The following is a 56,362-nucleotide window of genomic DNA, read 5'->3' as shown; positions in this document are numbered from 1 at the left end:
TTCAAAATTTGCAAGTTCGGCGATGAAATTTAGTGGCACAAGCTGGTGCAAGAAAATCTCTTTGCCCTTTGCTGAGCTTTTATAGAGCCTAACCGAGCCAGAGAGTAAGAAAAGAAGCCACTTTGGCTCATCGCCCTCCATAAATAAAAACTCGCCTTTTTTGTATTTTTTTACGATACTTATCTCGTTTAACCGCTCCAACTCTTTTTTATCTAAATTTTTAAACATTGCTAAATTTTCTACCATTTTTTATCCTTTTTGGCTTATGATAGCAAAAAATTTTTAAACAAAGCTAACTAGCTCTAACCTATCCGAGCGGACGTTTTTTCGCCCAAATTTCGCCTCATCTTTGCCATTTAGCTCAACCAAATCGCCAGTAAATCCGCACGTGTCGTTTTTAACCAAAAAGCTACCGACGCCATAAGTATCAACAGGGCAGTTTTTTGCTTCAAAAAGTGCGATTTTTTGGGGCGTAAAGCCAGAGCTAACGACTATTTTAACCCAGCTAAAACCGCTATCATCAAGTGCTTTTCTTAGGGCAAAAATAAGCTCCGGGCAGACACCTTTTGGGTCAAATCCGCTCGTGTCCTTGTCGTTAAAAAATTTATCAATTAAATTAGCCGATGTATCAACCCTAACCGCTGCTAAATCGCTGCCAAACGCCCTTGCCACACGCAAAGCGTCCGTGATTACGTCGTTGTTATAATCAACTAATGCTGTGATTTTTTCATCTTTGAAGGTTTTTTTATAAATTTCACACGCCTTAACGACGTCGCCACCACACATTTGAATTAGGGCGTGAGGCATTGTCCCAGAGCCACGTCCGCCCCACCACGCTCCAAGTGCGTCCGTTGCGACTTTTTTTATGCCAGCGACATAGCAAGCGTAGCCATCGGCAATTTGTGTTAAAATTTCATCTTGTCTGTCAGCCATACAAAAAAGCTCCTTGCCATTTGCGGCTAAAACGGCGTTATGAGCGTTTGTTGCCACGCTTGAACGCCTTGCTAAAACGGCATCAATCACATTTTCTAAAAAGCCAAAATTTTCATACGCCCCACGCACTTTTAAAACCGGCTCGTAAGCACTCACGATATCGCCGTCATTTAGGGCGAAAATTTCTAGCGATTGCGGATTAATAGCAAATGTGTGAAGCAGTGCCACCGTCTCATCAACCCCGCACACCATTACGCCGTCTTTTCGGCAAAACCACTGCATTGTTACGCTTTGATTTGCTAAATTTTGCTTGATGATTTTTTGCACTTTTAAAAAATATGTAGCGGTAAAAAAGCCGTTTTTTAGGCGTTCATCAAAGCAAAATGTTTTGTTTGTTAGCCGTTTTATGATGCCTTTTTCTTTTAAATTTATCTCCATTTTGTGCCTTTAAAATTTTGCTAAATTTAGCAAAAAAAATATAAAATCTCAAAATGAAACGTGAAATTTTTGGACTTATTTTAACGCTTTTGGGCGGAATTTTATGGGGATTTAGCGGTGCTTGTGGCCAGTATCTTTTTACACAAAAAAATGTAAATGCCGACTTTTTAGTGCCGTATAGATTGCTTGTTTCTGGGGCTTTATTAGTCGCTTTTTATCTGATTAAAAGCCCTAAAAGAGCGGTTTTACCCATAAAAGATATTAGGCTTTTGCCAGAGCTTTTAATTTACTCAATAATCGGTCTAATGATGACACAATATACATATTTTTATGCGATTTACCTATCAAATGCAGGGATTGCGACCGTGATTCAATACACCGCACCAGCGATTATTTTGATAATCGTTTGCTTTAATGAGCGTAGATTTGCTAGGCTAAATGAGCTAATTTCGCTTATTTTAGCCACTCTTGGCGTTGTGATTTTAGCCACGCACGGCGATTTTGGTAAATTTGTAGTTAGCAAAGAGGCACTCATTTTTGCGTTTTTAAGTGCGATTGGGGCTTGTTTTTACAATTTAGTGCCAAAAAGGCTTAATAAAAAATATCCGGTCGCATTGGTTTTAGGTTGGGCAATGCTCTTTGGTGGCGTTGTTTTGGGGCTTTATTTGCGTGTGTGGCAGTTTGGATTTTTAAGCGATTTTAGTGGATTTTTAGCGTTTTTTTCTGTGATATTTTTTGGGACGATTTTGTCGTTTAGTTTTTATATGGTTGGGGTTAAAATTTTAGGTGCGGCTAGGGCTAGTTTGGTGGCTTGTATTGAGCCAGTTAGTGCCACGATTTTTGCGCATTTTTGGCTAAAAACGCAGTTTTTGTTTTTAGATTTTGTTGGATTTGTGCTGATAATTTGTTGTGTGTTTTTAAGCTCAAAGGGGCAAAAAATAGCCAAAAAGGGCTAAATTTTTCGCTCCCAGTCAAGTGCTGTTTTAACAATCAGTCTTAAATCATCAAATTTTGGCTGCCAGTCGGTTTTCTCTCTTAGTTTATTTGAATTTGCTATTAAAATCGCTGGGTCGCCATCGCGTCTTGGGGCGTCTAAAACCTTGAAATTTACGCCACTTACAGCCTTTGTGATCTCAATTACTTCAAGCACCGAAAAACCCCGCCCATAACCTACATTAAAGGTTTCGCTCTCGTTTTTGTTTATGTAGTTTAGTGCCGAAATATGGGCATTTGCAAGGTCGCAAACGTGTATGTAGTCACGCACACAAGTGCCGTCTTTTGTGGCATAATCCCTGCCAAAAACGCTCATTTGCTCCCTTTTTTTAAGTACGGTCTGGACTGCTACTTTTATTAAATGCGTGGCGTTTGGGTAGTTTTGACCGATTGTGTTATCAATGCTAGCCCCAGCAACGTTAAAATAACGCAAAATGGCGTATCTAAAATTAGAATTAGAAGCGGCAAAATCCTTGATGATTTGCTCACTCATCAGCTTTGAATGTCCGTAAGGATTTATCGGATTTGTAGGGCTTTTTTCGCTTACTTCATCAGTATCTGGCTCTCCATAAACGGCAGCCGTGGAGCTAAAAATGAAGCGATTTACGCCATATTTTTGGCAGTAGGTTAGAATTTTTGCCACATTTGCGGTGTTGTTTAGATAGTATTTTAGTGGATTTTGAGTGCTTTCAAAGACCTCAATAAAGGCTGCAAAGTGGATAATCGCATCAAATTTGCCGTTTTTAAAAATTTCATTCAAATCATCCTCTAAACTAAGATTAAAAAACGAAAAATCTGCAATTTTTTTAAGCTCATTTATGGCGTTTAAACTGCCTTTGCTTAGGTTATCAATAACGCTAATTTTATGCTCTTTAAGCTCTAAAAGTGCCTTTAAAACGTGCGAACCGATATACCCAGCCCCACCAGTGATTAAAATATTCATTGATTAATCCTTGTAATTTTTTTGCAATTTTAACAAAAAAATAATGAAATAAGCAAAATTTGCTATAATCAAGCAAAAATTTAAAGGCAAAAAATGTTTATCCAGCTGTTTGGTAAAGAGAATTTGCCATAACATTTTCTGTTTTTATGCTTATTAGCGATAATATTTTAAACTAGCATGGAGACTAAAATATGCGAATAGACAAAAGCGAAATACAAAAAAATATTGTAGAAAATTTAGTAGATAAAAACTTATTAAAAAACATCAATCAGCTTATGGATGACGGCATAAAAGAGTTAAAAATAAATGCCGATAATAATAAAATAAGTTCAACCGATGCCGAAAGATTGGTAAAATTTATACAAGAGAGCGATAAATTTAGATCATCTATAGATGAAGCGATTAATAAAGAGCAGGCTGGCGATTCAAAAGGTGGCGGTGGATTTTGGTTTGGCGTGATTTTAGTTAGCGGATTGGCTTATGGCGGCTATGAGATGTTTTTGGAGCGTTATAGTATAGAAGAAGAATATTCCTTTATCTCAAAATGCGTAGGCGAACAAGGGCGTTATTATAAAAAAGAATATTGCATACAGCAACTGAAAAACTGTCTAAAAGAGAATAAGGAAATTAATCAATGCTCGTATTAAAGGCTCGTTCGGAGCTTTTTTCTATATTATCACATAGCCCATCGCCTAAAATTTGTCGCTCGAAGCTATCATCTAGGAGAGGTTTGTAAAAATTTAGTTTTTTATAATCATCATTATCTAGTAAGAATTGATATATTTCCCTTAATTTATTCAGACTTTTTTCGGAGCCTAAATTACCATTTATTGCTCTTTGCATTTGTCTTTCGTAGGATTTTGCCCGTTTTTCTAACTCCTTTTCGTCGTCGTTATTTTCTTTATGTCCTACGAATAAGATAAGAAATTGAATTAAACTACACCCTGTTTTATACACTCCACTATATATATCTGTGGCTAATTTCTTGCACTCACGTTCATATTTTTTTGTCGCCATTTGTCGCCTGACTCTTTTATATAATTTCGTTACAAAAACCAATTATACCAAATCTACTGAAAGGAGGTGATAATAATGGCAAAGTCAAGCGTTAGACCACCAAATGGTCCAAGCACTACTGGTAATCCAAGTGGCGGTGGCAGAGGCAATAATCCGCCTAAAAAATAATACATCCTCTCCTTTTTGTAAAAAGAAAAGGAGAGGGTAAATTTAAGGGCATAGATATGAAAATAGCTTTATATTTTGACTGTCAAAACGTAAGTCATACTTTTTTCTCAGATGTTGTTAGGTATTGCCAAAATGAACGCTATGAGATTGTTATTAAAAAAGCGTATAAAGATTTTACTAAGCGTTGCGGTTGGGATGAAATTTTACAAGCAAGTGATATAGAAGCTATCCAAATTTTTAATCACAAGCCAAATTCTAGCGATGTTTCGCTTTGTTTGGATGTGCTTGAGGATACTATGAGATTTAACCAAATAGATATTGTTGGTATTATTTCAAGTGATTGCGATTTCGCTTCGCTTATTATAAAGCTTAAAAAAATGAATAAAGTAGTTTTAGGGTTTGGCGAACAAAAGACTAAGCAATCAATAAAAGATGCATATTCAAATTTTATTTTATTATCTCGTCAGGATAGTCAAATATCTGATTTTTCAGATATTATTCAAGCGGTAAAAGAGAATATGGGTAGCGATGGTTATGCTTGTAACGCCAAAATCATAAAAAGCTTAAAAAGCAAAGGAGGCAAGATAAGTCCCATAGAATACGGCTACTCATCTTGGAGAAATCTTTATCAAAGCAATACTGAAATTTTCAAATTAAACCCACTAATAAAGAGTGATATTGCGGTAGCTTTGGCATAGTTTTAGCAAGTTTGGGTATAATCGCTACTAAAAATTTAAAGGCAAAAAATGTTTATAGATAGCGCGAGTTTTAGGGTTAGTTCAGGGCACGGCGGCGCTGGGGCAGTTAGCTTTCGCCGTGAAAAACACGTGATTTTAGGCGGTCCAGACGGTGGAGATGGTGGGGATGGCGGAGATGTCTATTTTATCGTAGATAACAACTCTCACACGCTAGCCGCCTACAAAGGCAAACGCTCTTTGAGCGCAAAAAACGGCGAAGCAGGACAAGGCTCACGGATGAATGGCAAAAAGGGCGAGAGCTTGGAGCTTATCGTCCCGCCCGGCACTGCTGTGTATGACGCCGATACTAACGAGCTTTTGTGCGACCTAACAGAGCAGGGGCAAAGGGTGCTGTTTTTAAAAGGTGGCAAGGGCGGACTTGGCAATATCCACTTTAAAAACTCGGTAAATCAAGCGCCAGAATACGCTCAAAAGGGCTTGCCAGAAGAGGTTAAAAACGTCCGTTTGGAGCTAAAACTAATCGCTGACGTGGGGCTTGTGGGCTTTCCAAATGTCGGCAAGTCAACGCTAATCTCGGTCGTTTCAAACGCAAAGCCACAGATTGCAAACTACGAATTTACCACGCTCACGCCAAAGTTAGGGCAAGTTGCGGTTGATGAGTATAATGGCTTTGTTATGGCTGATATTCCGGGTATTATTGAGGGCGCAAGCGACGGCAGAGGGCTTGGGATTAAGTTTTTAAAGCACATTGAGCGGACAAAAATTTTGCTTTATATGATTGATTTGGCAAATTATCGCGACTTAAAAGAGCAGTTTGACACGCTTAGAAGCGAGGTTTTGAAATTTTCGCCAGAGCTTTTTGGGCGAGATTATGCTGTGGCGCTCACTAGGATTGACGCTTGTGATGATGTGGCAAAGATTGCCGATTTTATCGCTCATCTTGGCTTAAACGGCGATATTGGATACAAACAAGATATTTATGAGTTTGACGCTTCAAAGCCATATTTTGTCCTGCCTATCTCATCGTTAAGCGGCGAGAATATAAACGAGCTGAAATTTAGTCTGCTTGAACTTTTAAAGAGAAAGTGAAAATGAGAAAAATTTTAGTTGTCGGTGCTAGTGGCGTTGTGGGTCGTGAGATAGTTAGCGAGTTTTTAGATGATAAAGAGTGCGATGAGGTTGTAACTTGGGTGCGAAAAGCAAGTGGGGCAAAGCATCAAAAATTAAGAGAGAAAGTTATAAATTTTGATGAAATTTTATCGCTTGAAAATGAGCGTTTTGACGCCGTTTTTTGCGCGTTAGGCACGACGATAAAACAGGCAAAAAGCGCGGAGAATTTCAAAAAAGTTGATGTGATTTATCCAGTAAATTTAGCTATTTGGGCAAAATGCTCGGGCTGTGAAAATTTCACGCTTATTTCAGCACCAGGAGCAAATATAAACTCAAAATTTTTATACCTAAAATCAAAGGGCGAAGCCGAAAAAGGCGTAAAAGAGCAGGGCTTTAAAAGCCTAAGCATAATCCATCCACCGCTAATAAATGGAGAGCGAAAGGATAAAAGATACGGCGAAAAATTTATGATTTTGCTCTTTGAAATTTTACCAAAAGGCTGGTTTAAAAATATCGCCCCAATGAGCGGTAAAGATATCGCAAAAGCGACTATAAAAGTAGCAAAAATAGCAGAAAATGGCGTAAAAATTTACCGCCCGCAAGAGATTTAATACCCTCTTAATAAAAGAGGGTATTAGCTTAGAATTTATATTTAAGCCCTAAACTTGCATTGTAATATTTTTCATCACTTCTTGCTTTTATGCCTAAATTTGCATTTAGTGATAGATTTTTTGTGATAGTAAAATCAGCACCAAGCTCACCACCTACAAAGGTCTTTTTCTTATCATCTGCAAGCACGGTAAAATCGTAAGCCGAGCCTACATAAGCACCTTTTAAATCATCTACTTTTTTACTTATTTCTTGTTTTAAATTTGGTGTTAGATAAAAATAACTGCCTTCTGATATGTAGTTTCTAAGCTCAACGCCAAGCTTTGCACTAAGCGCACTAGCACTTGTTTTTTCATAATTTATGGCGTAAGTGCCACTTTCATTAAAGGCTTTATTTGTGATTTTATCATATTCAAATCCAATAAATGGCTTTAAAAAAGTCCCGCTAGATACGTTAAATACGTAACCATAGCTAATTGAGGCGTTAAAGAAATTTGAGTTGTATTTTGCATTATGGTTCGCTTCTTTTTGCACCCTTTCAAATTTATTTTTAGCAAATCCGTATGAAATTTTAGTATCAATTTCGTTGCTGTCTAAAAAGCTTCTTAAATAAAATCCAAATTGATAATTTTTTGCCTTATTTTTTACAAAATCAGCTTCTAATTGGCTATTTGCAATCGTTGCAAAACCGCCAATTATCGTGTTATCAAACGCCTTATCATAGCCTGTGCTAAAACCATAGAGTTTTGAGTCTGTGCCGTTTTTATTATCGCCCTTGCCACCCATTACATTTGCCCAAAGATTGTTGTCGTATTTAAATCTATTTGTGTATTCACGCACCAAGTTATTTAGTGTATCTGCGCTATCAGCGAAAAACTCGCCTTTTATGTTATTTAAGGCGTAAGCTAAGGCTAGATCGTTGTTAAAAGGGTTGCTTAATTTAGCAAGTCTTGTTGATGTCGCCATATCGGTGTTTAGTTTTATTAGTTCGGTTGTTATGCCTTGATTTAGCGTTTGTTGCGTGTTTTTAATAGAAGTTGTGGCGTTTTTGATTGTTGTTTTTATTGTGTTATCATCAGCGGTTAGTTCGTTTGCTATCTCGTCTTTGTTTGTGCCAAATAGCGAAGTTAAAATTTGCGCTTCTAAACCGCTTGAAATAACTCCGTTTTTAATTAGTTGTTCTGTTCTGTTTTTGGTCGCTTTTTCTTGATTTTCTTGTGCTTTTTTAAGCTCGTTTTCTGCCTTATTCATCTCATCTTGTGCTTTTTGTTTCTCATTTTCATCGGTGGCTTTTGTTAGGTTTTCTTTTGCTTTTTCTAGTGCATTTTTGGCGTTTTGTTTATCTTTGATATTTTTATTTAGATTATCAGCACTTCTTAACTTTTCTATCTCGCTTTTTAGCTTGTCTAGCTCAGCTTGTGCCTCTTGTTTTTTAGCTTTGCTCTTATCTAGTGCTTGTTTTGCGTCCGTTTCGGTTGTAGCACTAAAAAATGAGATATCATCTAAGGCTTTTTCTAGTTTTTCGCGGGTTTCATCTACTTGATCTTGTTTATTTTGTGCTCTTGGTATTAATGAGATTGCTTTGTTTTCTATATCTTTAATATCCGCTTCTAAGTTTGGAATTTCTTGTTCTAAATCATTCTTTTCTTTTTGAATTCTATCTAGCTCTTTTTTGTCGTTTGAAACTTTGTCTGTTTTGCTATTTAATTTTTCTTTTTCTGTTTCTATATCATTTTTTAGTGAATTTTTCTTACTCTCATCTGTTGTTTTTTCTAATTCTTCGTGCTTTTTATTTAATTTATCTTCTATTGATTGTATCTCTGTTTCTGCTTGTTTTATTAAATCTTTTAATGAGCTTATTTTTGTTGGTAGTTCATCTAGGATATTTTTTTTATTTTGTAAAATTACTTTTTCTTTCTCGGCTTGATTTGTCAGTTCAAAATTAGTTTTTATTGTGGTATCTAGTTCTTGTTTTAAAATATTTAACTCATTTTTTAATTTATTTGCTTTATCTTGTAGGTTATCTTTTTCTTTAAGAGCGTTGTTATAAATTGTTAAATTTTTATTAAAATCATCTGTTACGGATTTTAAATAATTAGCGGCTGATTGCTCTTTTTGTGTGAGTTCTTGTAGTTTTTGTTCTAAATCACTTGCAAATACGCCCTGAATGCTAAGTGTCGCACCAAAAATAGCAACACAAACTAACTTTGAAATTTTCATAATATCTCCTTGTTTTTGTTTTTTCAAAGATAGTATTATACCCCCCCCCATTGAAAATAAGCTTAAAAATTAATAAAAAATTAAAATTTAATTGTTATTATATTGTTATTTTGTATTTAAATTTACAAAAAATAAACAAAATATTTACAATAAAAAATAGATTGATTAAGCTTATTTTGGATAGAATGCAAGATTTTAATTTTAAGTAAAAAGAGTAAAATTGCCTGTTGTAGTTTTAAATTTCAAGAGCTTTTTAAAGGATATCGCTAGGGTTTGTAAGGATTATAAGACCATAACCCTAAAAGATGTGCTGACACTTATTGGCATTTTGACATCTATTGCGATTTTGCAGTATCCGTATTACTACATCAAGGCTGGTGAGATGTGGGCTGTTTGGTATGATGCCTTTGCGATTGGTATTATTTATTTTCTTATTTTAGGCTTTTATCACACCAAGCATTACACGCAAATTATGATTATTTGGTTTTATTTGCATTTACTAATTACGATGATTGTTTTTGTGAGCGTTTATCGCTGGGAGACTGGCAATGGGCTTTATGTCGTGCTTATCTTGCTAATTAACTATTTTATTAGTATGAAACACAAAAGATTATCGCAAATTTTATCTGTCGTTCAGTTTGTTTTTGTCGGCGTATTTTTTTACTTTATGCTAGTGGTTTATAAGGGCGAAAAAAATGTCGCACTTGATGAATTTTACGATACTCACTTCTTAAATAGCTCTATTGCCGTTTTGCTCTCAGCCCTTGTTTTTTTGATATTTTATCACGACACGATAAGAAGGTCGTTTGAGCAAAAAGAGCAAGACAAAGAGCTAACTAGGCAAATTTCAAGGATGGATTTTTTAACTGGACTTTTAAACCGAAGGGCGATGAGCGATGAAATTTCGCTTAAAATTTCATCAAATAGGATTTGTGTTATCCTTTGTGATATTGATTATTTTAAAAGCGTAAATGACACTTATGGACACGCTGTGGGCGATGAAACGATTAAATTTGTCGCAAAAATTTTAACCAAAAATTTTAGAAAAGATGATTTGATTGCTCGTTGGGGTGGAGAGGAATTTTTGATTTTTTGCGAGAATTTAAACAAAGACGAGCTACGAGATAGGGTTGAGAAAACTAGGCAGATGATTAGAGATGAGAGCCTAAATTTCAGTGGTCTTGGCATTAAAATTTCGCTTACCTTTGGCGTGGTTTATTGTGATAAATTTAGCCCAAATATAATAAATCCACTCATCAAACAAGCCGATATTTTACTTTATGAAGGCAAGAGTGGCGGCAGAAATCAAGTCGTGTTTAAGGCGATAGAGAATGTTTAATCAAATCTCAACCGAGGGCAAACTAGCCATATCATTTGTCATCATCTGTATGGCAGTGTCTGGCTACGGCGGATTTTTGGCTTACAAGCAAGATATGTTTGCACTCTTAGTCTTTAAAATCACGGCAGTTGTGTCGTTTTTAGCAACCCTAATTTTTGTCATAAAAGATCTTGCAAGTCTTGCAAATATCCTGCTTAGGATACAAATCATCGCTGGGTCAATTTTTACGACAATTAGCTACGGATTTGGCTATGGATACGAGCTTTACCTGCTTGGCGTGGTTTGCGTTATGTTCTTAGATATTAAAAAATCCACATTCAGGTCGTATCTATTTTTTATCATCTCGGCTGTTTCATTTTTGGCTCTTTTTTATTTTACGAAGATGCTTGGATTTAGCCTTTATGATTTGCCTGAGCATATCGTTAGCCTAAAAGATGAGATGTTGTTTGCAAATTTATTAATCACCGTTGGTGGGATTGCGATTTATCAGCAGTTTTTTAGCGTCCAGTATTTTAATGACATTTTAAAAATTGACACACAAAAGGACTTTTATCAAAAAATCGCCGACTATGACGCCCTAACTGGTGTGCTTAACAGGCAGTCATTTTATAGGATTGTAGGCGAGAAATTTTTGGAGAAAAACCACGAAAATATCGGCGTTTTAATCATTGACATTGATGATTTTAAGGCTATAAATGATAATTTTGGGCACGACACTGGCGATATGGTTTTAACGCAGGTTGTTGGCTGTTTTTCTAATATCTCATCATCGCTGGTGGCTCGCTGGGGTGGCGAGGAGTTTGTGCTACTTTTTGTTGATGAGAGTTTTGACGATTTAAGTTTGATTGCAGATGAGCTAAAAAATTCTGTAAGGCAAATCAGGCACGATGTTAGCGGATTAAGCGTGAGCGTGAGCGTTGGTGGTGTTTTTGGTAGCAGGATTTTAGACAGCATTGAGCAGTTTGACATCGCCCTAAATTTAGCCGATAAAAATCTCTATTTTTGCAAAAATCACGGCAAAAATATGGCAAAAATCAGTCAAATTTAAGGGGGAGAGATGAATATAATTTTTATGGGCACACCAGATTATGCCACTGAAATTTTAAGCGAAATTTTGCGTAATAATATTAATGTTTTAGCCGTTTTTACTCAACCTGATAAACCAGTCGGCAGAAAGCAGGTTTTAACACCACCAAGCGTTAAGGAATTTTTGCTTAAAAACCACCCAAATGTGCCGATTTTTCAGCCAAAAAATCTAAAAGATAGCACCACGCACGAGCAAATTCGCTCTTACAAGCCCGATTTTATCGTGGTTGCAGCCTATGGGCAAATCCTGCCAAAAGAGGTTTTAGACATAGCACCTTGCATAAATCTTCACGCCTCAATCTTGCCAAAATTTCGCGGTGCAAGTCCCATTCAAAGTGCGATTTTAGAGGGAGAGAGCGAGAGTGGTGTAACTACAATGCTAATGGATGTTGGGCTTGATACTGGCGATATTTTAGAGATTTCACGCACAAATTTAGCGGATAAAACGGCTGGTGAGCTTTTTGATGAGCTAGCCAAAATGGCAGGCGTTTTAGCCGTTAGCACGCTTAAAAATTTCAATAAAATCACGCCAGTAAAGCAAGATAGCACAAAAGCCACGATTTGTAAAAAGATAAAAAAGGAGATGGGGTTGTTTGATTTTAGTCAAAGTTCGGCTGAAATTTACAATAAATTTAGGGCATTTACGCCTTGGCCGGGCATTTTTTTAGCCAGTGGGCTTAAAATTTTAAGCTTAAAAATGGGCGATTTGAGTGGCGAAATTGGCGAAATTTTAAAGATAGAAAAGGATAATTTTCAGGTTGCAACGCTTAATGGCTCTCTTAAAATTTTCATCCTTCAAGAACCGGGTAAAAAGCCAGTAAATGCAAGCGAATTTATAAACGGCAAACGGCTAAAAATAGGCGACAAACTATGCTAGTTGAGTTTGTTGATGAGTGTGCTTCAACGCACCTTTATTTGATAGAGGCAATCAAAAATGGCGTGATAAATCCACCCTTTGCAATCTGTGCAAAAAGTCAAAGTGCTGGTGTTGGCAGTCGCCAAAACACTTGGCTAAATGGCGAAGGTAACCTTTTTTTATCATTTTGTTTGCATAAAAATTTTTTGCCAGATGATTTAAACGACGCCTCAATTTCAATCTATTTTTCAATGATTATGAAAAATTATTTAGAAAATTTAGGCTCAAAAGTCTGGGTAAAATGGCCAAATGATTTTTACATAAACGACCTAAAAATCGGTGGGACGATAAGCACAAAGATTGGCGAAATTTATATCGGTAGCATTGGTTTAAACTTGCACTCATCGCCCCAAAATGCAGGGATTTTGGATATAAAAACCGAGCCAAACAGCGTAGTTTGGGGCTTTTTAGCCGAGCTTGATAAAAAATTTTTATGGAAGCAGATTTTTAGCAAGTTTAGTGTAGAATTTGCCAAATCAAAAAAATTCATTACGCACATTGGCGATTTGAGCGTGGATTTATCACAGGCTATGCTCTGCGATGACGGAGCGATTTTTATAAATAATAAAAAGGTGTATTCTTTAAGATGAGTGAAGTTATAACTATTGCAAACCAAAAAGGCGGCGTTGGTAAAACGACAACGGCTGTAAATTTAGCTGCATCGCTTGCGGTAGCTGAAAAGCGTGTTTTGCTAATTGACATTGACCCACAAGCAAACGCAACGACTGGTATGGGTTTTAGCAGAAGCGACAGCGAATTTAATATCTACCACGTCCTAACTGGTGCAAAACGCCTATCGGAGATCGTGCTAAAAACTCACATACCAACGCTATTTTTAGCTCCATCAAACATCGGACTTGTCAGCATTGAGCGTGAGTTTGATGATAAAAACCGCGACTTTAAACTCACGCTAAAAACAAAGCTTGAAGAGATAAAAGATGAGTATGATTTTATCATCATTGACAGCCCGCCAGCACTTGGTGCTCTTACACTAAATGCCCTAAATGCAAGCGATAGCGTGATAATCCCAGTTCAGTGCGAGTATTACGCACTTGAAGGCTTAGCGATGATGCTTCAAACCATAAAATTAGTCAAGCGTGAAACAAACCCTAGATTAAACATTCGCGGCTTTTTGCCGACAATGTTTAGCTCGCAAAATAACCTTTCAAAAAGCACGCTTGAAGACCTAAAAAATCACGTTAAAAAGAAGCTTTTTATGGATAAAGAGGGCGATGATGAGATAGTCATAATCCCTAGAAATATCAAACTAGCCGAAAGTCCAAGCTTTGGCAAACCTATCATTTTATACGATATAAAATCGCCCGGCTCGGTCGCTTATCAAAAATTAGCTTATGCGATATTGGAGTAAAAATGGCTAAAAAAAACAGCTTAGGCAGGGGACTTGGCGAAATTTTTGATGATGTTGAGGACGCCTATAATAGGGAGTTTGAGATTGACACCAGCATTGTTAGCGAGATTGAAATTTCACAAATCTTGCCAAACCCATACCAGCCACGTAAAAATTTTAACCAAGAGAGCCTAAGGGAGCTTAGTCAAAGCATTCAAAGGCACGGACTAATTCAGCCTGTTATCGTTGTTGCAAGGGGCGATGGCTATATGCTAATTGCTGGCGAGAGACGGCTTCGTGCTACAAAAATGCTAGGATATACGAAAATTTCGGCTATCGTGGCTGATTTAGGCTCAAAAAATTTAAGAGAACTAGCGCTTATTGAGAATATTCAGCGTGAGAATTTAAACCCAATTGAGCTTGCAAATTCATACAAAGAGTTAATTGATGAGTATAAAATCACGCAAGAAGAGTTAGCAAATATCCTTCATAAATCACGAACGCAAATCACGAACACAATGCGACTTTTAAGCCTTAGCGATGAAACAAAGGCGCTTTTAGCCGATGAGAAGCTCACTCAAAGTCACGCAAAGGTCATCGTAGGACTTGATAGAAACGATGAAAAACTGGTCGTTGATACGATAATCGGACAAAAATTAAATGTCAGAGATACTGAAAATTTAATCCAAAAGATAAAAAATCAGAGCAAAAAGAGCGAGAAAATTTTAAAAGATGTTTGGCAGTATCAAAATGAGCTTGAAAAATTAAGCAAAAAATTTGAAAATTTCAGCGTAAAAACGACGCTTAAAGATAGAAAAATAGTCTTAGAATTTGATAGCTTAGAGCAAATCAGGGCATTTTTGGATAAATTTTGATAAATTTTTAAAAATTTAAACTTATTTTTTTGTCTTTTATTGTAAAATCGCAAACAAATATAATATTAATAAAAATTTAAGGAGGTTTAATGTTAGAGATAAATCCGCCACTGGTTGTCCTAACAGCTATCGTTTTTCTAGGCTTAATCGCCATTTTAAACTCGCTACTTTACAAACCAATGCTTAAATTTATAGATGAGAGAAATGCGTCTATAAAGGCAGATGAGGAGAGCGTGAGCCAAAATGCAAACGATCTTGGTGCTTACGAGGCTCAAATCCAAAGTATAATCGCAGACGCCAGAAGCGAAGCAAATAAAATCAAGCAAGAAGCGATAGACGCTGCAAAAAATGCCGCAGCTGATGAAATTTCTAGCAAAAAAACGGCATTAGAAGCTGAATATACGCAGTTTTTAAACGCACTAAATGCCCAAAAAGATGAGCTAAAAGCTAGTTTGTTGGTTAAATTACCAGAGCTAAAAACCGCACTTAATGGCAAATTATCAAGGATTTAAGATGAGAGTTTTACTATTTTTATTGCCAGTTTTTGCACTAGCACAAGACGGAGCAAACTACGATATCATTGAGAGAACGCTTAACTTCTTGCTGTTTTTTGGAATTTTGCTCTATTTTATCGCCAAGCCATTAAAGCAAATGTATCTAAATAGAATTACTGGCATTGCAAACAGACTTGAAAGTATCGCCGTAAAACTTAGAGAATCAAACAACAAAAAAGATGACGCAATAAAGCGTGTAGATGAGGCTAAAATCAACGCCGCTTCGTTTGTTGAGACGGCAAAAAAAGAGGCTGTTTTATTGGCTGAAAAGATCAAAAAAGACACGAAAAATGAGATTTTAAATTTAGAAAAAAGCTTTAAAGACCAAAAAGAATTTGAGGAGCGAAAGATGACAAAAGCTGTCGTTTCTGAGCTTTTAAATGAAATTTTTGATGATAAAAATTTAAAAGTGGATCAAAAAGAGCTGATAAATATTATTCTTAAAAAGGTTGGCTGATGAAAGAAGTGGTAGCAAAAAAATATGTCAAAGCGGTTTTAAGCGATAAAAATTTAACCCAGCTTGATGAATTTCTAGCAAATTTAGAGCAAATTTCATCTGCATTTGGCTCGGATAAATTTAAAAATATCATCTCTTTGCCTACGTTAAGCACTCAAAAAAAGGCGGATTTTTTACTATCTTTGATACAAAATCCAAGCCAGAAATTTGTAAATTTCATAAATTTACTTGCTACAAACAAGCGTTTTGAGCTTTTGCCAACGATATTTAACGAGCTAAAAAGCCAAAGAGCGGCTATGCAAAACATCTATCTTGGCAAAATTTATGGTAGTTACGATTTAAGCAGTGATGAGGTCGTGGCATTAGAGGATAAATTTTCAAAGCGATTTAATGCAAAAATCAAACTTGAAGTCGTTAAACAAGAATACAACGGCATTAAGGTTGAGCTAAATGATTTAGGCGTTGAGGTGAGTTTTTCTGTTGATAGACTAAAAGCTCAAATGAGCGAATACATATTAAAAGCAATTTAAAAGGAGTAAAAGCGTGAGCGTAAAAAATAAAGCTGATGAGATTAGCACGATAATCAAAGACAGGATTGAGAATTTTAATCTTAGTGTTGATGTTGAAGAGACTGGCAAGGTCATCTCTGTTGCTGACGGCGTTGCAAATGTTTATGGACTTAAAAACGTTATGGCTGGCGAGATGGTTGAGTTTGAGGGTGGCGAGAAAGGTATGGCTTTAAACCTTGAAGAAAGTAGTGTTGGTATCGTTGTTCTTGATAAGATTAGTAGCATTAGAGAAGGCACTTCTGTAAAACGCCTTAAAAAGCTACTTCGTGTGCCAGTAGGCGACGCACTTATTGGACGTGTGGTAAATGCACTTGGAGAGCCAATAGACGCAAAAGGTCCGATTGAAGCCAAAGAGACAAGATTCGTTGAAGAAAAAGCAAAGGGTATTATGGCTAGAAAGTCAGTTCACGAGCCACTTCAAACTGGTATTAAAGCTATTGATGCACTCGTGCCAATCGGTCGTGGTCAGCGCGAATTAATCATCGGCGACCGCCAAACTGGCAAAACAACCGTTGCGATTGATACCATAATCAACCAAAGAGGACAAGACGTTATTTGTATCTATGTCGCTATCGGTCAAAAGCAATCAACAGTCGCACAGGTCGTTAAAAAGCTTGAAGAATACGGCGCTATGGACTATACAATCGTAGTAAATGCAGGTGCTTCTGACGCCGCTGCACTTCAATACCTAGCACCTTATGCTGGCGTAACAATGGGCGAGTATTTTCGTGATAACTCACGCCACGCACTAATCATCTATGATGATCTATCAAAACACGCTGTTGCATACAGAGAGATGTCGCTAATCTTACGCCGCCCACCGGGTCGTGAGGCGTATCCGGGCGATGTTTTTTACCTACACTCTCGCCTCTTAGAGCGTGCTAGTAAGCTAAATGACGCACTTGGTGCTGGTTCTTTAACGGCTCTGCCTATCATTGAAACACAAGCAGGCGACGTTTCAGCCTATATCCCAACGAACGTTATTTCAATCACGGATGGACAAATTTTTCTTGAAAGCGACCTGTTTAACTCAGGCATTCGCCCAGCTATTAACGTCGGTCTTTCTGTATCTCGTGTTGGTGGTGCCGCGCAAATTAAGGCTACTAAGCAGGTTTCAGGCAATCTAAGACTTGACTTAGCACAATACAGAGAGCTTCAAGCATTTGCTCAGTTTGCAAGCGACCTTGATGAGAGCTCACGAAAGCAATTAGAGCGTGGTCAGAAGATGGTTGAGGTGTTAAAACAGCCACCATACAGCCCACTTGCTGTTGAAAATCAGGTTTTAATAATCTTTGCTGGTTCAAAAGGCTATCTTGATGATGTTGCTACGACTAGCGTTACAAAATTTGAAGCTGAGCTTTATCCTTATATTGAGGCTAAATATCCTGAAATTTTTGAGCAAATCAGGACAAAAAAGGCACTTGATAAAGAGATAGAAGAGAATTTACATAAGGCACTTAAAGATTTTAAAGCGACTTTTAGTGGCAATTAAGGCTAGAAAATGTCAAATTTAAAAGATATAAAACGAAAGATTAAGAGCGTTCAAAACACGCAAAAGACCACTCGTGCGATGAAGCTTGTATCTACTGCAAAGCTTAGAAAGGCAGAAGAGGCAGCGCGTAGGTCTAGGGTTTATGCTCTTAAAGTCAATGAAGTTTTATCAGAAATAGCGTATAAGATCAACCAATACGCCTCTGTTGCAAGTGAGAGCAAATTTTTTCATAAAAATGAGAATTTAAGCAAGGTTGATATTATATTTGTTGCAGCTGATAAGGGACTTTGTGGCGGTTTTAACGTCCAAACGATAAAGTGCGTTAGAAATTTAATAGATGAGTTTAAAGAGAAAAAGATCAAAGTAAGACTCCGTGCTATCGGCAAAAAGGGCATTGAGTTTTTTAATTTTCAAGGCGTTGATCTGCTTGAAAGCTATGTTGGCGTAAGCTCATCGCCGACATACGAAAAGGCACAAAATATCATAAAAGACGCTGTTAGCGATTTTGTTAGCGGTGCGACAGATCAGGTTATTTTGGTGCATAACGGCTATAAAAATATGATCTCGCAAGAGATTAGAGTAAATGATTTACTCCCAGTTGAGCCACCAAAAGTCATTGAAGAGCCTACAAATTCTTTAATGGAATTTGAGCCAGATGATGATAATGCCGTGATTTTAGATGAGCTACTTAAAAAGTATTTTGAGTATAGTATGTATTACTCGCTTGTTGATAGCTTGGCAGCTGAGCATAGTGCTAGAATGCAGGCTATGGATAATGCGACAAACAACGCAAAAGAGCGTGTTAGAGAGCTAAATCTTGCCTATAACAAAGCAAGACAAGAGTCTATTACCACCGAGCTGATTGAGATTATCAGCGGTGTTGAGTCTATGAAATAAGAAAGGGGTATAAATGAAAGGTATTATTAGCCAAGTTATGGGACCTGTCGTTGATGTTGATTTTAACGACTACCTGCCAAGTATTAACGAAGCTATTGAAGTTTATTTTGAAGTTGAGGGCAAGAAAAATAGATTGGTTCTTGAAGTTGCCGCTCACTTAGGCGATAATAGAGTTAGAACAATTGCTATGGATATGAGCGAGGGTCTTACACGTGGATTAGAGGCCACAGCACTTGGTTCGCCTATTAGCGTGCCAGTTGGCGAGAAGGTTTTGGGTAGAATTTTTAACGTTGTTGGTGAGCTTATTGATGAGGGCGAAGAGATTGGTTTTGACAAGCACTGGTCAATTCACAGGGATCCACCAGCGTTTGAAGAGCAAAGCACAAAGAGCGAAATTTTTGAAACCGGCATTAAGGTCGTTGATCTACTTGCACCTTATGCAAAGGGCGGTAAAGTCGGATTATTTGGCGGTGCTGGCGTTGGTAAAACCGTTATTATTATGGAGCTTATTCACAACGTTGCGTTTAAACACAGCGGTTACTCTGTATTTGCAGGTGTTGGCGAGAGGACACGCGAAGGTAATGACCTTTATCACGAAATGAAAGAGTCAAACGTTTTGGATAAAGTCGCCCTATGCTACGGACAGATGAATGAGCCACCTGGGGCTAGAAACCGCATTGCGCTAACTGGTCTAACGATGGCTGAGTATTTTAGGGATGAAATGGGTCTTGACGTGCTTATGTTTATTGATAACATTTTTAGATTTTCACAATCAGGTGCCGAAATGTCAGCACTTTTAGGTCGTATCCCGTCAGCCGTTGGTTATCAGCCGACTTTGGCAAGTGAAATGGGTAAATTCCAAGAGAGAATTACATCAACTAAAAAAGGCTCAATCACATCAGTTCAAGCCGTTTATGTCCCGGCTGATGACCTTACCGACCCAGCACCAGCGACCGTTTTTGCTCACCTTGATGCGACAACCGTTCTAAACAGAGCTATTGCTGAAAAGGGAATTTATCCAGCCGTTGATCCACTTGATTCTACTTCTCGTATGCTTGATCCGCAAATTTTAGGCGAAGATCATTACAAGGTAGCACGTGGCGTTCAAGCAGTTTTACAAAAGTATAAAGACTTGCAAGATATCATCGCAATTCTTGGTATGGACGAGCTTAGCGAAGAGGATAAATTAACCGTTGATAGAGCTAGAAAGATTGAGAGATTCTTATCTCAGCCATTCTTCGTTGCAGAGGTATTTACGGGAAGTCCGGGCAAATACGTAACTCTTGAAGAGAGCATAGCTGGATTTAAGGGAATTTTAGAGGGCAAATACGACCACCTGCCAGAAGCAGCATTTTATATGGTAGGTAGCATTGATGAGGCGATAGCTAAGGCTGAAAAACTCAAAGCCTAAAAGGAAGCGTAATGGATAAGTTGCATTTAGAGATAGTAACACCGCACGGACAGATATTTTCTGGCGATGTTAGTAGTGTGGTGCTACCCGGGAGCGATGGCGAGTTTGGCGTAATGCCTCACCACGCCTCTTTGGTTTCGCTTTTAAAGGCTGGGATTGTTGATATTGAAACACTAGATAAAAAGCACGATGTAGTCGCCATAAACTGGGGATATGCTAAGATTGATGAAAATAAGGTTACAATCTTAGCCGATGGTGCTGTTTATGTCGCTGGAAATAGTGAAAGCGACCTTGCAAATTCGCTAAATCAGGCAAAAGAGCTAATAGAAAGTATGGGTAGCGATACAAACGCCCTAGCGGCAACTATGGCAAAAATGGAAAGTATAGCGAGAGCAAAATAGGTGGGTGGCATTGATATTTTTTTAAACTACTTTTCACGAAGTAGTTTTATTACGATTTTCGTTTTAGGTTGGCTCTCTATCTATTTTGTTATCACATTTACGATACTTTTTTCTCGTATGGCTGGTCTTAGTGCTTGGCAAAAGAGAGAGCAAAATGCGTTGGAGTCCTTGCTAATGGGTGCTAAGACCATACCAAGCGACTCTTTTTTAAAAAAGATCATTTCAGGCGGTATTAGTAAAGAGAGACTAAATATCGGCATTAGCCTAGTTGAGCGAAAATCCACAAGTGGGCTTGTTTGGCTAAATATCATCGCCTCCACTTCGCCTTTTATTGGGCTTTTTGGCACCGTTATCTCAATTCTTGAAACCTTTTCTGGACTTGGTAGCGGTCAGGCTTCATTAAACGTCATTGCCCCAGCCATTTCAGAGGCACTAGTCGCCACTGGCACTGGAATTTTTGTAGCCATACCAGCCTACACATTTAGCCTTTTAATCAAGCGAAAATCCTACGAATTAGTCGGAATTTTAGAGCGTCAAGCCGATGTGTTAATTAGCACGAAAGATGAGTTTTAAGTGGCAAGTAGATTTGAAGATGACGCACCAGAGCTTAATATCACGCCATTAGTTGATATTATGCTAGTTTTACTTGCCATACTTATGGTTACGATGCCAACGATTGTCTATCAAGAAGACATCGCCCTACCAAACGGCTCAAAAACAAAGACGTCAGCCACACAGCAAAAGGATTTAATCGTATTAATAAATCAAAACCGAGAGGTCAGGATTGAACAAAGCACGATGAGCTTAGATGAGTTAGCCGATAATATCGTGCTTATTGGTGCAAAATACGACAAATCTATGCCAGTTTATATCAAGGCTGATAAGAATTTAAAATACGATGATGTAATGTTTGTGCTAAAAACCCTAAAAAATATCGGTTTTAGCAAAGTCGCCCTACAAACAAACGGATAAAATGCCAAAATTTAACTACCCCACAATCAGCTCGTTTTTGGTAGCCTTTTGCATTTATGCCGTGATTTTAGCGGGGCTTTTTATAAATTTATCCATTTTTACCGACCCGCCAAAAAAATACACAGATGATAAAGATGCCTTTATGGATATTATAGTCGTTGAGCGTGAAATTTCAGAAACAAAAAAGGCACCAAAACAAGCCGATGAGATAAAAAAAGATGAGCCAAAGCCGGAGCCGATAAAGGAGCCTGAGCCAGTAAAAGAGCCAGAGATAACCACTCCAAAAGAGAGCCTGCCACCACCACCTGAAATTTTGCCAGAGCCGATAAAGGAGCCTGAGCCAGTTAAAGAGCCAGAGCCAAAACCAGAACCAAAGCCAAGCTTAAAGAGCCTTTTTAGCGACATTGACACATCAAAGCTAAAAGACACGCCAAAAAAACAGGCAAATAAAAAGAGCGAAAAAAGCGAGGCTAAGCAAAGCACACAGGCGACTGATATTGTTAAAAGTCTAAAAATTGACACCACGACTACCACGCCAAAATCGCAAAAAACAGGCACTTACGACCCAGTTATCGGTGCGATTGAGAAGCAGATACAAAGGCGTTGGCAGGGCTATAAGGCAAATTCAGACAACTTTGCAAAAATTACCTTTATGGTGGATATGAGTGGGAATTTTAGCTATGAAATTACCGAGCTTTCATATGATGATGAGTTTAATGAAAAGGTAAAAGATTGCCTTGAAAAGCTATCAAAAGAGAATTTCCCATTCTCTAAAACTAAATCACTTACTATAAATTTAACTTTAAGAGATAAACTAGACACACAATAAATTTTCAGGAGAAAATATGAAAAAATTTCTACTATTTTTCACTTGTGCTTACGCATTTGCCGCTTCATCTGAAAGCATAGTAAATGAGATAGCAGGGCGTGTAAATAGCCACTACAAAGGCTGTAAAATCGCACAAAATGGCGAAGCAGTGGTAAAAATTCACATTGATACTAGCGGGAATTTTAGCTACCAAATCGCACAAATGTCAGAAAACGACAGCTTTAATGCCGAGCTAAAATCGTGCCTTGATGTTTTAAAGGGCGAGAAATTCCCAAAAAAAGCAAACAAGCGTGAGACGATTTTAAAACTAAAACTAGAAAACAAAACAACGGAGATATAATGAAAAAGTTACTTCTTATTTTTGCCCTTATTTTGGGGGCTTTTGGTGCTGATGCGACCATTTCTGTGGTAAATCAAGGCGTTGCTCTGCCTAAAATAGTCCTTCAAGACGCTACCAATTCAATCTCAGACCAGCTTTTTAAAGAGAAATTTTTTAAAATTATGCTTGGCGACTTAAAGGTCAGCTCTGATTTTGAGATTGTTGATGGACACAGCGTGGCTAGTTTTGACGGCGACGCTACGACAAATATCGGCAGTGGCGGCGTTGAGCTGATTTTTAGATATATGCTTGAAGGTACTCAAAGCTCAAATTTAAACCTAAAAGTAAAGCTAATTGACGCAAGAAACGGCTCGGTAAAATACAGCAAAATTTACAATATGGTCGGCGAAAAATACCCATTTTTAGCACACAAGGCAGTTGTTGAGCTGACAAATGAGCTTGGTTTGCCACCAGTTGGCTGGATGGAGAAATTTATACTTTTTTCAAAATACACATCGGCAAAAGAGAGCGAAATTTCAGTCGCTGACTACACTTTGACCTATCAAAAAACAATCATCAAAGGCGGACTAAACATCTTCCCAAAATGGAGCGGTGAAGACCAGAGAATTTTTTACTACACAGCCTACGTAAATAACAAACCAACGCTATTTAGATATGATTTACTAAACGCAACTAAGGCTAAAATCATAGACAGCCAAGGTATGCTAATCGCCTCAGATGTCAGCAAAGACGGACGCAAAATCCTGCTAACTATGGCGCCAAAAGACCAGCCAGATATTTACATTTACGATTTAAACACCAAAAATTTAACCCAGCTAACAAACTATGTCGGCATTGATGTAAATGGGAATTTTGTAGATAACGACACGAGAGTGGTTTTTGTTTCAGATAGACTTGGCTATCCAAACGTTTTTGCAACCGATATCGCTACAAAAAGCGTAGAACAAATGGTCTTTCACGGCAAAAACAACAACTCAGTTACGACTTTTGGCAATTATGTTGCGTATTCAAGTCGTGAAAATTCAGCCGACCCAAGCAACACGTTTAACATATATTTAATCTCAACAAAGACAGATTTTATCCGCCAGCTCACAGCAAGTGGCAAAAACAACTACCCTAGATTTTCAAGCGATGGCGAAAGTATCGTGTTTATAAAACAGCTAGGCAATCAAAGCTCACTAGGCGTAATTAGACTAAGCGAGAATAAAAGTTTTCAATTTCCGCTAAAAATAGGTAAAATTCAGTCAATAGATTGGTAACATTTTTTAAATTTTGTGCTATAATCACGCAAATTTTTTCAAGTAGAAAGGAAGAAAAATGAAAAAAGTAGTTTTAGCAGGTGCTGCAATAGCAGCTTTAATTTTCAGCGGTTGTTCAAGCAAAAACCCAGAAGTTGATATGAGTGCAAACGCTTCAAATTCTGATATGGGCTCTCAAAGCACTGGTATGAGCGACGCTGATAGACTTAACGCTTTAATTTCAAGCATTCAAGGTCAAGTTAAAAATGTATATTTTGACTTTGATAAATTTAACATTAAAGCCGACCAACAAGGCGTTGTAAGCCAAAATGCGTCTTTGTTTAACCAAAGCGAGGCTTCATCTTTATCTGTAAAAGTTGAAGGTAACTGCGATGAGTGGGGCACAGATGAGTATAACTACGCACTTGGTCTTAAACGTGCTAAAAGCGTAAAAGACGCACTTGTAAAAAATGGCGTTTCGGCTGATAGAATCGCAGTTGTAAGCTATGGCGAGAGCAACCCAGTTTGCACAAGCAAAACAAAAGCTTGCGACGCTGACAATAGACGTGTTGAATTTAAAGTTCTTCCATAATCTATGAAGAAAAAAATCCTAAGTGTAGCCATTTTATCGGCTATACTCCCGCTTTTAGCGGAGGTTTCGGCGTTTGATGCGGGTAATTTAAACTCACAAAATCCTTATGGACTTACCGATAGCGAAAAAGAAGTCTTAAAAAATAGACAAAATGTCGCTAGTTTGGAGTCTAGTCTTGGCTCAATTGAGGAGCAAATTCAAGGTATGCAAAGTCTGCTTGAAGGCGTGAGTGCTAGAATGAGTAGGCTAGAACAGCGAGTAAATGAGCTTGAAATCAGAATAAATGGCGACACAAACAGCTCTGGCGAGTCTATCGCTTCGCTTAAAGCTTATGTTGATGACACAAGGGCTTTGCAGGAGAAAAATTACAAAAACATAACCGACACGCTAAATAAACTAGGCAGTTTAATAGATAAAAAATCATCACAAACCATCACAAAAACAGAGAGTGCTTCGCCAAAAACTGAGCTTTCAAAAAAGAGCAACAAAGAAATTTTTGATGAGGCAGTAAAGCTTTTTAACTCAAATAAAAACGATGAAGCAAAGGCGTATTTTGAGCATTTAATCAGCAAAAATAACAGACCAGCGACTTCAAATTTCTATCTTGGCGAGATAGCCTATAAAGAAAAATCCTACGCAACAGCGATAAAACACTATCAAAAGAGCATTGAGCTTGATGACAAGGCTTCGTATCTGCCAAAGCTTTTATATCACACTGGCATTAGCTTTGATAAGGTCGGCGACACAAATAGTGCAAATAGATTTTACAGGGCTTTAAAAGTCGGCTATCCAGATACAAAAGAGGCACAAGCAACCCCTGAGCGAAAGTAGAAATTTAGTAGCTAGGCTACTAAATTACACTTTTTGTCGCTTCTATCTTTTTTTCGCTCCAAAGCACGACATCTTTTATGACTAGCTTTTGCACGGCTCTTATAAAGTCGCTCATAAATTCATAATCTGGGGCGTTGTTTTTGGTTAAAAGAGATATTTTTGTGTTGTTAAATAAATTTTCAAAATCTCTAACCAAACCGCTTTGATAAATTTCTTGATTTTTATTTAGCCAAGTTATGAAGTATTGAGCGATTACGGAGTTAAAATTTTCAAATTTTGGGTAGATTGTTTTTGTAAATTGCCCAGCATAAAAGTCCTTTTGCATATAAAAAAATTGCATACCAAGCATACCAACAGCCAAAGAGTTGCCAGTGATTTTATGCTCATCATCTAAATAATCCACATATCCAGCTATGCCGTTATTTAAAACTGTGCGCGTAAAATACGGATACTCTGCATTATCTGAAAATTTAAAACTATCTTTATTTAATTGTGGGTTTGATTTTACATAAAACAAATCGCCGATTTTAAATTCACTCGCTACCCCTCCCCATTTGCTAAAATCATCAAATTTCGCCAAGGCGTCCTTTTCGTTTTGGGTTAGTTCATAGTCTTTTAAGTCAGCGGCTTTTAGATATGCTTCTAGCTCACGTATATGTTCTGTTTCTAATTCGCACACACGCTCTTTTTCAAGCTCACTTATAAAATTCTCCATAAAATCAAAATCAATTTCGCCGTTTTGGAAAGGTAAATTTATTTTATGTTCTAAAAATGATTTTTGACGATATTGTTTTCCATAACCAAATTGTGATTTTGACAAATTTATAATAGACGCTATATAAAGCAACATTTTGCCGTTTAAATTTTCATTTAGCGGAAATAAAACCAAAATATTATCATCGCACATAAATTTATACGGACGATAAAAACAATTACAAAACATATCAATCGTTAAATGATTTTCATAAAGTTTTAATTCATCATTATAGGCGATAAATTCAGCCACGCCTTGATTTAATTCACCAGCGGTCGCAAGTGCAAATTCGCCTTTTTGCCGTTTAGATTTTATAAATCTTGTTCCGCGTTCAATAGTAAAAATCTCACTTAAATTTACCTCCCTAAACTCTCCGCCGTTTTTTATAAATTCGCTCTCAACATTTCGCAAATTTTCGTTTAGTTTAAATTTAAAGTCCGTCCTTTTGCAAAATTTGCAATACTTCCCACGCTAGATAATCGCTCACGCTCTTTTTAAAATCGCTCAGAGTTGGCATAGCGTCTATCTTTTTGTGTTGGTCAAAATTCCAGTCATTTCCGCTATCTGTTATAAAATCCTCAATGTAAATTTCATCTAAATTCCAAAGTTCATCACTTACTTTTGCACTTTTGCCAGCTTTATAAATTTTAACAATATCGGCGTATCTTTGTGTTGGGTTGTCTATTTCTTGTAAAGAGCGCTGGGTGCGTTTGTAGCCATCATTTCTAAAATCAATAAATTTAACAGGCTTTTCAAAGTCGTGTGCGACACCAGCTTTGAAAATATAAATGCTAGTTTGCACTCCTGCCATAGGCAAAAATAGGTCGGTTGGCATTTTTATACTTGCGATTAGGGTGTGGCGTTTTAGTATTTCTTTGTTTGATTTTGTGGCTTTTCCGCTTCCAGCACTATCTTGAATAATAATAGCGCCAAGTCCGTGATTTTGCATTTTAGAAAGTCCGAATTTTATAAAAGGCATACCATTTTCTTCAAATGAAAAGGGCGGATTTAATAAAATGCGATTTGCGTTAAAGCTTTCGTAAAGCTCTGGTGGTGTTTCAAAAGTATTGGCTTTTTGGATATTTGCCGAGCCGTCTCCTCTTAAAATCATATTTGTAGCAGCCAAGGTATACATTTCTGCATTTAGCTCAACGCCTAGTAGGTTTTTCTTTTTAATAATCTCAATGGCTTGGTTAGCTTGTGTGGAATTTTTAGCGTAAATTTGGTTTGCATTTTCGCACATAAGCTCCATTGCACTAATTAAAAATCCAGCCGAACCAGTGGCTAAATCCATAACTTTGCTGTCTTTGTCAATATCTAAAATTTGCGCCATCATTTTTGTTACATAAGGTGGAGTAAGCACGATGCCTAGCTCTTTGCCGTCGCCTAAGGCATATTTTAAAAATTCACTATACATTTCGCCCATAATGTCAATGTGTCCGCCAAAACCATCTATTTGTTTATAGATATTTTCAAAAATAAATGTAAAAATTTGCTTGTTTATAGAGGCATCTTTTTGTAAAAATTTCGCGACTTCCGTATTATTTTTAGTAGGTTTATCTCTTTGTGGGTCTTTTGAAATTTCAGAAAAACTAGCGACCATTAGATTTAATTTATCTTGTGGGATAGAACGATTTTTTAAAAATTCTTTTATGCGACCGACTATTTTTACGCCGTCTCTCTCGTTTTCAAGCATTAAGCCTTTTAAATCATCGCTTGTAAGTCCGTAGCCTACAATCTCGTTTTTATCCTTTATATCTTGCATAGCAAGTAACATACCAGAGACATAAAGAACCCTTTGTGGAGCGGTTATGTTGTGATTGTGCATAAGCTTATTTAGCTTTTTGGCGTAAATTTGTAGCTTTTCTTGTGAAGTAATTAAAATTTGGTGTTTGTCATCGTCGGTAAGTTTGGCGTCGTTTAAAAACTCGCTAAAAGTGGAGTTGTTTTCTAAGAAATTTAAATTATCATATTTTGACATAAATTTAAAGGCGTTTTCACCAGTGCCATATACAAAATAGACGCTTATTTCCGTTGTTTTTATATCATCGCCTGCTATGCCAATGGCTATAACTTCGCTATATTTAGCACTAGCTATCATATTTCTAGCGTAATATAACGAGCCATTTACGGCGAAATTTGAGATAGAAGTGTCATCAAATTTTATGTTGTCTTTATTTTGATTGATAAGTTTTTTCGTGTGAAGTTTGTTTTCTATGATAACTGGAATTTGGTATTTTTCAATGCTAAAATCAGGTTTGCCAAAATTTGATTTACTCGCTGTTTTTGCCGAGCCTTTTAGGCTATCTTTTAAATACTCTGACATACTTGATTCAACGTTATAATCAATTTGTTTTTTAAGACCTAGTTTATTAAAAATTTGCTTTACATAGTCATTTACATCATCTTCTAGCGTCCATTTTTGCATTTTTCGCCTTTATGTTTAATTTTGGTTTTGGATTTTAGCTAAAATTTACTTAAAAATTTAAAATCCATTTATCAGTTTTTAAATGAATTTTAGGCATTATAAGCCTTTAAAATTTAACTAGGAATTTTATGAAAAACATACGAAATTTTAGCATTATCGCTCACATTGACCACGGCAAAAGCACCTTGGCTGACCGCTTGATTAGCGAGTGCGGGGCAGTTAGTGATCGCAAGATGAGTAGTCAGATAATGGACACGATGGACATTGAAAAAGAGCGTGGTATCACGATAAAAGCGCAAAGCGTTAGGCTAAATTACAAAAACAAAGACGGCGAGTTCGTGCTAAATCTCATTGACACACCCGGACACGTTGATTTTAGCTACGAAGTAAGCAGAAGCTTAGCTAGTTGCGAGGGGGCTTTGCTAGTCGTTGATGCAAGCCAGGGCGTTGAGGCACAAACTATCGCAAACGTCTATATCGCGCTTGAAAATAACCTTGAAATAATCCCAGTGATAAATAAAATTGACCTGCCAGCAGCCGACCCACAGCGCGTAAAGGACGAGATAGAGCATATAATCGGGCTTGACTGCTCGGGTGCGATTGAAGTTAGCGCAAAAAGCGGGATTGGTATAAATGAACTGCTTGAAGCCATAGTTAGCCGTGTGCCACCGCCAAATGGCGACGAGGCTAAGCCCACAAAGGCATTGATTTATGACAGCTGGTTTGATAACTACCTTGGCGCGCTTACGCTCGTGCGAGTTTATGACGGCAAGATTGCTAAAAACGATGAAATTTTGGTTATGGGGACAAATAAAAAGCACGTGGTTTTAGATCTAATGTATCCAAATCCGATAGCGCCCATTAAGACAAAATCCATAAACACCGGTGAGGTCGGCGTGGTCGTTTTGGGGCTAAAAAACGTAAGCGATGTGCAGGTTGGCGATACTATTACAATAGCTAAAAACCCTACAAAAGAGCCAGTTGGTGGATTTGAGCGCGCAAAGCCGTTTGTGTTTGCTGGAATTTATCCGATTGATACGGATAAATTTGAGGATTTAAGGGACGCGCTTGATAAACTAAAACTAAACGATAGCTCAATAAGCTACGAGCCTGAAACCTCAATCGCGCTTGGCTTTGGCTTTCGCGTGGGATTTTTGGGGTTGCTTCATATGGAGGTTGTTAAAGAGCGATTAGAGCGTGAGTTTAATCTTGATTTGATAGCCACAGCGCCGACCGTTACATACGAAGTCGTGCAAACTGATGGCAAAATTTTACGCATACAAAACCCAAGCGAACTACCGCCGGTAAATAAAATAGAGAATATCAAAGAGCCTTATGTAAAATCAACAATCATCACACCCACAGAATTTCTAGGTAACATCATCACGCTTTTAAACAACCGCCGAGCGGTGCAAACGAAGATGGATTACATAACGCCAGAACGTGTTTTGCTTGAATATGACATACCGATGAATGAGATCGTTATGGACTTTTACGATAAGCTAAAATCAGCCACCAAGGGCTATGCGAGTTTTGATTATGAGCCTAGCGATTATAGGGTTGGCAACCTTGTCAAGCTTGATATAAAGGTCGCCGGAGAGATAGTAGATGCGCTCTCGATCATCGTGCCAGAGAGCAAATCGCAAAGCAAGGGGCGTGATTTTGTAAAGGCGATGAAAGAGATCGTGCCAAGGCAACTTTTTGAAGTGGCTATCCAAGCAAGTATCGGCAATAAAGTCATCGCTCGTGAAAACGTAAAATCAATGGGTAAAAACGTAACCGCAAAGTGCTACGGCGGCGATATCACGCGCAAAAGAAAGCTTCTTGAAAAGCAAAAAGAGGGCAAAAAGCGTATGAAGGCTATCGGCAAGGTGCATTTACCGCAAGAGGCGTTTTTATCGGTGCTTAAAATAGATTAATGGAGAATTTATGCCATACATAAACATAAAAATCACAAAAGAAAACGGCACTCCAACAAAGGAGCAAAAAGAGCGTTTAGCACTTGGTGTAACCGAGCTTTTTGAGCAAATTTTAGGCAGAAGTGGCAAAAATGCCGTTGTTGTGATTGATGAGATAGAGCCTGAAAATTACGCCATTGGTGGTGAGACAATCAGCCAAAAAATACAAAAGGGAGTAAGATGAGAAATTTTATCATTGCTATTTTTGTTTTTATTTTTATCGGTTGTTCAAGTAAAAGTGAAATGGTGATCATTCAAAAACCACAAATTGACGAAAAAAGCACTATGCTTTTTACCGAAGTGATGAGAATTCCGCTTGATTGCAGTGAGTGTAACGGCAAGGGCAGGGGGGTTTTTATAAATGGTGCGTTTTATAAAAGCGATGTCGCAGTTAAATGCTGTTTAAATAAAAATTTAATAGACACGGATGTGGCGTTTAAAAAGGTCTATTTGCATAGAATTGTTGATTTTAGGGACAGCCCAAAAGCGATTTACTACACCAAAAAGAACGGACAGCAGGTTGTTTTTAACTCCACTTCACGCCCTGAGGTGCTATTTTATATGTTTTTAGAACAAGAGCTAAAATCTCGTGGCATTGTCGTAGTGGATACGCAAACATCGCCATACACGTATAAACTTGACTTTTTTATCAAAAATATTAGGGGCGATTATGATAGAAGTAGTGAAATTTTAAGCGGTAAATTAAGTGGCGAACTAAAAATTTCAAATATAAACAAAAATAAAACCTTGCAGATAAACACAAGCCAAGAAGTAACAAAACTTTTTGCAAATAAACAGCAAGATTTTGACTTTTTCATCTCGCTTTTGGCAAAACAAGCCGCAAATAAGGTCGCAGAAATCATAACAAAATTTTAATGCTTTTTAAATGCGTTGTTTTAAATGTGGCAGTTTTACACCCTTTGTTTTTTGTTCGCTCTGTCTTGAAATTTTATCTGACACGACGCCAAAAACTAGGATTGAAGATGGGCTAAAAATTTTTAGTTTTTATGATTTTTCAGAGATTAAAGAGCTTTTGTATTCAAAGCATAAAATGCACGGAGCGTTCGTTTTTAAGGCACTTTCAAAGGTTAGTTTTAAAAAATTTGCGATTAATTTTAACTCTGAAATTTTGCTAAACGCTCTGCCAATTGATGATAAAAACACCAGTGGCTACTCGCACACGGCAATCCTAGCAAACGCCCTAAAATCGTCGTTTATTAAGCCAATTTTTCACGCTTTACACGCTCAAAATAGCGTTAGTTATAGTGGTAAGGATTTGGCGTTTAGGCTAAAAAATCCACGAAATTTTAAGATTTTAAAGCCCATAAAGCACCCAGTGATTTTGGTTGATGATATCGTAACGACAGGTCAGACCCTGCTTCAAGCACGTAAAATTCTAGAACAAAACGGCGTGTCGGTGCTATGTGCCATTGTCCTAGCGGACGCTAGGTTTTAGCGTTTTGCAAAAATCCTTGTAAAAATTTTATTTTTTAAACGCTGTAAAATCCGCCTAAAACGATATGAAACGCCACCGATTTTTTTCACTAATTGTTTTCTTGCGATTGTTTTTTGCTTGGCAAGATTTAGCCTTTCTTGTGTGCCAATTGATGAGTTTGTCCCGTCCCTATCGGTCGTAAAAATCACATCTTTGTTTAAGGTGTAAATTCTTAAACCACTTAGCTCATAAAATTGTAGCCACGAATCGGCTTCTAGGATTATTGGTGTGTTTAGCTTTAAAATCTTAGCCGCAGCCGTTTTTGTGATGATATAGCCGTATGCAGTAACGCCTGATGAGAATTTATAAAGGCTTAAATTTTCATCAATTTTGATTGTTAGATTTTTAAAACAAGCATTATTAAGTTGCATTAAGCAAACTAGCTCAAAGTCATCTTGTTTTGATAAAAACTCATCAATTTTGGCTAAAATTTCACAAAATTCATCGCTAAAACCAGCGTCATCTTCAAGGATTAGAGCGTAGGGGATATTTTCATCTATCATCTTTTGATAGATTTTTAAATGGCTTAACGCACAGCCTATTTCGCCCTTTGTTAAAAAGCAGTTTTTATAATCATACACGAGCTTAAAAAGCTCACTTTCGCTAACCCCCCCCCCATAGACGCCATTTATAAACTCATAGTCAAGGCTAAAACGGCTAAAATTTTTAACAAAATCATCTCTTTTTTGAGTGTCTTTTTCTAAATTTATGACAAAAATTCTCACTTTTTTATCTCCTCTTCTAAAAATTTACCGGTGTAACTGCCGGTTTTTTTGTGATTTTTAGCAAGTTCTTTTACATTGCCAACGGCGATCACTTTGCCACCCTTTGCACCGCCTTCTGGCCCCATATCTACGATATAATCACAATTTTTAATAATATCCATATTATGCTCAATCACAAAAACAGAGTTACCCAAATCAACCAAATGCTGTAAAACCAAACAAAGGCGATTTACATCTGCAAAGTGAAGTCCGGTTGTCGGCTCATCAAGGATATAAAGGGTCTTGCCAGTATCGCTTCTGCTTAGCTCTTTTGCCAGTTTTACACGCTGTGCCTCGCCGCCGCTTAAAGTCGTGGCATTTTGCCCAAGCGTGATATAGCCAAGTCCCACGTCAGCAAGGGTTTTTAGCTTAGCGTAAATTTTTGGCACCGCTTTAAAAAACTCTAACGCATCATCAATGCTCATATCTAGCACATCGGCGATTGACTTGCCTTTATACGTTATTTCAAGCGTTTGAGCGTTGTAGCGTGTGCCTTTACAAGCGTCACAAACGACCATTACATCTGGCAAAAAGTGCATCTCTATCTTTATCTCGCCCTCGCCACCGCACTTCTCGCAACGCCCACCCTTGACGTTAAAGCTAAATCTGCCGATTTTATACCCACGAAGCTTTGCCTCTTTTGTCTGTGCAAAAAGTGTGCGAATCTCGTCCATTACGCCAGTATAAGTGGCTGGATTTGAGCGTGGTGTGCGACCTATCGGGCTTTGATCAAGATAAATTACTTTATCTAAATTATGAAGTCCAGCAATACTTGCTCCTGCGACCTTTTTTACCTTTCTAGCGTGATTTAACTGCTCTTGTGCGACTGGTAAAAGTGTTTGAAGTATGAGTGAGCTTTTGCCAGAGCCTGAAACGCCAGTTATGCCGACTAGGTTTTTAAGTGGGAATTTCGCAGATAAATTTTTAATATTATTGATATTTACATTTGAAATTTCTATCCAGCTCTCTTGTTTTCGGTTTTTTTGGTAGTTTATATCAGCTTCGCCGTTTAGGTATTTTGCTGTTTGTGTGTGAGTTTTAAGCAGTTCATCATAACTGCCAGAAAAGATAACTGAGCCTCCAAACCTACCAGCTCCCTCGCCGATATCAACGATAAAATCGGCTTCTTTGATAGTTTTTTTATCGTGCTCTACGACTATTACGGAGTTGCCTTTAAGCTGTAAATTTCGCAAGGTTTTAATAAGTTTTAGCGTGTCCCTTTCGTGAAGTCCAATACTTGGCTCATCAAGCACATACATTACGCCACTTAGACCGCTACCTATCTGACTTGCGATGCGAATTCTCTGAGCCTCGCCACCGCTAATCGTCCTTGCATCGCGCCCAAGTGACAAATAGCCAAGCCCAACATCATAAAGAAAATAGAGCCTTTCATTTATCTCCTTTAAAATCGGCGTTGCTATCATCATCTCTTGCGAATTTAGATAGCTAAAATTTTTCTCATTTGAAAAAAACGCCACGCAGTCCTCAATACTCATATCTAAAATTTCACCAAGCCCAAGCCCTGCGACCTTAACAGCCAAACTTTGCGGTTTTAAGCGGTGCCCGTTGCAATTTGAGCAAATTTTCTCACTCATATACTCATCTAAATATTTTTCGCTATTTAAAAGCTCGTAAGAAATTTTAACCGCGCCCTCAAAAGTGCGAGTTAATCGGTGTCTTTTCCATAAAAACTCAACTGGCTTTGCGTTACCATAAAGCACAAGGCGTCTTTCATCATCGCTTAAACCATAAAACGCCGTCTTTGTATTTATGCCGTTTTGCTCACAAAATGCTAGTAAAAATTTGTTGTAATAGCTCATATTATAGCCGTGCATAGTTTTAATGGCACCCGCTTCAATGCTCTTATCTTCATCTAAAATTTTACTCATATCAAGGCTGTAACGAATCCCTAAACCATCGCAATGCTCGCACGCACCCTTTGGGCTATTAAAGCTAAAACTAAGCGGTTCAAGCGGAGTAAATGAAATTTTGCAATCAAAACAGGCTAAATGCTCGCTGTAATGGATAAATTTTTGCGTAAGCCCAAGCTCGTCAGCATTTGAAATTTCAACTTCAACCTCGCCGTAACTCTCATTTAACGCCTTTTCAACGTCCTGTGCCAATCTAACGCTGTTTTCATCGCTAATTACAATGCGGTCAATGACAACCTTTATAGTGTGCTTTTTGGTCTTTGCAAGCTCTATCTCCTCATCTAAACGCACCATAACGCCGTCAATTAACGCCCTAACAAAGCCCTTTGCCCTTAAATTTTCAATCAAATCAGCAAATGTGCCTTTTTTTTCGCGAATTAAAGGCGCATAAATCACGACTTTTGCGTCACTGGGCAACTTTGAAATTTCATTTATAATGTCTTGTGAGCTCATTTTTGAGATAGGCTTACCGCATTGGTGGCAGTGCTGAGTGCCGATTCTTGCGTATAAAAGTCGCAAATAATCATAAATTTCAGTTATCGTGCCAACCGTTGAGCGTGGATTTTTTGAAGTCGTCTTTTGATCAATGGCAATGGCTGGTGTAAGGCCTTCAATCTTATCAACATCTGGCTTACCAACCCTATCTAAAAACTGCCTAGCATAGCTACTTAGGCTTTCAATGTAGCGCCTTTGCCCCTCTGCATAAAGCGTATCAAACGCCAAAGTACTTTTACCAGAGCCACTAAGCCCTGTAAAAACCACCAGTTTGTTTTTTGGAATTTCTAAATTTATGTTTTTTAAATTATGCTCTTTTGCACCAAAAATTTTAATTGTATCGTTCATTATTTTGCCTGTTTTTTTAAATAAATTCGTGATTTTAGCACATTTTTATTAATTAAAGTTAATTTTTAAAATAACTTTTTAAGAGAAATTAAATGAAAATTTTATATCAAATTTAACTCTTTTTTGATATTCTAGCAGTCTATTTTGAAATAAGGAGAAAAAATGTCAGTAAAAATTACAGATATTTGCATTAGCTGTGGCTCTTGCATAGATGAGTGCCCAGTTTCAGCTATCGTTGATGATAGTGATAACCCAACAGGTGCAGACGCATATTATGTTTATGCAGACAAATGCGTTGAGTGTGTAGGACACAATGATGAACCAGCCTGTGCCTCAGCCTGTCCAACAGATGGCTGTATCGTGTGGGACGCTCCATTTGAGGGTCAGCCGTCACGCCCTGAGATCGGTGCTGATTTACGCACAGGCACTACGCCAGTTATAGCGTAATTTAAATAGGCTCTTTTTGAGCCTATTTTGTTTTTTAAGGTTTTTCTGATATAATTTGCGACTTTTGAAATTTAAATAATTGCAATTTTAAGGACATTTAATGCAACAAACACTTTCTATAATCAAGCCAGATGCCGTAAAAAAGGGCGTTATTGGCAAAATCATTGACAGATTTGAATCAAATGGTTTAAGAGTGGCAGCTGCGAAAAAAATCAAGCTCTCTAAGTGCGATGCAAAGGCATTTTATGCCATTCACAGCCAAAGACCATTTTTTAACGATTTAGTTGATTTTATGACAAGCGGACCTGTTGTGGTTATGGTTTTAGAAGGCGAAAATGCCGTAGCTAAAAACCGCGAACTAATGGGTGCTACAAACCCAAAAGAAGCAACGCCGGGCACAATAAGAGCGGACTTCGCTGATAGTATTGACGCAAATGCAGTTCACGGTAGCGACAGCCTAGAAAATGCAAAAAATGAGATAGCATTTTTCTTTTCATCAAGAGAAATTTGCTAAGGTAAAATTTTGAAAATACAATTTCAAAAAATTTCTAATCAGCCTGTTTCGTTTGAGTTAGAAAATGGTAGTTTGAAATTTTTTGTAAATTTAAGAAAAAAGAGTGATAAACTTCTATCTTGCAGTGCTAGAATTTTTGGCGATTTAGCTCATAATTGCGATAGATGTGGCGATGATATCGTGCTTAAATTAGATGAAAATTTAAGCCTTTTAATAAGCGACGGCATTTACACACAAGGCGAAAATGAGCTTGATGATGTCGTGGAATTTTTAAACGACGAGATAGATTTAGATGAGCTTTTTATAAGCGAAATTGAGGCTTTTAAAAGCGATTATTTTTATTGCGAAAAATGTAAAAATTTATAAAGGAGATAAAAATGGCAGTACCTAAGCGAAGAGTGAGCCACACACGTGCAGCAAAACGTAGAACACACTACAAAGTAACACTCCCAGTGCCAGTAAAAGACAAAGACGGCTCTTGGAAAATGCCTCACCGCATTAACAAAACAACAGGTGAATATTAAAAAATGATACGCATTGCTATTGACGCTATGGGCGGAGATTTCGGTGCTGAGCCGATTGTGACTGGTGTGATTGATGCACTTAAAGAGTATCAGTTTCACGCAGTCCTTGTAGGCGATAGCAATGTCATCAAACAATACATACCACAAAATTTCTCACAAAATATCAGCTTTGTTGAAGCTAGCGAAGTCATCTCAATGGCAGACGGAGCGACTGACGCACTAAAACGCAAAGACAGCACGATTTTTAAGGCGATTGAGCTTTTAAAAGAAAAAGAGGTTGATGCGGTCGTTTCAGCTGGTCATAGCGGTGCTACGATGAGCCTAGCCACGCTTCGTGTCGGCAGGATAAAGGGCGTTTTAAGACCAGCCATTGCCACGCTTATGCCAACCACGCAAGATGGCACCACGCTCGTGCTTGATGTTGGTGCAAATGTGGATTGTAAGGCTGAGCATTTGTTTCAGTTTGCCGTTATGGGCGAGGCTTATGCAAAAGAAATTTTAAACAGAAATCACCCAAAAGTTTCGCTTTTATCAAACGGCGAAGAGGAGTGTAAGGGCAACGAAGTTAGCAAAGAGGCGTTTTTAATGCTTAGCAAACTTAATAGTTTTGTGGGTAACGCCGAGGGCAATCAGGTCTTTGACGGGAGCGTTGATGTCGTGGTTTGTGATGGTTTTATAGGCAATATCTTGCTAAAAACTAGCGAGGGCGTGGCTGATGCTATCGGTAAAATCATCAAAAAACACGTGAAAAAATCGCCACTTGCTATGGCTGGCTCGGTCTTGATGAAAAGTGTATTTAAAATTTTAAAAAAGCAAGTTAGCTACGATGAATACGGCGGAGCACCGCTACTTGGCGTAAATGGCTGTGTCATCATCAGCCACGGCAAAAGCAATGCAAAAGCCGTAAAAAACGCTATTTTTCAGGCGATAAATTTTGCAGATTCAAACATAAATCTAGCCATTCAAAAACGACTTGCCGAGTTTAAAGAAAATGCGTAAAGCATCGTTAATTTCAATTGCTTCGTATCTGCCAGAGAGAATTTTAACAAACGCTGATTTAGAAAATTTAGTAGAAACTAGCGACGAGTGGATAGTAAAACGAACTGGCATAAAAGAGCGACGAATCGCACAAGATGAAGCCACGAGCGACATAGCCACAAAGGCAGCGCGACTTGCCATAGAGCGTTCGGGGCTTAGGAGCGATGAGATTGACGCCCTAATTTGTGCCACGATAACGCCTGATCACTTTTGTATGCCTTCAACCGCTTGTAAAATCGCTGCAAATTTAGGGCTAAACACTGGGATTACGGCGTTTGATATTAGCGCAGCTTGCACTGGGTTTATATATCTTTTAGAGCTTGCAAACTCGCTTGTTACAAGCGGTGCAAAAAAAAATGTCCTAATTGTCGGTGCTGAAAAGCTAAGCTCAATCGTTGATTACACCGACAGAAGCACCTGCATACTTTTTGGCGATGGTGCTGGGGCTGGGGTGGTTAGCCTTAGTGATGAGAATGAGATAATTGATGTGCATACCGCAAGCGATGGCAGATTTGGCGATTTGCTAATTACGCCGGGTCAGGGCAGTGCCTGTGTGGCTGATGAAAATATGCTAAAAAATCGGCAAAATTTTATCAAAATGAATGGCAACGAGGTCTTTAAAATCGCCGTTAGCACACTTACAAAAGATGTCGTTGAAATTTTAGAAAAAAATAAAATTTCTAGCGATGAGATAGACTTTTTTATCCCTCATCAGGCAAATTTTCGCATAATTGACGCTGTTAAGCAAAGGCTAAAACTACCAGATGAAAAGTGCGTCCTAACCGTGCAAAAATACGGCAACACAAGCTCAGCTTCAATCCCAATGGCTCTAAATGATGCCTATGAAAACGGCAGAATCAAAAATGGCTCACTCTTACTTCTTGACGCCTTTGGTGGCGGTTTTACGTGGGGCTCTGCCCTGCTACGCTTTGGCGGAGTGGATTTTGATAAAATTTCAAATGCCATAAAAAGCTAAAACTTCACAATATTATAATTGTTTAACTTTTTTGCTATTAAATCTAAATTCTTACAAATCTAGATTTGAAATCACACTGAATTTGCGATTTTATCTATCTTTAAAGCCTTGCAAAATTTTTGCTTTATCTTAAAAAATCTTATTTAGTTAGTAGTGTTTTGGTTGCTAAGGTTGAGGGTATTTTATGACAAAATAATCTAAAAGGCTACGTCGCCTATGAAAGTAGCGATATAGCTAGAAATGGACTTGCAAGCAAAGAGCACCACAAAGTATTTTATTGATGTTGTAAAGAATAAAAATTACGGCACGCACTAACTTTGAAGCACTCTTAAATAAAAATGCTAGATATGATAAGTTTACGTGGTTTTAGTGTAGATAATTTACAGAGACAGCCTAAGAATATGAAAATACGGCAAAGACCGAGCGGATTTAATTTTTAAAATATACTTTATGGTAGAAGTCAGGGCGGTGGCGTGGTAAATTTAGTAAGTAAAAAGGCGAATTTCACGCTAGTTTATCATCTTTTACTTGACTTGGATTAATTACGCCTTTATCAATCAAATTGCACCGATTTTTAAATGTGCTAAATCGTGGCAAGATGATAAGAGTGTAAAATTTTTTATGATTAGCCATAGCGTAAATTTTTTGCATAAGGACGATTTTATAAGAAATGCACTTGATTTTTTAGGATAGAGTTAAATGTAAAACTGATTTTTTGGTGGCAATATTGCAAATAGCAACCAATTAAGGCAAATTTACGCAAAAATAGACTAATCTTAAACAGCTTTTGACACATCAAGTTGTCCCACGCTGACTGCTTATAACAGGCACAAAGCCCCAAGCAACGGCGTGTTTTTAGCTTTTTAAATTTAAAAATAGTAGAGCATAAAATAAGCAGTGGCGTTTGGCTAAATATTTTTGGTAGGTTTATGAAAATTTAAGAAGCGATATTTACTTGCAAAAACACAAGGCAAGTTTGGCAAGAGAGTGCAAACCGCTAAATGGCACGAGTAAGGTAAATCTAATAAAAGTGGCGTTACGGCGTATTCAAAACGCTACAATTACGGCTCAAACGGCACTAGCGAAAATCATCTGCCCGGTTTTGCTAGGCTAGATATGAGTGGTGGATATAATTTTAATAAAAATACTCAAATCACATTAGCTGTTAATAATGTATTAAATAAGAGATATTGGCGTTCATCAGCAAGAGCTGGCGATGAGCGTTCGTTTATGCTAAATTTGCACTATAATTTTTAAGCTAAAATGAGCCAAACTTTGGCTCATTTGCTAAATTTCTTTAAACGGAGTTTGGCTATATTTATAAAGGTTATTGTAAAAGTTGTCAAATCACATTAGCTGTTAATAATGTATTAAATAAGAGATATTGGCGTTCATCAGCAAGAGCTGGCGATGAGCGTTCGTTTATGCTAAATTTGCACTATAATTTTTAAGCTAAAATGAGCCAAACTTTGGCTCATTTGCTAAATTTCTTTAAACGGCGCTTGACCGACTTCATAGAAGTTATTACCCTCGCTGTCAATTGCCACAATCGCTGGGAAATCAACAACGCTAAGCCTTGCCACAGCCTCAGGACCAAGCTCTGGATAGGCTAAAACCTCGTATTTTTTGATACTTTGGCTAATCAACGCCCCAGCGCCACCAATAGCGACCATATAGACACAGCCAGATTTTTTCATCGCCTCCACGACCGCTTCTGAGCGATATCCCTTGCCTATCATACCATTTATGCCGACTTCATTTATCATTGTTTGCGTGTATTTATCCATTCTACCGCTTGTTGTTGGACCAGCAGCACCGATGACTTCGCCCGGTTTTGCAGGGCTTGGTCCAAGATAGTAAATCGTTTCGCCAGCTAAATTTACTGGCAACTTCTCGCCACGTGCTAGGGTTTCGGTTAGCGCCTTGTGAGCGGCGTCACGAGCGGCGATGATTGTGCCAGTTATTAGCACGTTATCTCCTGCTTTTAGGCTTTTTACGACATCTTTATCAAATGGTGCGGTTATTCTTTTTATCTCTGACATCTTTAATCCTTAAATTTCAGCTTCTGCGTGGCGTGCAGCGTGGCAGTTGATATTTATAGCAACTGGCAGACCAGCGATATGAGTTGGATACCACTCTATATTTACCTTTACTGCGGTGCTTTTACCGCCAAGCCCTTGCGGTCCTACGCCAGTTTTACACGCAAGTTCTAAAAGCTCATCTTCAAGCTTTGCATATCTTTCATCTGGGTTTTTGCTATCAGCGTCCCTTGCGGCTGCGTATTTTGCCATAAGTGCTGCTTTATCCATTGTCCCGCCGATACCTACGCCAATTACCATTGGAGGACAAGCATTTGGACCAGCTAGTTTTACAGCCTCTAAAAATACCTTTTTAACGCCTTCAAGTCCATCAGCTGGCACTAGCATTTTTAAGATTGATTTATTTTCACTGCCAAAGCCCTTTGGAGCGACTTTTATGTGAATTTTATCGCCTTTAATGATACGCACATTTATCACGGCTGGGGTGTTATTTTGCGTGTTTTTTCGCTCAAAAATCGGGTCATTTACGACTGATTTTCTTAAATATCCGCCAACATAGCCATCAGCCACGCCGGCATTTATGGCATCTTCTAAAAATTCGCCCTCAATTCTCACATCCTGACCGATATCAACAAAAACCACTGCCATACCAGTATCTTGACATATCGGTGCTATTTTTTGTGCGGCTAGGTCGGCATTTTGTAAAATTTTGCCTAAAATATCCTTGCCAAGTGGCGAAGTTTCGTTTTTTTGTGCTTTAATAAACGCCTCTTTCATATCTGGCGTCACGACATAACAGGCCTGCTTGCAAAGCTCACTTACGACTCTTTTTATCTCATCTGTGTGGATAACTCTCATCTTGCCTCCATTTAAAATTTAGATTTTGAGATTATATACTTTAAAATTAAAATTTACATTAAAAATTTAAAAAATTTTCAAGCATTAATGGTCGTAACCATTTTTGACATCTCTAAAATTTCATCATCAATCTCAAAAAATCCATCAATTAAAAGTGTCCTAAACATTGACATAGCACAGCCCATCTCCTTTGTCTTTCTAAACGCTCTCTCGCCACAAATCGCCATTGTCGCCACGCCTTCGCTTACGGCTGTAAATTTATCATAATCACTGGCTAAAAACGCCCCAAGCAGTGCTGAGAGCATACATCCAGTCCCGCTAATCCTACTCATCGCCTCGTGTCCGTTTTCACAAAGCGAAATTTTCACGCCATCAGTCACCACATCGGTTTTGCCAGAAACTGCCACAATCGCACCAGTTCGCTTATTTATCGCCTTTGCGTAGCTTATCGCACTTGGTGTGCCAGAGCCGATATCTTCGCTACTTGCATCAACACCACGCGATCTGCCAAAGCCACCAGCTAAGACCCCAGCTTCTGAGATATTTGCACGAATTAGCGAAAATTCTATGTTGTCAATTAGCTTAAACGCCGTGTCTGTTCTTAGCTCTGTTGCGCCAACGCCAACTGGGTCAAGCACGACTGGAATTTTTAGCTCATTTGCCTTTTTGCCAGCCTTTATCATTGCGTTTATTGTGCGTTCGTTTAGTGTGCCAATGTTAATTACTAGGGCGTTTGCTATGCTTACCATTTGCTCTACTTCACGCTCATCATCAGCCATAACTGGTGCCGCACCAAACGACAAAAGCGCGTTTGCGACATCATTTACCGTTACGTAGTTTGTTATGCAGTGAATTAGTGGTCGTTTTGAGCGAATGTTTGTTAAAATATCCATTTTGTATCCTTTTTATGAAATTTAAAGCTTAAATTTAGCAATTTTGGCTTTAAAATAGCGTAAATTTTTAATATTGTTTGTAACTTATACTTATTTTTAATCTTTTATTGCTAAAATCCCTAATTATTTTAAACCAAGGAGAAAATGTGAGTAATCAAGTAATTACAATGTTTTATGAGCTAAAAGACGCAAACACTGGCGAAATTTTAGAATCAAATATGCAAAATGGCGGAATTTCGTTTGTAACCGGTCAAGGTCATATCATCCAAAAGCTTGAAGATGAGCTTTTAGGCTTAAAATCTGGCGATAAGACCACTATCACGATAAAAGCCGCTGATGCGTGCGGAGAATACGACTCAAACGCACTTCAAGCTATACCAAAAGAGCAGTTTGCTGGTATTGAGCTTAGAGAGGGTATGGAGCTTTTTGGTCAGGGCGAGGATGGCGGTAGCGTGAGAGTTATTGTTAAGGCTATCGGCGAAGATGAGGTTATGGTGGATTTTAACCACCCTTACGCTGGTAAAGACCTGCTTTTTAACGTTGAAATTTTAGAGATTAGAGAGGCAAGTGAAGACGAGAAAGCCACTGGTATGGTAGCTGGGGCTCACACTTGCGGATGTGGTGGACACGACCACGGACATCATCACCACCACGGCGGTGGCGGATGTTGTGGCGGACACGGACACGATGATGATAACGATGAGGGTTGTTGTGGTGGAGAGCATCACAAGCACGGCGGCGGTTGCTGCGGAAAGCACCATTAAGATATGAAATACGCATTTATCTTTGCAGGACAGGGTTCTCAAAGTGTCGGTATGGGGCTGGAATTTTACGAAAATTTCGCCCCTTGTCGTGAGTTGCTTGGCGAGGCTAGTGAGTATTTAAAGATTGATTTTAAGCACCTGCTTTTTAGCCAAAACGAGCTTTTAAATAAGAGCGAATTTACCCAACCAGCTATCGTTTTAAACGCACTTATGAGCTATCTTGCTTTAAACGAAAATATCGCGCCTTGCCAAAAATTTAGCCTAGGGCACTCTCTTGGCGAGTTTAGTGCCTTAGCCGTAAATGGCGCTTTTGATTTTAAAGACGCCATAAAGCTTGTAAATTTGCGTGGCAAGTTTATGCAAGAGGCGTGTGATGGCAAGGGCGCTGGTATGATGGTCTTGCTTGGACTTGATGATAGCGTGGTTGAGAAAATTTGCAGTGAAGCTAGAAATGAAGGCAGAAGCGTCTATGCTGCAAACTACAACTGCGACGGACAAATCGTAGTAGCAGGGCTAAAAGATGATTTAGCTAGTTTAGAAGCCACGTTTAAGGGTGCTGGTGCAAAACGTGCTATGCTTCTTGATATGTCAGTGGCTTCTCATTGTCCGATTTTAAAACCAGCTAGCGACGCCCTTTTTAGCGAACTTGGCAAGTATTTAAATGATAGCTTTTTACCGGTCATCTCAAACGTAAATGCCAAAATTTACACCACAAAAGACGAGGCAAAAGAGCTTTTAAAAGATCAGCTAATAAGCCCAGTGCTTTATAAACAAAGCATTAAAAATCACGAAAACGAGGTTGATTGTTTCATTGAGCTTGGCTCAAAAATTTTAAGCGGTATGAATAAAAAAATCACACAAAAACCAACTTTAAGCATTACAGATTTAGCTTCACTTGATGAGGCTGTGAAATTTTTGGAGGGCAAATGATAGCGATTTTAGGCGCAATGAATGAAGAGATTACGCCGATTTTAGAGCGCGTGGGTGAGTATGAAACTATCAACTGCGCAAACAACTCATTTTACAAAGCAAACTACAAAGGCAAGGATTTAATCATCGCCTACTCAAAGATAGGCAAGGTAAATTCAAGCCTTACTGCAACTTTAATGATAGAAAAATTTGGCGCAAAAACGCTACTTTTTAGCGGTGTGGCAGGTGCGTTAAATGAAAATTTAAAGATTGGCGAGTTGATTTATGCTACAAGTCTAGCTCAGCACGACCTTGATATAACGGCGTTTGGGCACCCACACGGATATGTGCCGGGTATTGAAATTTTTGCTAAAACCGATGAGAGCTTAAATGCCTTAGCTGTTAAAATCGCACAAAAAAGAGGGCTAAAACTAACGGGCGGTATCATCGCTACTGGCGATCAGTTTGTGTGTAGTAGCGAGAAAAAATCGTGGATAAAAGCGATGTTTAAAGCAGACGCCGTTGAGATGGAGGGTGCGAGCGTGGCTCAGGTTTGCGCTCAGCTAAACGTGCCATTTTTCGTGCTTCGCGCGATTAGCGACTCTGCAAATGGCTCGGCCGAGTTTGATTTTGATGAGTTTTTACACAGCTCGGCAAAAATTTCAGCCGATTTTGTGCTAGAAATGGTAGAAAATTTATGATAGATTTAAGCAAAAAGCTTTTAAGTATCGTTGGGCGAACGAACGCAAAATACAAAATGGTTTGTGGTGGCGATAAAATTTTGCTGGGTCTTAGTGGTGGTAAAGACAGCCTTGCCCTTGCTTTTGTGCTAAAACATATGCAAAATGTAACGCCAGAGAAATTTGAGTTTAAAGCCGTAACTTTAAGCTATGGTATGGGCGAGGATTACGGATATTTGACAAAATTTTGCAATGAACACGGCATAGAACACGAGGTTATTGACAGCTCAATCTTTGAAATTTCAAAGGATAAAATCCGTAAAAATTCCAGCTTTTGTAGCTTTTTTAGCCGAATGAGGCGTGGCTATCTTTACACCTACGCCCAAAAACACGGCTTTAACAAACTTGCAATAGCTCATCATCTTGACGATGCGGCTGAGAGCTTTTTTATGAACTTCACTTACAACGGCGCGTTAAGAACCCTTGCACCAAAATATACAGCTAAAAACGGCATTGAAGTTATCCGTCCATTTATCTACGTGCGTGAGCGGGCTTTGCGTGAAAATGCCGTTCGTAACGAGCTTTTTGTCATCGGCGATGAGGCTTGTCCGGCAATGAGATTTGATGTGAAAATGCCACACGCAAGGAGTGAAACCAAAGAGCTTTTAGCACAGCTTGAAAAGCAAAATCCAAAGCTATTTACAAGTCTAAAAGCAGCCTTTGAAAATATCCATTTAAACACATTTTTTGATCCAAAAAATAGCCGTGATGATGAGTGATTACTCATCATCTAAATTTATGCTTGGCAAGTCATCATCATTTTGCGGTTTTTTAGGCTTTAAAGCGATATTTGCACCCTTTTTTATCGTGTCTGCAAGCCCTAAATTTTTTAGCTCGTTTTCAAGCTCGTTTATTGACATTTTTTGAGATATTTCGCCACTAGAAATTTCTACATTTTGAGTGAAATTTTCTTCGTAATTACCGCTTTTTAGCCTATTTAGCTCATCTTTTGCTAGCTCACAAAAGACGCTTGTATAGCCACGATTAACGCAGTTTTTCTCTAAATACGCACTCATTAAATTTAAGCAGTTTGCGTAGTCATCAAGCGTTAAATTCGCCCTTAAAAGCTCATATTTTAAAAACAGCCAGTAGGTGTTTAGCACGTCAGATTCGCAGTATTCATTGATTTTTTCAATCTCGCCCTCATAAAACAGCTCTAAGACCTGATCTCCGCTTACATCGTATTTGCCGGGCAAATTTAAAGCCGCACAAAGCGTATCAAGCTTTAAGCCCCTAACTGCACCAAAATCGCTAATGTGATCAAGCAAATCAATGTGAAAACGCCCATCATATCGGCTTTTGTAATTCTCCCATTTGTTTTTGTTTAAAATTTTATTATCCACTTCAAAATATGCAGCCGCTGAGAGATTATAACGCATAGCCCTAGCCATAATCATCGGCAAATCAAAGCCACGACCATTAAAGCTAACAAGACGCGGGTTGTGCTCGTTTATGAAATTTATAAATTTTGTTAAAATTTCGCGCTCATTTTCGCCTTTTAACGTGCTAACGCGAATAAACCTGCCAAACTCATCAGCCATTACAGCTGAAATCGCAACGACTTTGTGAAAAATAATTGGCAAAAACTCGCTCCCACTCACGCTTTTTTGATACTCAAAAGCTTGCAAACTCACTTCTAAATCATCGCCACTAAAATCGTAAATTTTACGAAGCAAATTAGCGTCTGGTATGGTTTCGCAGTCAAAAACGCAGATATAACTTTTAGCCATTTTAAGCCTTTTTTAGTCAAATTTTTATAAAATCATAGCCAAAATTTGTTTTAAAGCCGATTATGAAAGAGAAAAATCCAAAAATAGCCATAGTTAAGCTCTCAGCGCTTGGCGATATTGTTCATTGTATCATCGTTTTGCAGTTTATTAAAAAACACCTACCAGATAGCGAAATTTCGTGGTTTGTGGATAAAAGATTTGCTGGAATTTTACAAAATCATCATCTAATTGATAGGCTTTTTATCCTGCCTTTAAAGGATAAAAAATTAAATGAGTGCGTGAAAATTTTAAAAAGTGCTGGGGAGTTTGATTTTGTCATTGATTTTCAGGGGCTTTTAAAATCAGCAATCATCACAAAAATGCTTGGCAAAAATAGCTACGGATTTAGCGTAAATAGCGTAAAAGAGGGCGTTGCTGGGCTTTTTTATCGCCACAAGCTAAAAATTGACTACAACGAAAATATAATTATTAGAAACCTTAGCCTTGCAGCATTTGCACTAAATTTTAGCTTTACTCGTGATGAAATTTTAGATAAACAGCCCTGCTTTAACGTGCAAGTTTTAGATGAAAAACGCCCTAAAAAACGCATAATCATCGCTCCATTTGCAAGTGAAGATAGCAAGTGCTATGATAAATTTAAAGCCGTGATAAATCTGCTTAAAGAGTATGAAATTCTCATCACACAGGCAAATGACAGGGAGCTAAAAACCGCAAATGAGCTTACGCTTGGCACTCACGCTAAGGTTTTAGAGCGAGTGGATTTGCTTACTTTGACGCAAAAAATTGCAAACGCCGACCTTTTAATTGGCAATGATAGCGGTATTACTCACATTGCTTGGGCGATGAATGTCGCTTCAATCACGCTTTTTGGCAACCGCCCAAGTCGCAGAAACGCCTTTGTTACGCCTAAAAATTTAGTCGTTGATACCGGCAAACAGCCAGATGCTAGGAGCATTGATAAAAACGACTTTTGCATTAAAGAAATTCTGCCCCAAACTATCGCAAATTTCGCAAAAAGGCTATTAAATGGATAGGGTCTATCTCTGCCTTTTTTATGTTTTTAAATTTATAATTTTTATCACGCCAAACGCCCTTCACAACGCCATTGCAAAGGGGTTGGCTTTTATTTATATGAGAGTAAATAAAAGGCGTTTTAGGGTGGTGATGAGTAATTTAAATATGGCGTTTGGTGATGAAATTTCAATGCAAAAAAAGCTAGAAATCGCCAAAAAATGCTACTTTAATTTTGCAAAATTTTTAGGCATAAATTTCATAAAAAATCAAAACACAACAAAGCAAAAGGTGCTAAATCGGGTGCGTTTTAAAGATGAGAAGTTTTTGCTTGAAGCGATAAATTCAGGGCGAAGTGTCATCGTTGCTACTGCTCATTTTGGCGAGTGGGAGCTGTTTAGCCTTGCTATGGCTGCACGTTTTGGCGCAGTTTCAATTTTGGGGCGAAGGCTAGATAGCAAGAGCATAAATGAAATTTTAAACGCAAATCGCACGCAGTTTGACATTGAGCTAATTGAGAAAAGTGGCGCTGCAAAGGGCATTTTAAGGGCGTTAAAACAAAAAAGGCTGGTTGGAATTTTAGTTGATCAAAACACGGCAAAAAGCGAGGGCATTGAGGTTAGCTTTTTTGGCAAAAGGGTGCTTCACACGCCCTCAGTTAGCATTTTTGCACAAAAGACAAACGCACTAATTGTGAGTGCTTTTATTAGCAGTGTTGATGAGCAAATGAGTGAGATTTGCTTTTTTAAGGCGGTTGATATTAACGATTTTGATAAAGCAAACGCCATAAAACTAGCCACACAAGCCCAAGCGGACGCCTGTGAAGCGATGATTAGGCAAAAGCCAGATGAATATTTTTGGTTTCACAAGCGATTTAAACACTTTTATGAGAGAATTTATGAGTAAATTTAGCGTCGTAATCTTAACTTTTAACAGCCAAAAATATCTGCGTGAAGTGCTAAATAGCGTGGAGTTTGCAGATGAGGTCGTAGTCGTTGATAGCGGTTCAAGCGATGAGACGCTAGGAATTTGTAGTGAGTTTAAAAATGTGAGAGTTTTAAGCCAAAAGTGGCTTGGATTTGGCGCGCAAAAGCAATATGGCGTTGATAGTGCTAAATTTGATTGGGTTTTCGTTCTTGATAGCGATGAAATTTTTACAAATGAGCTAAGAGATGAGCTAAAAAATGTGCTAAATGAGTCAAAATTTAGGGCTTACAAGGTAGCAAGGCTTAACTATTTTTTTGGCAAAAGCATAAAATCAATGGGGCTTTATCCGGACTTTTCGGTGCGATTTTTTAACAAAAAATATGCCAGTTTTGACGGCAGAGAAATTCACGAAAAGGTCGTTTTAAACGATAAAAACGAGAAATTTGGCGAGTTTAAAAATCACTTTATCCATTACGCTTACGATAGCGTTTATCAGTTTATTGACAAGCAAAATCGCTACTCAACGCTCGGTGCAAAACGCAACATCTTTAAGGCGATTTTTAATCCATTTTGGACATTTTTTAGGCTTTTTATCCTTAAAGGTGGCTTTAAAGATGGCTTTGATGGCTACGTGATAGCAAAACTTTACGCTCAATACACGTTTTGGAAGTATATTAAGTAAAATTTTTTCAAATTTTAAATACAATACAAACCCAAAATAAAATTAAGGTAAAAAAATGAGTAAAAAACGAATATCTACACTTACTTCAAAACTAAACGCACTAGGTCCGGGAATTTTAATGGCGTCAGCTGCCGTTGGCGGGTCTCACATAGTCGCCTCAACCCAAGCCGGAGCGATTTATGGCTGGCAACTAGCCGTGATAATAATCCTAGCAAATCTCTTTAAATACCCATTTTTTCGCTTTGGAGCGCAATACACGCTTGATAACGGACGCAGCCTTGTTAGCGGTTATTATCAAAAGGGTAAATTTTACATTTGGCTCTTTTTGATATTAAATATCTTTTCTACGATTATAAATATCGCTGCCGTTTCGCTTGTTAGTGCGGCGATTTTAAGCTTTGTTTTGCCATTTAAGCTTAGCGTTTCTATTCTTAGCTTGGTCGTGATTTTTGTAAGCTGTCTTATTATTTTAATGGGGCGATACAAACTGCTTGATAGCGTCTCAAAGATGATTATGATAGCACTTACAATCGCCACGCTTTGGGCTGTGGCAGTCGCACTTCATCGCACCGGCATTAATGGCGTGGCACCGCTTGATTATATCGCACCCTCGCCTTGGCAGCTAAGCTCGCTAGCATTTATCATCGCACTTATGGGCTGGATGCCAGCTCCAATTGAAATTTCAGCCCTAAACTCAATGTGGGTCATCGCAAAAAAGAAGCTTGAAAAGGTGAGCTATGATGACGGGCTTTTTGACTTTAACGTAGGCTACATTGGCACGGCTATCTTAGCACTCGTGTTTTTAGCACTTGGGGCGTTGGTGCAGTTTGGCTCTGGCGAGGAGGTGCAAAGTGCTGGGGTTAAGTATATTCAGCAGTTTATAAATATGTATGCACAAACTATTGGCGAGTGGGCTAGGGGACTTATTGCTTTTATTGCGTTTATGTGTATGTTTGGCACGACTATCACGGTGATTGATGGATATTCTCGTGTCAATTGTGAGAGCATTAGACTTATGTTAAATAAAAAAGAAACAAAGAGAATTTACTCAAACCTAGCAGTGATTTTAGGCTCTATTTTTGGGCTTTGCGTGATATTTTTGTTTAACCACGCCGTTGGTGCTATGCTAAATTTTGCGATGATTGCTTCGTTTGTTACCACGCCGATTTTTGCGTGGCTAAATTTAAGCTTGGTGATGAAAACCGAGCATAAGGTTAAGGGCTATTTGCTTTGGCTTTCATTTGCTGGACTTGCGTATTTAAGCCTGTTTGCGATATTTTTTGTAGTTTATAAGCTTGGGGTTTTAGGCTAAAATAAAAGCCAACAAAGTTAGCTAAAAACAGATAATAGCATTGCCAAAAGCAGTGCTATTATTAAAAATATGTTAAAATTTCTAGTATTCAGCCTCAATATCAACGATGATTTTAATATCATTATTTACAAGAGTTTCTGGATACTCTTTGCCGATGTTAAAGTCTTTGCGTTTGATGATACCGCTTATCGTAAAGCTATTTTTGATTGAGCCGTTTTTATCGGGTGCTTCGCCGTTAAATTTGTAGTCAAATACGACATTTTTTTTGATTTTTTTAATCTCAATCACGCCAAAAATTTTATCGTTTTTAAAATCCTTCATATTAAAAGTTATTTCAGGATAGTTTTTGACATCAAAAAAGAGCGGACTTGTCAAATTCGCATCTCGCCTCTGATTTTTGGTAAAAATTGAGGCGGTTTTGATATTTGCTTCAATCAGGCGTGGGGTTTTATTTTTCTCGTCAAAATCCACCTTTGCTTCGTAGCTATTGAAGTTGCCATTTACGTTTGAAATGCCAAGGTGTTTTGAGATAAAGCCTACGTTTGAGTGCGGTTTATCAATATTGAGCCATTTTGAGTATAAGGTTGCGACTAAAATTGCTAAAATAAAAAGTGATTTTTTCATCGTTTCTCCTGTTTTTAAAATCGTTATTTTATAATAATTTTAAAAATTTTCACTTAATGCTTTTTCGTAATCGTTTGGATTGTTTATGTTAAAAAACTCGCTTTCATCATCAAAAAACAGCTCTTTAACCCTTGCGTCATTTAATAAAAGTCCGATTTTATGCTCATCTTTTTTATAAAGCACGTCCGCCTTTAACGCTAGTTTTGGCGAGAAAAATCCACAAAGGCTGTGGCGATAACGGCTATCTTTTGGGATCACAGCGTCAAAAGTATCGGCGTATTTGCCTAGCTCTTCTATCGTGCTAAGTTTTACAAAGGGCATATCAGCAGGTATGATAAAAACGCTCGTGTTAAAATTTTTAAGGATTGAGCTAAGTGCTAGCATTGGCGAGAAAATATCTAAATTTTCATCTTTTATGAGATTTAGCGGGGGGTTAAATTTATCAAATTTTGAGCTAACATAGACATTTTTAAAAATTTTTGATAGCTTGTGGGCTTGAAAATGCGTAAGCGTAGCAAAATTGCCAAATGGCAAAAGCGTTTTATCGCGCCCCATACGAGAGCTTTTGCCACCGGCTAAAATCACGCAAACTTCAAAAATCATAATGAGTGATTTATCATAATAAATTTAACAACTCACCATTTGTGCTAGTCCGCCTAGCGAGGTCTCTTTGTATTTTGGGTTCATATCTTTGCCAGTTTTATACATTGTGATGATGACCTCATCTAGTGTTACATGCGGTGTGTAGCCACCTTCTAGGGCGAGTTTTGCGGCACTTACAGCCTTTATCGCTCCAAGCACGTTTCTCTCAATGCAAGGAATTTGCACCAGTCCGCCAACAGGGTCGCAAGTAAGCCCCAAATGGTGCTCCATAGCGATCTCAGCGGCTGAAAGCACCTGCTGTGTGGTCGCTCCGCTAACTAGTGCCATACCAGCAGCTGCCATTGATGATGCAGCTCCGATTTCTGCTTGACAGCCAGCCTCAGCACCGCTGATTGAGGCGTTTTTCTTATACAAATAGCCAATGGCACAGCAGGTTAATAAAAAGTCAATAACCTTTGCATCATCCATATAAAATCTATGATTTTTAGTATAAAGCATTACCGCTGGGACTACGCCACACGCCCCGTTTGTCGGTGCTGTTACGACCTTGCCACCACTTGCATTCTCCTCTGCTATCGCCCTTGCATACATTGCCATATAGTCAATCACGGCAAGTGGGTCAAGGTCCTCTTTTGGGTTGGCTTCTAGGCGTTTTTTGATCGCTGGGGCTAGGCGGTTTATGCCGATACCACCGGGCAGGGTTCGCTCGGTTGAGTTTATGCCGTTTTCATAGCACTCAATCATCGCTTTGTAAATTTCTAAGCAGTAGTTTTTGACATACTCTTCGCCGTGAATTTCAGCCTCTCGCATAAGTGCGATTTGAGCGATATTTTTATTATGCACCTTGCAAAGCTCAGCTAGGCGTGCTGCGCTGTCAAAGTCAAACTGCAACTCCTTTTCAATTTGATTGCTAAATTTACCATTTTTTATCTCGTCCTCGCTTGAAACAAATCCACCGCCAGTTGAGTAATAAGTGTGTGAATTTATAATCTCGCCATTACTGCTAAACGCCTCAAAAATTAGCCCATTTTCGTGAAAAGTAAGCATTTTTGGGTTAAAAATCATATCTTTTTTGTAGTTAAAATTTATAAATTTCTTGCCACAAAGATTGATTTTTTTATCATCAAAGACATCTTTTAAAATTTTGGTCTTTATATTTGGCGTTACATCTTTTGCAGTGACGTTATTTAGTCCGATTAGGCAGGCTACATCGGTTAAATGCCCCTTGCCAGTCAGGCAAAGTGATCCGTGAAGAGTGACTACGATACGCTCTACCTGCTCTAAATTTGGGGCGATTAGCTCACAAAAGCGGTTTGCTGCAAGGATTGGCCCTATCGTGTGAGATGAGCTTGGGCCAACGCCGATTTTAAAAATAGATAAAATAGAATCCATATCTAGCCTTAAATCATCTTAACAATTACGCTTAAAATCGTGAGCGAACCCATTACAAAGACGAAAATATCGGTCGCTTTGTTTCTAAATTTTGCCAAGGCTGGGACTTTGTAAAATGCAATAATTGGCATTAAAAACAAAATTGCAGCGATGATTGGGCCGCCTAAATCCTCAATAAAGCCTAAAATGCTCGGATTTAAATAGCCGACAATTACGATTGTTGAGTATAAAAATATCGTTGTAATTGTGTTGATTGTGTTATTGCTTAGCGTTTGGACGCCATCTTTTTTGGTCGTTTTTCTAATGATACCATTTAGCCCCTCTCTGGCACCATAATAATGTCCAAAAAATGAGGTCAAAATCGCTAAAAATGCGACAGCTGGACCAGCATAAGAGATGATTGGGTTTTCAAATTTATTTGCAAAATACGAAAGCACAGGTATATTTGCAGCACGTGCCGCCTCAAAATCATCAGCGTCAAGGCACATAATGCAAGAGAAGACAAACAACATCACAAAGCTTAAAAGTGCCGCTGATGTGTGAAACTCAATTTGATTTGTCTTAAAATTTTTCTCATCGCCATACTCTTTTTCTACGCTTAAAGCAAATGTAGAAACGGCTGGGCTGTGGTTAAAAGCAAAGACTAAAACCGGCAAAGTAAGCCAAATGACAACGACAAAATCCTTAAAAGTAGGGACGTTTGAAATGGCTGTAAATTTCCATTCTGGGATTAAATAAAGCGAAAATCCAAACAAAATAAAGCAGAGCGGATAGACTAGCGATGCACAAATTTTTGTTACAATCTCCTCGCTTAAAATCATAACTGCCATCATCATACTAACAAGCACAAACGCCAAAATAAAGCGGTCAATTTGTGCAAAACCGAGCTGATTTACGATAAATGAATCAACCGTGTTTGTAATGCCAACGCCATAAGCTAGGCAGATAGGATAAATGGCAAAAAAGTAAAGAATAGTAACGACATAGCCCCACTTAAAGCCAAAATGCTCCTCAACGACCTTTGTGATATCCTGACCCGGCTTTGAGCTTGAATTTACAAACCTAGCAAGCGCTCTGTGGCTTAGCCAAGTCATCGGAAAAATCAGGCAACACATAATAATAATAGGCCAAAATCCGCCAGTGCCTGCACGAATAGGCAAAAACAAAATTCCAGCACCAACTGCCGTGCCAAACAGCGACCACATCCAACGGCGATCAAAGCCGTTCATCTTTTTTCTGTCCATTAAATTCTCCATAAAATTTCAAACTAATTCTACTCTTTAATTTCTTTTACGTTTCTTAAAAATTAAACAATCATTAACGTTTTTGCTAGTTGTAAATTTTAAAAAAATATAAATTTAAAAAACTTGTTTTTTTTTTTTTGTTTTGTTGTATAATGGCACAAAAATCGAAGAAATGGAGAAAAAATGAGATCTTTACGTGTAAAAGTGGCGTTAATTCTTATGCTTATTGTCTTTATCTCAATTGTAAGCGTAGGAATTTTAAACTACCAGAGTGCAAAAAATATGTATTCAAACAGGGTGGTAAATACCGAGCTACCAACGGCAATAAGTGGCGTAGCCGCCTCAATAAATGGGCAAATTCAGCGTATCATCACGACTGCTGAGCTACTTGGGGCAAATGAATTTGTCATTGAGTGGATGAAAGAGGGCGAGCCAGAGAGTAAATTTGATACGTTTTTTAAGTATCAAAAGTCGGTAGAAACGGAGCTTGGGCTGTTTGCCATTGGTATGGTTTCAGATGTTACATTAAGGTATTATGCAAAAGATAGCGTTTTAAAGGTAATGGATAAAAACGCCGAGCGCGACCAGTGGTATTTTGGGCTAAGAAACTCGCCTAAACGAACCGTTTTAAACGTTGATAACGATGATAACACCGGCAATGTAACGCTGTTTGTAAATAGCAAAATCATCAAAGAGGGTAAATTTTACGGCATTGCATTTACTGGCGTTTCGCTTGACGGCGTGGTAAAATTAGTCACATCGCAAAAGCTTGGCAAAAGCGGTCAATTTTATATGGCTGACGACAGCGGGGTTTTAAGAATTCACAAAGATAAAGCCCTAAGAAATAAAAATTTAGCCGATTTTCTAGGCAAAGATGAGGCGAAAATTTTGCTTGATAAAAATGGAGCGATGATAAAAAATGGCGGTAAAATCATCGTTTCACACTACATTTCGGCTATGGATTGGTATCTTATTGCCGAGCTTGATGAGAGCGATATTTTAAGCGAACTTAATGGACTTTTATACTCAACTTTGATAGTTATTTTCATCTGCGGACTTGTTACCTTAATCATCTCGCTATTTTTATCAAAATACCTGCTTTCAATCATTTTAAGGCTAAAATCGGGGCTTTTATCGTTCTTTGACTTCTTAAATCACAAGGTAAATAACGCCGAACCGATAGCAATAAGCTCAAAAGATGAGTTTGCAGATATGGCAAACATTATAAATGAAAATATAACAAATATTAAAAATAACCTAGCCGAGGAGCGAAATTTCTTAAACGGCGTAAATCTCTTTGTCGGACAGATTAAAGATGGTAAATTTGGCTCAAATTTAGATGTGATGACTAAAAATCCACTGCTAAATGAGCTAAAAAATGCGTTAGCTAGCCTACAAACAGCACTAAAAGAGGCGATCTCGCTAGACGGACAGGACGTTTTAAAACTGCTTGAAAGCTACAAAAAGTCCGATTTTACCGCACGTTTAGATGATAATGGCTTGATTGCAAGTGGCGTAAATCAGCTCGGTGTTGAGATTGCAAATATGCTAAAAGATAACTTGCACAAGGCTGAAATTTTAGAGCAAAAGGCAAAAATCCTAAATGATAGTATGAAAGAGCTAACCGATGGTGCAAATTCACAAGCAAATTCACTTCAAGAAAGTGCAGCAGCAGTGGAGCAAATG

Annotated in this window: 64 protein-coding genes (1 of these 64 cut by a window edge); 46 read left to right on the top strand and 18 right to left on the bottom strand. The window is 38.1% G+C overall.

Features of this window, described 5'->3' with window-relative positions; genetic code table 11:
- Window positions 1-246: the beginning of a Crp/Fnr family transcriptional regulator gene (locus NYG85_RS05975; RefSeq protein ID WP_284937581.1), read on the bottom strand. It extends 393 nt beyond the left edge of the window; 246 of the gene's 639 nt are visible here — the first part of the coding sequence; its start codon is at window positions 244-246; its stop codon lies off the left edge, out of view.
- 36 nt (window positions 247-282) lie between these two features.
- Window positions 283-1,371 carry a nicotinate phosphoribosyltransferase gene (locus tag NYG85_RS05970; protein WP_284937580.1) on the bottom strand — a complete coding sequence of 363 codons (1,089 nt, stop codon included), beginning with the start codon at window positions 1,369-1,371 and terminating at the stop codon, window positions 283-285.
- A 53-nt stretch (window positions 1,372-1,424) separates the two neighbouring features.
- Here NYG85_RS05970 and NYG85_RS05965 point away from each other — a divergent pair, with 53 nt between their 5' ends.
- Window positions 1,425-2,327 carry a DMT family transporter gene (locus tag NYG85_RS05965; RefSeq protein ID WP_284937579.1) on the top strand — a complete coding sequence of 301 codons (903 nt, stop codon included), beginning with the start codon at window positions 1,425-1,427 and terminating at the stop codon, window positions 2,325-2,327.
- On the opposite strand, the gene galE is transcribed toward NYG85_RS05965, so the two are convergent.
- The gene (gene galE, locus NYG85_RS05960; RefSeq protein WP_284937578.1) at window positions 2,324-3,307 is read right to left on the bottom strand and encodes a UDP-glucose 4-epimerase GalE; all 984 of its coding nucleotides are present in this window, start codon (window positions 3,305-3,307) and stop codon (window positions 2,324-2,326) included. The genes NYG85_RS05965 and galE overlap by 4 nt on opposite strands.
- A 191-nt stretch (window positions 3,308-3,498) precedes the next feature.
- On the opposite strand from galE, the gene NYG85_RS05955 reads away from it, so the two are divergent.
- Entirely contained in the window at window positions 3,499-3,954 is a 456-nt protein-coding gene (locus NYG85_RS05955) for a hypothetical protein (RefSeq protein WP_284937577.1), read from the top strand.
- Here the strand turns inward: NYG85_RS05955 and NYG85_RS05950 are convergent.
- Complete coding sequence (locus tag NYG85_RS05950; RefSeq protein ID WP_284937576.1) at window positions 3,935-4,324, bottom strand: hypothetical protein; 390 nt, start codon at window positions 4,322-4,324, stop codon at window positions 3,935-3,937. The two genes, NYG85_RS05955 and NYG85_RS05950, sit on opposite strands and share 20 nt — an antisense overlap.
- A 224-nt stretch (window positions 4,325-4,548) precedes the next feature.
- On the opposite strand from NYG85_RS05950, the gene NYG85_RS05945 reads away from it, so the two are divergent.
- From NYG85_RS05945 to NYG85_RS05935, 3 genes are read left to right on the top strand one after another with little or no spacing between them, the layout of a single operon-like run.
- On the top strand, window positions 4,549-5,190 hold the full coding sequence (locus tag NYG85_RS05945) for an NYN domain-containing protein (protein ID WP_284937575.1): 642 nt from the start codon (window positions 4,549-4,551) through the stop codon (window positions 5,188-5,190).
- Window positions 5,191-5,238: 48 nt separating this feature from the next.
- Window positions 5,239-6,279, top strand: coding sequence for a GTPase ObgE (gene obgE, locus NYG85_RS05940; RefSeq protein WP_284937574.1), 1,041 nt, complete (start codon window positions 5,239-5,241; stop codon window positions 6,277-6,279).
- Between the two features lie 2 nt (window positions 6,280-6,281).
- Window positions 6,282-6,911, top strand: coding sequence for an NAD-dependent epimerase/dehydratase family protein (locus NYG85_RS05935; RefSeq protein WP_284937573.1), 630 nt, complete (start codon window positions 6,282-6,284; stop codon window positions 6,909-6,911).
- A 28-nt stretch (window positions 6,912-6,939) separates the two neighbouring features.
- Here the strand turns inward: NYG85_RS05935 and NYG85_RS05930 are convergent, their stop codons facing one another.
- The gene (locus NYG85_RS05930) at window positions 6,940-9,129 is read right to left on the bottom strand and encodes an autotransporter domain-containing protein (protein WP_284937572.1); all 2,190 of its coding nucleotides are present in this window, start codon (window positions 9,127-9,129) and stop codon (window positions 6,940-6,942) included.
- Between the two features lie 220 nt (window positions 9,130-9,349).
- On the opposite strand from NYG85_RS05930, the gene NYG85_RS05925 reads away from it, so the two are divergent.
- From NYG85_RS05925 to NYG85_RS05830, 20 genes are all read left to right on the top strand, one after another.
- Window positions 9,350-10,468, top strand: a complete 1,119-nt coding sequence (locus NYG85_RS05925) for a GGDEF domain-containing protein (protein ID WP_284937571.1) — start codon at window positions 9,350-9,352, stop codon at window positions 10,466-10,468.
- The gene (locus tag NYG85_RS05920) at window positions 10,461-11,516 is read left to right on the top strand and encodes a GGDEF domain-containing protein (protein WP_284937570.1); all 1,056 of its coding nucleotides are present in this window, start codon (window positions 10,461-10,463) and stop codon (window positions 11,514-11,516) included. The genes NYG85_RS05925 and NYG85_RS05920 overlap by 8 nt, the downstream gene beginning before the upstream one ends.
- Window positions 11,517-11,525: 9 nt before the next feature.
- Window positions 11,526-12,431, top strand: a complete 906-nt coding sequence (gene fmt / locus NYG85_RS05915) for a methionyl-tRNA formyltransferase (RefSeq protein ID WP_284937569.1) — start codon at window positions 11,526-11,528, stop codon at window positions 12,429-12,431.
- The gene (locus NYG85_RS05910; RefSeq protein ID WP_284937568.1) at window positions 12,425-13,060 is read left to right on the top strand and encodes a biotin--[acetyl-CoA-carboxylase] ligase; all 636 of its coding nucleotides are present in this window, start codon (window positions 12,425-12,427) and stop codon (window positions 13,058-13,060) included. The genes fmt and NYG85_RS05910 overlap by 7 nt, the downstream gene beginning before the upstream one ends.
- A complete protein-coding gene (locus NYG85_RS05905) occupies window positions 13,057-13,839 on the top strand; it encodes a ParA family protein (protein WP_284937567.1) in 783 nt (260 codons plus the stop codon). The genes NYG85_RS05910 and NYG85_RS05905 overlap by 4 nt, the downstream gene beginning before the upstream one ends.
- Before the next feature lie 2 nt (window positions 13,840-13,841).
- Window positions 13,842-14,693 carry a ParB/RepB/Spo0J family partition protein gene (locus NYG85_RS05900; RefSeq protein ID WP_284937566.1) on the top strand — a complete coding sequence of 284 codons (852 nt, stop codon included), beginning with the start codon at window positions 13,842-13,844 and terminating at the stop codon, window positions 14,691-14,693.
- 89 nt (window positions 14,694-14,782) lie between these two features.
- Window positions 14,783-15,205: a FoF1 ATP synthase subunit B' gene (locus NYG85_RS05895; RefSeq protein WP_284937565.1), complete on the top strand. Its 423-nt coding sequence runs from the start codon at window positions 14,783-14,785 to the stop codon at window positions 15,203-15,205.
- A gap of 1 nt (window position 15,206) precedes the next feature.
- Window positions 15,207-15,704 (top strand): F0F1 ATP synthase subunit B, encoded by a 498-nt coding sequence (locus NYG85_RS05890; RefSeq protein WP_432264847.1) that lies wholly within the window; start codon window positions 15,207-15,209, stop codon window positions 15,702-15,704.
- Window positions 15,704-16,234 carry a F0F1 ATP synthase subunit delta gene (locus NYG85_RS05885; RefSeq protein WP_284937563.1) on the top strand — a complete coding sequence of 177 codons (531 nt, stop codon included), beginning with the start codon at window positions 15,704-15,706 and terminating at the stop codon, window positions 16,232-16,234. The genes NYG85_RS05890 and NYG85_RS05885 overlap by 1 nt, the downstream gene beginning before the upstream one ends.
- Before the next feature lie 13 nt (window positions 16,235-16,247).
- Complete coding sequence (gene atpA / locus NYG85_RS05880) at window positions 16,248-17,765, top strand: F0F1 ATP synthase subunit alpha (RefSeq protein WP_284937562.1); 1,518 nt, start codon at window positions 16,248-16,250, stop codon at window positions 17,763-17,765.
- Between the two features lie 9 nt (window positions 17,766-17,774).
- Complete coding sequence (atpG, locus tag NYG85_RS05875; protein ID WP_284937561.1) at window positions 17,775-18,662, top strand: ATP synthase F1 subunit gamma; 888 nt, start codon at window positions 17,775-17,777, stop codon at window positions 18,660-18,662.
- Window positions 18,663-18,675: 13 nt separating this feature from the next.
- On the top strand, window positions 18,676-20,073 hold the full coding sequence (gene atpD, locus NYG85_RS05870) for a F0F1 ATP synthase subunit beta (RefSeq protein ID WP_284937560.1): 1,398 nt from the start codon (window positions 18,676-18,678) through the stop codon (window positions 20,071-20,073).
- An 11-nt stretch (window positions 20,074-20,084) separates the two neighbouring features.
- The gene (atpC, locus tag NYG85_RS05865) at window positions 20,085-20,474 is read left to right on the top strand and encodes an ATP synthase F1 subunit epsilon (protein ID WP_284937559.1); all 390 of its coding nucleotides are present in this window, start codon (window positions 20,085-20,087) and stop codon (window positions 20,472-20,474) included.
- Window positions 20,475-21,047 (top strand): MotA/TolQ/ExbB proton channel family protein, encoded by a 573-nt coding sequence (locus NYG85_RS05860; protein WP_284937558.1) that lies wholly within the window; start codon window positions 20,475-20,477, stop codon window positions 21,045-21,047. It abuts the gene before it with no gap.
- The gene (locus NYG85_RS05855) at window positions 21,048-21,446 is read left to right on the top strand and encodes a biopolymer transporter ExbD (RefSeq protein ID WP_284937557.1); all 399 of its coding nucleotides are present in this window, start codon (window positions 21,048-21,050) and stop codon (window positions 21,444-21,446) included.
- Window position 21,447: 1 nt separating this feature from the next.
- Window positions 21,448-22,275, top strand: a complete 828-nt coding sequence (locus tag NYG85_RS05850) for a TonB C-terminal domain-containing protein (protein WP_284937556.1) — start codon at window positions 21,448-21,450, stop codon at window positions 22,273-22,275.
- Between the two features lie 16 nt (window positions 22,276-22,291).
- Window positions 22,292-22,615, top strand: coding sequence for a TonB C-terminal domain-containing protein (locus NYG85_RS05845; protein WP_284937555.1), 324 nt, complete (start codon window positions 22,292-22,294; stop codon window positions 22,613-22,615).
- Window positions 22,615-23,874 carry a Tol-Pal system protein TolB gene (gene tolB / locus NYG85_RS05840; protein WP_284937554.1) on the top strand — a complete coding sequence of 420 codons (1,260 nt, stop codon included), beginning with the start codon at window positions 22,615-22,617 and terminating at the stop codon, window positions 23,872-23,874. The genes NYG85_RS05845 and tolB overlap by 1 nt, the downstream gene beginning before the upstream one ends.
- A 58-nt stretch (window positions 23,875-23,932) precedes the next feature.
- Window positions 23,933-24,445, top strand: coding sequence for an OmpA family protein (locus NYG85_RS05835; protein WP_284937553.1), 513 nt, complete (start codon window positions 23,933-23,935; stop codon window positions 24,443-24,445).
- Window positions 24,446-24,448: 3 nt separating this feature from the next.
- Window positions 24,449-25,276: a tetratricopeptide repeat protein gene (locus NYG85_RS05830; protein WP_284937552.1), complete on the top strand. Its 828-nt coding sequence runs from the start codon at window positions 24,449-24,451 to the stop codon at window positions 25,274-25,276.
- Window positions 25,277-25,295: 19 nt separating this feature from the next.
- Here NYG85_RS05830 and NYG85_RS05825 read toward each other — a convergent pair whose 3' ends face one another.
- Window positions 25,296-26,441, bottom strand: coding sequence for a restriction endonuclease subunit S (locus NYG85_RS05825; RefSeq protein ID WP_284937551.1), 1,146 nt, complete (start codon window positions 26,439-26,441; stop codon window positions 25,296-25,298).
- Between the two features lie 19 nt (window positions 26,442-26,460).
- Window positions 26,461-28,458, bottom strand: a complete 1,998-nt coding sequence (locus NYG85_RS05820) for an HsdM family class I SAM-dependent methyltransferase (RefSeq protein ID WP_284937550.1) — start codon at window positions 28,456-28,458, stop codon at window positions 26,461-26,463.
- A gap of 128 nt (window positions 28,459-28,586) precedes the next feature.
- Between NYG85_RS05820 and lepA the strand changes: the two genes are divergently transcribed.
- From lepA to NYG85_RS05800, 4 genes are read left to right on the top strand one after another with little or no spacing between them, the layout of a single operon-like run.
- Window positions 28,587-30,377 (top strand): translation elongation factor 4, encoded by a 1,791-nt coding sequence (gene lepA / locus NYG85_RS05815; protein WP_284937549.1) that lies wholly within the window; start codon window positions 28,587-28,589, stop codon window positions 30,375-30,377.
- A 10-nt stretch (window positions 30,378-30,387) separates the two neighbouring features.
- Window positions 30,388-30,600, top strand: coding sequence for a tautomerase family protein (locus tag NYG85_RS05810; RefSeq protein ID WP_284937548.1), 213 nt, complete (start codon window positions 30,388-30,390; stop codon window positions 30,598-30,600).
- The gene (locus NYG85_RS05805; RefSeq protein WP_284937547.1) at window positions 30,597-31,292 is read left to right on the top strand and encodes a hypothetical protein; all 696 of its coding nucleotides are present in this window, start codon (window positions 30,597-30,599) and stop codon (window positions 31,290-31,292) included. The genes NYG85_RS05810 and NYG85_RS05805 overlap by 4 nt, the downstream gene beginning before the upstream one ends.
- Before the next feature lie 10 nt (window positions 31,293-31,302).
- Window positions 31,303-31,872 carry a phosphoribosyltransferase family protein gene (locus NYG85_RS05800; protein WP_284937546.1) on the top strand — a complete coding sequence of 190 codons (570 nt, stop codon included), beginning with the start codon at window positions 31,303-31,305 and terminating at the stop codon, window positions 31,870-31,872.
- Here NYG85_RS05800 and NYG85_RS05795 read toward each other — a convergent pair.
- Together NYG85_RS05795 and uvrA are read right to left on the bottom strand one after the other, a co-directional pair.
- Complete coding sequence (locus tag NYG85_RS05795; RefSeq protein ID WP_284937545.1) at window positions 31,869-32,636, bottom strand: glycosyltransferase family 25 protein; 768 nt, start codon at window positions 32,634-32,636, stop codon at window positions 31,869-31,871. The two genes, NYG85_RS05800 and NYG85_RS05795, sit on opposite strands and share 4 nt — an antisense overlap.
- Window positions 32,633-35,449 (bottom strand): excinuclease ABC subunit UvrA, encoded by a 2,817-nt coding sequence (gene uvrA / locus NYG85_RS05790; RefSeq protein ID WP_284937544.1) that lies wholly within the window; start codon window positions 35,447-35,449, stop codon window positions 32,633-32,635. The genes NYG85_RS05795 and uvrA overlap by 4 nt, the downstream gene beginning before the upstream one ends.
- 162 nt (window positions 35,450-35,611) lie before the next feature.
- Here uvrA and NYG85_RS05785 point away from each other — a divergent pair, with 162 nt between their 5' ends.
- From NYG85_RS05785 to NYG85_RS05760, 6 genes are all read left to right on the top strand, one after another.
- Window positions 35,612-35,896 carry a 4Fe-4S binding protein gene (locus NYG85_RS05785; protein WP_284937543.1) on the top strand — a complete coding sequence of 95 codons (285 nt, stop codon included), beginning with the start codon at window positions 35,612-35,614 and terminating at the stop codon, window positions 35,894-35,896.
- Between the two features lie 100 nt (window positions 35,897-35,996).
- On the top strand, window positions 35,997-36,410 hold the full coding sequence (ndk, locus tag NYG85_RS05780; protein WP_284937542.1) for a nucleoside-diphosphate kinase: 414 nt from the start codon (window positions 35,997-35,999) through the stop codon (window positions 36,408-36,410).
- Between the two features lie 9 nt (window positions 36,411-36,419).
- Window positions 36,420-36,776 carry a DUF177 domain-containing protein gene (locus tag NYG85_RS05775; RefSeq protein ID WP_284937541.1) on the top strand — a complete coding sequence of 119 codons (357 nt, stop codon included), beginning with the start codon at window positions 36,420-36,422 and terminating at the stop codon, window positions 36,774-36,776.
- An 11-nt stretch (window positions 36,777-36,787) separates the two neighbouring features.
- Entirely contained in the window at window positions 36,788-36,934 is a 147-nt protein-coding gene (gene rpmF / locus NYG85_RS05770; RefSeq protein ID WP_212140143.1) for a 50S ribosomal protein L32, read from the top strand.
- Window positions 36,935-36,937: 3 nt separating this feature from the next.
- Window positions 36,938-37,933: a phosphate acyltransferase PlsX gene (plsX, locus tag NYG85_RS05765; RefSeq protein ID WP_284937540.1), complete on the top strand. Its 996-nt coding sequence runs from the start codon at window positions 36,938-36,940 to the stop codon at window positions 37,931-37,933.
- Window positions 37,926-38,948, top strand: a complete 1,023-nt coding sequence (locus NYG85_RS05760; RefSeq protein ID WP_284937539.1) for a beta-ketoacyl-ACP synthase III — start codon at window positions 37,926-37,928, stop codon at window positions 38,946-38,948. The genes plsX and NYG85_RS05760 overlap by 8 nt, the downstream gene beginning before the upstream one ends.
- 504 nt (window positions 38,949-39,452) lie before the next feature.
- Here the strand turns inward: NYG85_RS05760 and NYG85_RS05755 are convergent.
- Complete coding sequence (locus NYG85_RS05755; RefSeq protein ID WP_284937538.1) at window positions 39,453-39,599, bottom strand: hypothetical protein; 147 nt, start codon at window positions 39,597-39,599, stop codon at window positions 39,453-39,455.
- Window positions 39,600-39,924: 325 nt separating this feature from the next.
- Between NYG85_RS05755 and NYG85_RS05750 the strand changes: the two genes are divergently transcribed.
- Window positions 39,925-40,062: a hypothetical protein gene (locus NYG85_RS05750; protein WP_284937537.1), complete on the top strand. Its 138-nt coding sequence runs from the start codon at window positions 39,925-39,927 to the stop codon at window positions 40,060-40,062.
- A 2-nt stretch (window positions 40,063-40,064) separates the two neighbouring features.
- Window positions 40,065-40,205, top strand: a complete 141-nt coding sequence (locus tag NYG85_RS05745) for a hypothetical protein (RefSeq protein WP_349252799.1) — start codon at window positions 40,065-40,067, stop codon at window positions 40,203-40,205.
- Between the two features lie 224 nt (window positions 40,206-40,429).
- On the opposite strand, the gene NYG85_RS05740 is transcribed toward NYG85_RS05745, so the two are convergent.
- From NYG85_RS05740 to thiM, 3 genes are all read right to left on the bottom strand, one after another.
- Window positions 40,430-40,990, bottom strand: a complete 561-nt coding sequence (locus NYG85_RS05740) for a Fe-S-containing hydro-lyase (protein WP_284937536.1) — start codon at window positions 40,988-40,990, stop codon at window positions 40,430-40,432.
- Window positions 40,991-40,999: 9 nt separating this feature from the next.
- Window positions 41,000-41,845: a fumarate hydratase gene (locus NYG85_RS05735; RefSeq protein WP_284937535.1), complete on the bottom strand. Its 846-nt coding sequence runs from the start codon at window positions 41,843-41,845 to the stop codon at window positions 41,000-41,002.
- Between the two features lie 77 nt (window positions 41,846-41,922).
- Window positions 41,923-42,738: a hydroxyethylthiazole kinase gene (gene thiM, locus NYG85_RS05730; protein WP_284937534.1), complete on the bottom strand. Its 816-nt coding sequence runs from the start codon at window positions 42,736-42,738 to the stop codon at window positions 41,923-41,925.
- 146 nt (window positions 42,739-42,884) lie between these two features.
- On the opposite strand from thiM, the gene NYG85_RS05725 reads away from it, so the two are divergent.
- From NYG85_RS05725 to NYG85_RS05710, 4 genes are read left to right on the top strand one after another with little or no spacing between them, the layout of a single operon-like run.
- Entirely contained in the window at window positions 42,885-43,502 is a 618-nt protein-coding gene (locus NYG85_RS05725; RefSeq protein WP_284937533.1) for an FKBP-type peptidyl-prolyl cis-trans isomerase, read from the top strand.
- A 3-nt stretch (window positions 43,503-43,505) separates the two neighbouring features.
- On the top strand, window positions 43,506-44,432 hold the full coding sequence (gene fabD, locus NYG85_RS05720) for an ACP S-malonyltransferase (protein ID WP_284937532.1): 927 nt from the start codon (window positions 43,506-43,508) through the stop codon (window positions 44,430-44,432).
- Window positions 44,429-45,112: a 5'-methylthioadenosine/adenosylhomocysteine nucleosidase gene (locus NYG85_RS05715; protein ID WP_284937531.1), complete on the top strand. Its 684-nt coding sequence runs from the start codon at window positions 44,429-44,431 to the stop codon at window positions 45,110-45,112. The genes fabD and NYG85_RS05715 overlap by 4 nt, the downstream gene beginning before the upstream one ends.
- Window positions 45,109-45,870, top strand: a complete 762-nt coding sequence (locus NYG85_RS05710; RefSeq protein ID WP_284937530.1) for a tRNA 2-thiocytidine biosynthesis TtcA family protein — start codon at window positions 45,109-45,111, stop codon at window positions 45,868-45,870. The genes NYG85_RS05715 and NYG85_RS05710 overlap by 4 nt, the downstream gene beginning before the upstream one ends.
- On the opposite strand, the gene NYG85_RS05705 is transcribed toward NYG85_RS05710, so the two are convergent.
- A complete protein-coding gene (locus NYG85_RS05705) occupies window positions 45,871-46,881 on the bottom strand; it encodes a 3'-5' exonuclease (RefSeq protein ID WP_284937529.1) in 1,011 nt (336 codons plus the stop codon).
- Window positions 46,882-46,943: 62 nt separating this feature from the next.
- Between NYG85_RS05705 and waaC the strand changes: the two genes are divergently transcribed.
- The 4 genes from waaC to NYG85_RS05685 are packed head-to-tail and all read left to right on the top strand — an operon-like array spanning window position 46,944 to window position 50,813.
- Window positions 46,944-47,915, top strand: coding sequence for a lipopolysaccharide heptosyltransferase I (gene waaC / locus NYG85_RS05700; RefSeq protein WP_284937528.1), 972 nt, complete (start codon window positions 46,944-46,946; stop codon window positions 47,913-47,915).
- Entirely contained in the window at window positions 47,908-48,798 is an 891-nt protein-coding gene (locus NYG85_RS05695) for a lipid A biosynthesis lauroyl acyltransferase (RefSeq protein ID WP_284937527.1), read from the top strand. The genes waaC and NYG85_RS05695 overlap by 8 nt, the downstream gene beginning before the upstream one ends.
- Window positions 48,791-49,501: a glycosyltransferase family 2 protein gene (locus NYG85_RS05690; protein WP_284937608.1), complete on the top strand. Its 711-nt coding sequence runs from the start codon at window positions 48,791-48,793 to the stop codon at window positions 49,499-49,501. Before NYG85_RS05695 ends, NYG85_RS05690 begins: the two co-directional genes overlap by 8 nt.
- Window positions 49,502-49,556: 55 nt before the next feature.
- A complete protein-coding gene (locus NYG85_RS05685; protein WP_284937526.1) occupies window positions 49,557-50,813 on the top strand; it encodes an NRAMP family divalent metal transporter in 1,257 nt (418 codons plus the stop codon).
- An 81-nt stretch (window positions 50,814-50,894) separates the two neighbouring features.
- Here NYG85_RS05685 and NYG85_RS05680 read toward each other — a convergent pair whose 3' ends face one another.
- The 4 genes from NYG85_RS05680 to NYG85_RS05665 are packed head-to-tail and all read right to left on the bottom strand — an operon-like array spanning window position 50,895 to window position 54,688.
- Window positions 50,895-51,437: a YceI family protein gene (locus tag NYG85_RS05680; protein ID WP_284937525.1), complete on the bottom strand. Its 543-nt coding sequence runs from the start codon at window positions 51,435-51,437 to the stop codon at window positions 50,895-50,897.
- 39 nt (window positions 51,438-51,476) lie between these two features.
- Window positions 51,477-52,040, bottom strand: a complete 564-nt coding sequence (locus tag NYG85_RS05675) for an NTP transferase domain-containing protein (RefSeq protein WP_284937524.1) — start codon at window positions 52,038-52,040, stop codon at window positions 51,477-51,479.
- 24 nt (window positions 52,041-52,064) lie between these two features.
- Entirely contained in the window at window positions 52,065-53,432 is a 1,368-nt protein-coding gene (locus NYG85_RS05670) for an L-serine ammonia-lyase (RefSeq protein ID WP_284937523.1), read from the bottom strand.
- Window positions 53,433-53,440: 8 nt separating this feature from the next.
- Window positions 53,441-54,688, bottom strand: a complete 1,248-nt coding sequence (locus NYG85_RS05665; RefSeq protein ID WP_284937522.1) for an aromatic amino acid transport family protein — start codon at window positions 54,686-54,688, stop codon at window positions 53,441-53,443.
- A gap of 171 nt (window positions 54,689-54,859) precedes the next feature.
- Here NYG85_RS05665 and NYG85_RS05660 point away from each other — a divergent pair.
- Window positions 54,860-56,362: methyl-accepting chemotaxis protein (locus NYG85_RS05660; RefSeq protein WP_284937521.1), on the top strand; the 1,503-nt coding region annotated here is incomplete at its 3' end.

Source organism: Campylobacter gastrosuis (genome assembly GCF_030249845.1).
In the GTDB taxonomy this organism is placed as follows: domain Bacteria; phylum Campylobacterota; class Campylobacteria; order Campylobacterales; family Campylobacteraceae; genus Campylobacter_A; species Campylobacter_A gastrosuis.
The sequence above is the reverse complement of the archived record's forward strand: the minus strand, read 5'-3'. Positions and strand labels throughout refer to the sequence as shown.

Coding starts and splice junctions, on each gene's coding strand:
- NYG85_RS05970 (WP_284937580.1), bottom strand. CDS start 1,371: ATGGAGATAAATTTAAAAGAAAAAGGCATCATAAAACGGCTAACAAAC.
- NYG85_RS05965 (WP_284937579.1), top strand. CDS start 1,425: ATGAAACGTGAAATTTTTGGACTTATTTTAACGCTTTTGGGCGGAATT.
- galE (WP_284937578.1), bottom strand. CDS start 3,307: ATGAATATTTTAATCACTGGTGGGGCTGGGTATATCGGTTCGCACGTT.
- NYG85_RS05955 (WP_284937577.1), top strand. CDS start 3,499: ATGCGAATAGACAAAAGCGAAATACAAAAAAATATTGTAGAAAATTTA.
- NYG85_RS05950 (WP_284937576.1), bottom strand. CDS start 4,324: ATGGCGACAAAAAAATATGAACGTGAGTGCAAGAAATTAGCCACAGAT.
- NYG85_RS05945 (WP_284937575.1), top strand. CDS start 4,549: ATGAAAATAGCTTTATATTTTGACTGTCAAAACGTAAGTCATACTTTT.
- obgE (WP_284937574.1), top strand. CDS start 5,239: ATGTTTATAGATAGCGCGAGTTTTAGGGTTAGTTCAGGGCACGGCGGC.
- NYG85_RS05935 (WP_284937573.1), top strand. CDS start 6,282: ATGAGAAAAATTTTAGTTGTCGGTGCTAGTGGCGTTGTGGGTCGTGAG.
- NYG85_RS05930 (WP_284937572.1), bottom strand. CDS start 9,129: ATGAAAATTTCAAAGTTAGTTTGTGTTGCTATTTTTGGTGCGACACTT.
- NYG85_RS05920 (WP_284937570.1), top strand. CDS start 10,461: ATGTTTAATCAAATCTCAACCGAGGGCAAACTAGCCATATCATTTGTC.
- fmt (WP_284937569.1), top strand. CDS start 11,526: ATGAATATAATTTTTATGGGCACACCAGATTATGCCACTGAAATTTTA.
- NYG85_RS05910 (WP_284937568.1), top strand. CDS start 12,425: ATGCTAGTTGAGTTTGTTGATGAGTGTGCTTCAACGCACCTTTATTTG.
- NYG85_RS05905 (WP_284937567.1), top strand. CDS start 13,057: ATGAGTGAAGTTATAACTATTGCAAACCAAAAAGGCGGCGTTGGTAAA.
- NYG85_RS05900 (WP_284937566.1), top strand. CDS start 13,842: ATGGCTAAAAAAAACAGCTTAGGCAGGGGACTTGGCGAAATTTTTGAT.
- NYG85_RS05895 (WP_284937565.1), top strand. CDS start 14,783: ATGTTAGAGATAAATCCGCCACTGGTTGTCCTAACAGCTATCGTTTTT.
- NYG85_RS05890 (WP_432264847.1), top strand. CDS start 15,207: ATGAGAGTTTTACTATTTTTATTGCCAGTTTTTGCACTAGCACAAGAC.
- NYG85_RS05885 (WP_284937563.1), top strand. CDS start 15,704: ATGAAAGAAGTGGTAGCAAAAAAATATGTCAAAGCGGTTTTAAGCGAT.
- atpG (WP_284937561.1), top strand. CDS start 17,775: ATGTCAAATTTAAAAGATATAAAACGAAAGATTAAGAGCGTTCAAAAC.
- atpD (WP_284937560.1), top strand. CDS start 18,676: ATGAAAGGTATTATTAGCCAAGTTATGGGACCTGTCGTTGATGTTGAT.
- atpC (WP_284937559.1), top strand. CDS start 20,085: ATGGATAAGTTGCATTTAGAGATAGTAACACCGCACGGACAGATATTT.
- NYG85_RS05850 (WP_284937556.1), top strand. CDS start 21,448: ATGCCAAAATTTAACTACCCCACAATCAGCTCGTTTTTGGTAGCCTTT.
- NYG85_RS05845 (WP_284937555.1), top strand. CDS start 22,292: ATGAAAAAATTTCTACTATTTTTCACTTGTGCTTACGCATTTGCCGCT.
- tolB (WP_284937554.1), top strand. CDS start 22,615: ATGAAAAAGTTACTTCTTATTTTTGCCCTTATTTTGGGGGCTTTTGGT.
- NYG85_RS05835 (WP_284937553.1), top strand. CDS start 23,933: ATGAAAAAAGTAGTTTTAGCAGGTGCTGCAATAGCAGCTTTAATTTTC.
- NYG85_RS05830 (WP_284937552.1), top strand. CDS start 24,449: ATGAAGAAAAAAATCCTAAGTGTAGCCATTTTATCGGCTATACTCCCG.
- NYG85_RS05820 (WP_284937550.1), bottom strand. CDS start 28,458: ATGCAAAAATGGACGCTAGAAGATGATGTAAATGACTATGTAAAGCAA.
- lepA (WP_284937549.1), top strand. CDS start 28,587: ATGAAAAACATACGAAATTTTAGCATTATCGCTCACATTGACCACGGC.
- NYG85_RS05810 (WP_284937548.1), top strand. CDS start 30,388: ATGCCATACATAAACATAAAAATCACAAAAGAAAACGGCACTCCAACA.
- NYG85_RS05805 (WP_284937547.1), top strand. CDS start 30,597: ATGAGAAATTTTATCATTGCTATTTTTGTTTTTATTTTTATCGGTTGT.
- NYG85_RS05800 (WP_284937546.1), top strand. CDS start 31,303: ATGCGTTGTTTTAAATGTGGCAGTTTTACACCCTTTGTTTTTTGTTCG.
- uvrA (WP_284937544.1), bottom strand. CDS start 35,449: ATGAACGATACAATTAAAATTTTTGGTGCAAAAGAGCATAATTTAAAA.
- NYG85_RS05785 (WP_284937543.1), top strand. CDS start 35,612: ATGTCAGTAAAAATTACAGATATTTGCATTAGCTGTGGCTCTTGCATA.
- ndk (WP_284937542.1), top strand. CDS start 35,997: ATGCAACAAACACTTTCTATAATCAAGCCAGATGCCGTAAAAAAGGGC.
- rpmF (WP_212140143.1), top strand. CDS start 36,788: ATGGCAGTACCTAAGCGAAGAGTGAGCCACACACGTGCAGCAAAACGT.
- plsX (WP_284937540.1), top strand. CDS start 36,938: ATGATACGCATTGCTATTGACGCTATGGGCGGAGATTTCGGTGCTGAG.
- NYG85_RS05760 (WP_284937539.1), top strand. CDS start 37,926: ATGCGTAAAGCATCGTTAATTTCAATTGCTTCGTATCTGCCAGAGAGA.
- NYG85_RS05755 (WP_284937538.1), bottom strand. CDS start 39,599: ATGCAAAAAATTTACGCTATGGCTAATCATAAAAAATTTTACACTCTT.
- NYG85_RS05745 (WP_349252799.1), top strand. CDS start 40,065: ATGAGTGGTGGATATAATTTTAATAAAAATACTCAAATCACATTAGCT.
- NYG85_RS05740 (WP_284937536.1), bottom strand. CDS start 40,990: ATGTCAGAGATAAAAAGAATAACCGCACCATTTGATAAAGATGTCGTA.
- NYG85_RS05735 (WP_284937535.1), bottom strand. CDS start 41,845: ATGAGAGTTATCCACACAGATGAGATAAAAAGAGTCGTAAGTGAGCTT.
- thiM (WP_284937534.1), bottom strand. CDS start 42,738: ATGGATATTTTAACAAACATTCGCTCAAAACGACCACTAATTCACTGC.
- fabD (WP_284937532.1), top strand. CDS start 43,506: ATGAAATACGCATTTATCTTTGCAGGACAGGGTTCTCAAAGTGTCGGT.
- NYG85_RS05715 (WP_284937531.1), top strand. CDS start 44,429: ATGATAGCGATTTTAGGCGCAATGAATGAAGAGATTACGCCGATTTTA.
- NYG85_RS05710 (WP_284937530.1), top strand. CDS start 45,109: ATGATAGATTTAAGCAAAAAGCTTTTAAGTATCGTTGGGCGAACGAAC.
- NYG85_RS05705 (WP_284937529.1), bottom strand. CDS start 46,881: ATGGCTAAAAGTTATATCTGCGTTTTTGACTGCGAAACCATACCAGAC.
- waaC (WP_284937528.1), top strand. CDS start 46,944: ATGAAAGAGAAAAATCCAAAAATAGCCATAGTTAAGCTCTCAGCGCTT.
- NYG85_RS05695 (WP_284937527.1), top strand. CDS start 47,908: ATGGATAGGGTCTATCTCTGCCTTTTTTATGTTTTTAAATTTATAATT.
- NYG85_RS05690 (WP_284937608.1), top strand. CDS start 48,791: ATGAGTAAATTTAGCGTCGTAATCTTAACTTTTAACAGCCAAAAATAT.
- NYG85_RS05685 (WP_284937526.1), top strand. CDS start 49,557: ATGAGTAAAAAACGAATATCTACACTTACTTCAAAACTAAACGCACTA.
- NYG85_RS05680 (WP_284937525.1), bottom strand. CDS start 51,437: ATGAAAAAATCACTTTTTATTTTAGCAATTTTAGTCGCAACCTTATAC.
- NYG85_RS05675 (WP_284937524.1), bottom strand. CDS start 52,040: ATGATTTTTGAAGTTTGCGTGATTTTAGCCGGTGGCAAAAGCTCTCGT.
- NYG85_RS05670 (WP_284937523.1), bottom strand. CDS start 53,432: ATGGATTCTATTTTATCTATTTTTAAAATCGGCGTTGGCCCAAGCTCA.
- NYG85_RS05665 (WP_284937522.1), bottom strand. CDS start 54,688: ATGGAGAATTTAATGGACAGAAAAAAGATGAACGGCTTTGATCGCCGT.